Here is a 57,671-nt window from a genome sequence, read left to right as displayed (position 1 = left end):
GTGAAAACATCTGCAACAGCTATTATTTTGCTACCTTCTTTCAATGCTTCTCCTTGAATGCGAAAAGGATATCCTGTTCCATCTATACGTTCATGGTGAAGGGCAGCATATTGTTTTATATCATTATCAAAAGCCCGGATTTTGTCTAATAGATGGTAACTATAATAGGGATGTATTTTCATTATGCTGTACTCTTCCTTGGTTAATTTGTCTGGTTTTTCAAGAATTTCACTGGGTATACCTAGTTTACCAATATCATGTAGGTATCCTGCTATTTTTATCTTTAAGCAGTCTTCCCAACTCCAATGCTGTATTTTTGCTAATGCTTCAGCAACAGCAGCCACACCGCTACTATGTACAGAAGTGAATCTGCTTCTAAAGTCAATAATATAGGCAAAGATTTTTGTGGTTTCCATTAATTCTTCAAGACCTAGGAATTGATTCTTGCTTCCACTTAATTTTTTTATTTTATCATCAATAGAAGAAAAAATGAGATCAAACCAAAAACTTTCCTTTTTCATTACTATCTTAAAAGCCTTTAATATTTTAGGATGAAACATATGAATATATCTAGATTCAATGTGCTTCACTATTTCCTTCGCCTGGGATAGTATTTCAAAGTCTTTCTTTATTAACACTGCTATTCTATCTGCCAAATGGATAATGTGACTTTCTATTGGAATAGCTACACCATCAATTACTTCTCCCTTTCCATCTTGCCATGGTTGATGATGGTATCTAATGATTTCAGCAGCTTCATTAAACTTTTTATAGTTTTTTAGTAAGAGATATCCAATATAGGCATGATGATTAGAGTCTTCTATTTCAAATTGTAGTGATGCCACCCTATCTTTGAGGGTAAGCGCACCAATATCGTGTAACAGACTAGCTATAATAATCTGATTTTGTTTATCTGGTGATAGATTCATTTCTTTGCCTATATGATAGGCAATATAGGCTACTTGTTTATGGTGATTATTTAAAGTGGGGTTTATTAAATCAATGGCGTCAGATAGCATTAGGCTTAAGTCTAATAATGATACTTCAACTGTTTTTCCTGTCATTATTTCACCTCGAATAGTGTCACTTGTTGTAATAATTTCTCCTCATTATGTATTATTATATCATAAAATAAGTCTTACCCATAATATGGCTAAGACTTATAAATATAATTATTTTATTATTGTCCACTAAACTTTTTTATCTATTATTTTTACTTGATGGTATACTTTTTTACCTTTCTTAATGGTTAAGCTATCCTCATTAAACATATTATCAGTAATAGGAAGATTAATATCCTCTACTTTCTTATCATCTATAGAGATTCCCCCCTGCTGTAGAAGACGTCTTCCTTCTGATTTTGAAGCTGTCAATTTAGTCTCTACTAAAAGAGTCATAATGTCTAATCCTTCTTCAAGCCTTGACCTTAAAATATTTGTGGTTGGCATAGTATCAGCTGTTTTACCACCACTAAACAGAGCTTTAGCAGCCTCCTGTGCCTTTTGTGCTTCCTCTTCACCATGTACTATTTTAGTTACTTCAAAAGCCAATACATCTTTGGCTTTATTAATGGCTGCTCCTTCTAAAGATCCAAGCTCTTTCACTTCTTCCATAGGTAAGAAAGTCAATAATGCTAGGATTTTTTCTACATCTTTATCATCAACATTCCTCAAATATTGATAAAAATCATAAGGTGAAGTTTTCTCAGGATCTAACCAGATGGTACCTGATTCAGTCTTGCCCATTTTTTTTCCTTCACTGGTGGTCAGTAGTTTAAAGGTTAAAGCATATACAGATTCTCCTTCTATTCTTCTAACTAATTCATATCCTCCTAAGATATTGGACCATTGATCACTCCCACCCATTTGAATTTTACAGTTATATCTACGGAATAATTCTAAATAGTCATAGGATTGCATTAGCATATAATTAAATTCTAAGAAGGTTAACCCTTGCTCCAACCTTGACTTATAACATTCTGCCGCAAGCATTCTATTGACAGAAAAATGTCTACCAACTTCTCTTAGAAATTCGATATAATTCAGCTCTAACAACCAATCTGCGTTGTTCACAATAGTTGCTTTATCATTCTCAAAATCTAAAAATCTAGCAAACTGTTGTCTAAATCTTTCTGCATTTTCTGCTATGGTTTCCTTTGTCATCATTTTACGCATATCTGCTTTACCAGAAGGATCTCCTACCATTGTAGTACCCCCGCCTAATAAAACAATAGGCTTGTGTCCAGCTTTTTGCATATGCATCATTACCATGATTTGTAGAAAATGTCCAAGGGTTAAGCTATCTGCTGTTGCATCAAAGCCAATGTAGAAGGTTACTGGTTCTTTCGCCATTAGCTCTTTTAATTCCTCTTCATAGGTAACTTGTTCTATATACCCTCTTTCTTCTAAAACTTCAAATACATTTTTCATTTCGTGCCTCCTATCATTCTAATATAAAAAATAAAGAGCCCTATTCATCCTTGTTTAAGGACGAGCAAGACCCGTGGTACCACCTTAGTTTCCATCTATAAAAAGATGTCTCCATGTCAATCTATCGGTTGACTTCCGCAATGATTTCCCATTGTAACTCCAAAATGTAATTCACAGCTTTATGTACTATAGACTTCTCACCAACCAGTCTACTCTCTGAGGTGTAACCATAAAGTGCTACTTTTTTCTTCATCGTCAAAAAGTATTATTTTGAAATATAATATTACAATCTTTTTTTTCTGTCAAGGGATAAAACATTATTTATTCAATTCCACGGTAAAAATGACCTCTAGTATAGTGATTTATTCCTTCTTTTACTTTGCTATTATCAATACTTCCATTGTTAAAGTACATATCTATGTTTTTTTTATAATTTGTCACAATATTTATGATTTCCTGAGGTGTCTCGTTAGTAAAATCTAGTCTATAAGATGTAGTGTATATTTTTGCTAAATCTTCAACTTTATCTATCATATACAAAGGACAGCTGTTCAACACCACTGTTCTTCCCCACTCGTCTTTTGTGAAAGGAAAAATAGCATCCTTTTCATCTTTTAGACCCCATAGGTAATGAAAGGCTTCATCTTTACATTCTTTGCACTGATGGTTACATACATCACCAATAATCAAAGGACAGGCTTCAGTAACCATAATCGGTAATTTCCCATAAACAATTATCTCAACTTCTAAACTCCTATTAACCTTCAAATTTTTAATATTTTTCAAGTCCAACTCAGTGGATAGAGTTACACCAGAAACACCTTGCTTCTTCATAAACTCTACAGTGCTGCTATTCATTATGTTTAAGGTAAAATCAGCTATAACAGGCTTTTTCAAAGTCTTTCTTCCAAATACAATCATACCTAAATCTCCTGCTAAAAGCCCATCAAATGAATATCTTGTCAATATTTCTTTTAGTATCTCCTGTTCATTATCTTTTATTATAGCCGGACTTCTAAAATAAATTTCCACCTCTTTACTTTTACATAATTCTAAAGCAGCTTCAAGATTTTTTGTGTTTCCGTAATATACCCTCTCCACCTGTTGTTGAAGCACATACTTTAATTGTTGATAGGAATCAACTTTGACTGCTAATCTTGGCCTATACTTTTCAGTGGTTTTTTCCCTTAGCGATGTGTGTCTATGATTGATTACAATTTTTTCTAAAGGTTTTGGCTGTTTTGTGTTTCTATTGCTTCTAAGATTTGACAGTGCTTCTACAGCATCTCTTCTGACCTGATTAATTGAGGAGATTGGTATGGAGATATTTTTATCTATAGTGACTTGGATAGTTTCCATCTGAAATGGTGTATTTCCTAGTTTACTTATATTTTCTATTATTTTCTCCTCAGTTAAAGCTACTTTTCGAGCTCTCTCCACAATTTCTTTGCTTTCTTGATATACTATGTTTTCTTCATTATCCCAAAGCCATAGTTTTATAGGCATATTAGATAGTACTTTAATCTCTCCATAGATTTTCACTTTTTTATTTTCATAACCTGCCTCGTAGCTTTTTTCTATATGCTTCATTAACTGTAAATCTAAAGTTTTAAATACATCATCACCTTTTTGAATTGAACCTAAAAATTGAATATCCACAGTTTCTCCCTTAGCGGCTTCATGTATTAGCTCATTATGTAAAAATATTTTGTTGATAACACCTCCATTACTACCTGAAATATTGCTCCATATTTCAATGCCATCTCCCTGTCGAATATTTTCCATAAGCTTAATAGTAATTCTTTTGTTTTTGATGTTATATTCTTTTATTTTCCCTAAGAATAATCCTCTATTGTTTGGTTTTTCTGGATTAATGATATTTTGAGTGGTGCTACTTAGTAAATACCCTTTTGTAAATTTTCGATTGAAGACTTGTGTTATCTCCTTCGTTACTTTTTCATCCATAAACGGTTTTTTATATAGCAAATAATCGTCAATGGCTCTTCGATAAGCCCTTACTATACTGGCTACATAATGAGGCTTTTTCATTCTGCCTTCTATCTTAAAGGAGAAAACACCGCTTTCAATTACTTCTCCTATATTATTCAATACATTTAAATCTCTCATACTCATATAGTATCCCTGACTTTTTGCAACAATTTCTTTATTTAAGGATATGATTTCATATTTTTTTCTACAGGGTTGAGCACATCTACCTCTATTGCCACTGCGACCTCCTATAAAGCTGCTCATTAAACACTGTCCTGAATAACTATAGCATAGGGCTCCGTGTATAAATACTTCAAGCTCTGCTTGAGTATTATCATAAATTTTTTTAATATCCTTTAAAGATAGTTCTCTAGCTAAAACAACTCGTTTAACTCCTAGTTCTGTTAATAAATTTATACCTTCACTATTGTGTAAAGTCATCTGTGTGCTGCAATGAATTTCTAAATCTGGAAAAACCTCTCTAACAATTTGTATTACACCTAAATCTTGTACAATGATAGCATCTATCCCAATGCTATATAGTCTATTTATATACTGAAGCAATTCTTTCCTTTCCACATCTTTTATTAGGGTATTTATTGTTACATAAACCTTCACTCCTCTAAGATGTGCATACTTCATAGCTTTTTCTAATGTTTCCATTTCAAAGTTTGAGGCATATGCTCTGGCACTGAATGCTGTTCCGCCTAAATATACAGCATCTGCACCATTTTGTACAGCTGCATGAAATGCTTCATAGGACCCGGCTGGTGCTAGTAGTTCTACTTTTCCCATAATCATTAACACCTTTCTCTATTTCTATAATAAAAAAAGCAGTAATATTATTATATCACTACTTTAAATATTTTTTTCATTGATTTTGTTTGACGACTATATCTTTTTTACTTTGTTGATGGTATCTGTATTGTTTACATATTCCTCTAAATCTTTTCTCATTTGTACCAGTTTGATTTGATTTTCAAATAACTTATTCTGTAAATCATTAATAATAGCCTCAGCATTAACTAAATCTTCTTCATTATTATGTAATTTCTCTTTTAGTGCTTTGTTTTCTGTCTCAATTTTTTCTTTATAGCTCATTAATTCTTCTGCTTGCTTTTGTAGTAACTGAAGACTTTCTCTTTTTTCCTCCAATTCCTTTAAGGCAATATTATAGTGATTTTTTAATTGTTCTAATTCATTTAAGGGGTCAGCATGCTCTTTTTTTATTGTATCAAATTGATTTTGCATTTTTAAGAATTGATCGGCAATATTTATACTAGTCAATACAGCAATCATAGAAGTGCTTAACTTATTATTATGCTTTGCAATACAGTCCATCTGTTCATCGACAAAGTTACCTACTTTTAATAAATAATCCTTTGGCTCTGTTCCTATAATTTGATAGTCTTGTCCATTTATTTTTATTATAACTTTATTTTTCTTCTCCATAGTAGATCAACCCCTCACTGGACTTATACATTTTGATTAAGCTTTATATATCATTTCTTTACAAATAGATAATATCCTGCTTAAAAAGCATGAGAAATTTATTTTTTCTTTAAAAATCTTTTATAAGTTAAGTAAATATAATATAAACTATGCAACCTATAGGTTGCATAGTTTATATTCATTTATTAATCTCTTAGTGTTCCACCTAGTTTTTCTTTAATTTCTTTTAAAATATTATCATGTACTATATTTACTTCTTCATCCTTTAATGTCCTCTCCTTATGTCTATAGGTTAATGTATAAGCTATACTTTTGTGTCCTTCTTTAATCTGGTTACCTTGATAGATATCAAACAATTTATAGTTTTCTAGAATTCCTTCACCATTTGTAAAAATAATTTTCTCTATTTCTTTAACCAAAACGTATTCTTTCACTACTACTGCAAAATCTCTTGTTATAGCAGGGTATTTAGGCAGTGGTTTATACATAGTATCCAATCGAGTTAAACGAAGTAACAACTCAAAATCTAATTCTGCACAATAGCACTTTTTGCCTAAGCCATAGTTTTCTAATACTTCAGGATGGAGTTCTCCTAATACACCTATAGTATGATCTCCATAAACAATACTGCCGCATCTTCCTGGATGAAAGGTTGGGTGATGTTTTTCCACCTCATATTCATATCCTGTAATTCTTAATCTATTTAATAATCCTTCTACTATGCCTTTCAATGTAAAGAAGTCTTCATCTCCATAGATACCTATGACTAAATTGGATAGTTCATGTGGTAATTTACTGGATTCCTCCATCCTAGGAATAAAAATCCTTCCAAGTTCAAAAGCTTTAAACCCTTCTACTTTTCTATTATAGTTTCTTGCCATTACCTCTAATAGATTTGGTAGAAGACTAGTTCGCATAGCACTGGTTTCATCTCCTAGAGGGTTCAATAATGTGATGAAATTCCTTTTTATACTATTTTCCGGCAACCTTATTTTATCAGCGCTTTTTGGACTAACAAAGGAATAGGTGGCAATCTCATTAATCCCCATAGCGTTTAAAGCATCCTTTGTAACATCTTCAATTATTTGACCATTTGTTTTCCTGCCAACAACAATATTTCCTCTTGCCATCGTAGCCGGAATATTATCATAGCCATAAATTCTACCTATTTCTTCTACAAAGTCTGCCTCTTGATTTAAATCAATTCGATAAGTAGGTATCCTTGCCTTAATAACATCTCCTTCATCCTGGGTAGCTATTTCTAAACTTTCTAAAATTTGTACCATTTCTTCATTTGTAAGATTTGTACCAAGCAAATCATTTACTTTCTTTGGACGAAGACTCTTTTCTTCAACTTCTTTTGGTTTTGGATAAACATCTACAGCACCTTTTAAAATTCTTCCTACTCCTAATTCTTTGATTAGTTGACAAGCTCTTTCGGCTGCTATTAAAGCAATATTGGGATCAATCCCTTTTTCAAATCTTGAAGATGCTTCTGTTCTCAGTCCTAATTGTTTTGATGTAAGTCTAATCCCCTCAGGTTCAAAATATGCAGACTCTAAAAGAATAGTTTTGGTGGCTGATGTAACCTCTGATTCCTCACCACCCATTACACCAGCAATTGCCAATTCCTTCTTTGTATCACAAATCATGGTGATATATTCCTTTAGTTTTCTTTCTACACCGTCTAAAGTTTTAAAGGATTGACCTCGCTCTCCTCTTTTCACAATAATTGTATGCCCCTCAACATAGTCAATATCGAAAGCATGTAAGGGTTGACCGTATTCTAACATAACATAGTTGGTTATATCAACAATATTGTTGATGGGTCGTACCCCTGCTTTTGCTAATCTTTGTTGCATCCATTGGGGAGAAGGTTTAATGGTAACGTCTTCTATTACTCTAGCAACATATCTTTGGCATCCCTCAGTATCTTCTATGACTACACTGACCTTATCACTACTTTTATCTTCCGCTTCCTTCACTTGTATGCTAGGATATTTTAAAGTTGTTCCAATAGTTGCAGCTACTTCTCTAGCTATGCCAATCATACTTAAGCAATCTGGCCTATTGGAAGTAATCTCAAATTCAATTACCTCATCCTGTAGATCAATGACATCTGCTATTTTTTTTCCAAGAGGATATTCTTCCTTCAGTATCCAAATCCCATCCTTCATCTCTTCAGGAATAACTGATTTGGGTATTGCTAGTTCTTCCTGTGAGCAAAGCATTCCCTCGGATACCTCTCCTCTAAGCTCCCCTTTATTTATTTTTACTCCACCTGGTAAAAGTCCACCATCTAATGCTACTGGTACATAATCACCTTCGGTTATATTCGTTGCCCCCGTTACAATTTGTATTGTTTTTTCCCCAATGTCAACCAATACAACCACTAGCTTATCAGCATTTGGATGAGGTTTAATTTTTAGAATTTTACCAACAACAACGCCTTCTATATCCTCACCAGTTTTTTTAACTGTTTCTACCTTTGAGCCTGACATCGTCATCCTATCTGCTAATTCTTTTGTACTCATATTTATATCAACATATTTTTTTAACCATTTTACTGGTACCAGCATAAGTTAAAACCTCCTTATTTTATCTTCATCACATCAGTTAAAATTGATTTAAGAAACGCATATCATTTTCAAAGAATAAACGTATGTCATCTATTCCATATTTTAGCATTACTAGTCTGTCAATTCCCATTCCAAAAGCAAACCCACTATAGATTTCTGGATCAATTCCGCAGTTTCTAAGGACATTTGGATGTACCATTCCCGCTCCTAACAATTCGATCCATCCTTCGCCTTTGCAAAACCCACATCCCTCGCCACCACATTTAAAACAGGATGCGTCTATTTCTGCACTTGGTTCTGTGAAGGGAAAATAATGAGGTCTGAACTTAATTTCTGTATGGCTCCCTAAAAACTCTTTAGCAAATACTTCTAAAGTACCTTTTAAATCTCCTAGGGTAATCCCTTTATCGACTACCAATCCTTCCAATTGGTGAAACATAGGAGAATGAGTAGCATCTGGTGTATCATTTCTGAAACATCTCCCTGGAGCAATTATCCTAATGGGAGGCTTTACTCTTTCCATTACCCTTACTTGTACAGGTGATGTTTGTGGTCTTAGGATAACATCCTTATTGATGTAGAAAGTATCAGAGATATCTCTAGAAGGATGATTTGCTGGGGCATTTAATGCATCAAAATTATAATATACTGTCTCCACTTCAGGCCCCTCTGCAACTTTAAAGCCCATCCCTATAAAAATGTTTTTTAACTCATCTAAGCCTTGTGTTAAAGGGTGTTTTTTCCCTATTTCTATTTTCTTGCCTGGCATGGTAATATCGATTGCTTCAGAGGCTAATTGTTGCTCTAGTGCCTTATTTTTTAAGACTTTTTTTGCTTCTTCAAGCAAAGTCTCCATGGTTTCCCTCACTTCATTAGCCATTTTGCCTATAATAGGTCTCTCTTCAGCTGCCAAGCTACCCATGCCTCTTAAAACTTCAGTTAATTCTCCTTTTTTTCCTAAATATTTCACTCTAGTTTTCTCTAATGCCTCCATGGAATCCGATGCAGAGATTTCTACTTTAGCATTGTCCTGTAATGCTTTTAGCTTGTTTTCCATAACAATACTCCTTCCTATTCAACATAATTAATAAAAATACAAAAACCCCCATCCCTAAAAAGGGACGAAGGTTTATTCCGCGGTACCACCCTAATAGCATATAATATATGCCACTCAAGAGACAATAACGGTGTCCAACCGATAAAGCCTACTATAACCTTCAGCTTTATTGCTCCAGAGGGAACTTCTGCTATACTTATTTGAAGTGCTTCCAGCCTATGGCATCTTCTCTCTGAAAAATAGTCTATAGCATACTTTTCTCTTTCTTAGCTATTACCATTGTATATTTCTTGATTAATTTCTAATTTCTTGTACATAATATAGGCTGTTATGGAGCCAGTTAGTTCAAATATTCTCCAAAATGCTTCTGCAATCCTCAACGAACCACACTCCTTCCCCTAAGCCATTCTTGTAGATTCATTATAGCATAGGTTGGTGAGGGAAACAAGGGGATTAAATAAATATATGTAAATTTTTTGAAATTTCTAAAGACTCATAAATCTTTTCTTTTCTATTGCTTTATAGATTAGTATAGCCGATGCAACAGAGGCATTTAAGGATTCCACCTTACCCAATATAGGTATTTTTATAGACATGTCTACTTTGGACAATAGACTTTGATCTATACCATTAGCTTCATTTCCAATAATGATGGCAATTTTTCCCTGATAATCTATATCTAGATAGGTATTATCTGTGTTTAGATTACTGGCTATTAGTTTAACTCCCTTTTTCTTTAAATAGTATATCCATTCCTGACTACCTTCCAACTGGATAATAGGCATATGAAATAAAGCTCCCATTGTAGCTCTAACAGTTTTCGTGTTATATGGATCCACACATCCTTTGGTTAAAATAACGGCATCAACACCAGCAGCTTCAGCTGTCCTTATGATGGTTCCCATGTTGCCAGGATCCTGAATTTCATTTAAAATAATATAGAAATCTTCATCTTTTATTGAAAGCTCTTGTAAGCTGGTGTTTTTTATATCAACAATCGCCATTATACCTTGAGGGTTTTCTGTATCAGACAGCTTCCGATATAGATCCTTAGATATCTCATATAATTTGTTGTTTCGCTTTAATTTCTCTAATAAATCACTTCCACCTTGCACATTTCTTAATTCTTCAGTATAAAGGACAAAAGCTATAGGAATATGATGTTTAAGACATTCTTCAATAATTCGAATCCCTTCAACAATACATTGATTATACATCCTTCTATTTTTCTTTGTATGCAAGCCCTTTACATGTTTTACTAGCTTGTTTTGTTGACTCGTAATGATCTCTCTTTCCATGGTTTTCACCTAGCTTTATCATAAACTATTATTCTTTTTTATTTTTGTAGCCTCTTTAAGTCATTGTTATGTCCAATTACTACTAACACGTCACCTCTGTGGACTACATCATTAGCTGTAGGAGATACATTAATATGATTTCCATGTTTGATTGCCATAATATTAATCCCATATCTTGAACGTATATTAAGGTCTAATAGTGTTTTTTCATGCCATTCATCTATAGTCGTTATCTCCATGATGCTATATTCCGGTGCAAGCTCTATATAGTCTAATATATTGGTGGCTACTAAGTTATGTGCAACCCTCATACCCATATCTCGTTCTGGGAAAACAACCCTATCAGCACCAATCTTATATAATACTTTAGCATGCAGCTCGCTTTGTGCCTTTGCTACTACATATTTCACCCCTAACTCCTTTACAATAAGAGTAGCCATTATTGAAGATTGGATATGAGAGCCTATAGTAATAACCGCCACATCAAAATTTCTCAAACCCAATGACCTTAAAGCATGCTCATCTGTAGCATCCACTTGTACAGCATGGGTTACTTTATCAGAAATATTCTGCACCGTTTCCTCATGTCCATCTATTGCTAGCACATCATGTCCTAATTTGTATAGGTTCTCAGCAACACTACTCCCAAAACGACCACATCCAATAACTACAAATTGTTTCATTTTTTCACCATCCTAACCTACCAATATTTTACCTTCGGGATATTTTATTATACCTTTATTCTTTTTCTGCTGTCTAGCCAATGCATATGCTATGGTTAAAGGCCCTACTCTACCAGCAAACATCATAAAAATCATAATAAGCCTTCCTATGGTACTTAATTCATCAGTAATACCTAGAGATAGTCCTACAGTTCCAAAGGCAGAGGTAGTCTCAAATAAAACTTCTTCAAAGGAAAAACCCGTTTCTGTTATCATTAGCAGCATAGTAATGATCATGATCAAGGTAATACCTATTACAGCTACTGTAATACCTCGATTAACAATATCTCTTGATACTTTTCTTTTAAAAAGTTCTGTATCTTCCTTACCTTTTATTACAGAAACAACAGTAAATAGAATGACTCCCAAAGTAGCAGTTTTAATTCCTCCTGCTGTTGATGCAGGTGATCCACCTATATACATCAACATTATCGTCAGCATTTTTGAGGCATTTGTCATTCCATCTAAGGGTATCGTATTAAACCCAGCAGTTCTTGGGGTCATGGACTGAAAAAAAGCAGCAAGCATTTTCCCACTAAAGCTTAAGTCTCCTAATGTTTCAGGATTGTTCCATTCCAACACTAAAAATGCTAAAAATCCTAAGCTTAGTAATAAGGCAGTAATAAACAGTACCATTTTTGTATGTAATCCTAATCGCTTGAAGCTTTTTTGATTAATAATATCAACGATAACAGAAAAACCTATCCCTCCAATAATCACTAGTCCCCATATTGCAAGGTTTACAATGGGGTCCGCTACATAGGGGGTAAGTCCTCTACCTTCTCCAATCAAGTCAAAACCAGCATTGCAAAAGGCGGAAATAGCATGGAATATTGAATAAGCTATGCCCTTACCCCACCCATAATCTGGTATGAATCTAAAGGATAACAGGAATGCACCTATACCTTGAATGATAAAGGTACCCAAGATAATGTATTGTGTAAATTTCACTATTCCTGCTAAAGTGTATTGATTAAGAGCTTCTTGCATGATTAGCCTTTCTTTTAAAGATATCTTTTTCCCCAAAAGCACAAAGAACATTGTTGCCATCGTCATAAAGCCTAGACCGCCAATTTGGATTAGAATTAAAATAACAGTCTTTCCAAATGTACTCCAATAGGTGCCTGTATCTACAACTACTAATCCGGTAACACATACGGCAGAGGTAGCTGTAAATAAAGCATCAATAAATCCTATGCTTTGCCCAGACTGTGAGGCTATAGGCAAGTTTAGTAAGGTAGTCCCTATTAAAATAACTATTAGAAAACCCATTACCAAAATCTGTGTTGGTGCTAGGTCAATATGACCTATTCTGTCCTTCATTTTGTAACACCGCCTAAACTATAATCTTAAAGATTCCATTCTATTATTATATTACTATTATCTAAATAATTCCATCTTCCTTTAATTATTTTCTTTTAGTATTTTTATATTAACAGCAAACTATCCTATCCTTTAAATAGTTATTAAAGAGAGTCCTCAGTTTAAAATGAGGACTCTTTTATATTAAGCGTTTATTTTTTCTTTTGCAACATTCACTAATTGAGCAAAGCCTTCTTTATCATAAATAGCCATTTCAGCTAGTACTTTTCTATTCATTTGAATACCTGCTGTTTTTAAACCATTCATAAATCTTGAGTAAGATAATCCATTCGCTCTAGCTGCAGCATTAATTCTAGTAATCCATAATTTTCTAAAGTCTCTTTTTCTTAGTTTTCGACCAACATAAGCATGCTTTAAAGCTTTCATAACAAATTGATTTGCTGGTCTAAATAACTTACTTCTCGCTCCTCTAAAACCCTTCGCAAGTTTAAGTATTTTCTTATGTTTCTTTTTGGCATTCACTGCCTTTTTCACTCTAGCCATTTATTAAAACCTCCTTTTACGATATCTACTATGCTAAAATTTGCGCTAATTTTTTTGCTTCACCTTTGAATACCAATCCTGCTTTTCTAAGATTTCTTTTTCTTTTAGCAGATTTCTTAGTTAAAATATGACTTTTAAAAGCTTTCATTCTTTTTATTTTTCCAGATTTTGTTTTTTTGAATCTCTTTGAAGCACCTCTGTGACTTTTCATTTTTGGCATCGTTATTTCCTCCTTCTAATCTATGCATTCTTGGGAGTCAAAACCATAATCATTTGTTTCCCTTCTAGCTTGGCGTGTTTTTCAACTTGACTTACTTCCACTAATAAATCTCTAAATTCATCAATAACTTTTTTCCCTAAGTTTATATTACTTAACTCTCTACCTCTAAAACGCAAAGTAACTTTAACTTTATCACCGTTTTTTAGGAATTTAATAGCTTGATTTGCCTTTACCATCAGGTCATGCTTTTCAATATTAGGGCTAAGTCTAACTTCTTTAATATTGACTACTTTTTGATTCTTCTTAGCTTCTTTCTCTTTTTTGGCTAATTCATACTTATATTTTCCATAATCCATAATCTTGCAAACAGGTGGCTTTGCTTGGGGCGCAATTTTCACTAAATCTAGGTTTTTAGTATTTGCTAGTTTCTGCGCTTCTTTTACTGCTATAATCCCCAATTGATCCCCATTAGCATCAATTAACCTAACTTCCTTATCCCTTATTTCCTCATTAATCTGAAGCTCGTTGATATCTCTAATAATCTGACACCTCCATTATATAATTTACATAAAAAAAACGAATAGTATAAACTATCCGCTTCAATTTTAATAACATAACTTCATCAATACATCTCTCAAAATGTCTGTTATTAACCTATATAGCCTTTGCTATAAGGTGAGAAGCGGAACCTTCTACTTTGTTTTCTACAATAGAATATCAATTTACTGGTGATTTGTCAAGGGTTTTGTTATAACAAATATTATCCTATATTTTTCTTAAATTTATTATTTGTTGATAATAGAAAAAATACAATTATTTTCCTTGGGTTTTCTTCATTCTCTTTCTCATTTTTATCTTTGGTTTTGGGTATGCTATTTTTAAAGACAGTATAAGGTGGTGATGTAATGAAGAAAAAAATAATATTCATGCTTTTCTTGATTTTTTTAGCATTAACAATCGTCTCTAGTTTTTCATTTTTGTCAGGAGGCGATATTAATAACCATTTTGCAAGTAGGGATCGTTTACTTCTCATAGGAGTAACCGTCTTCCTGTTTATTTATTATATTAAATTGGATAAACCATTTCAATATGCACATGCAACTATCAATGAAAAGAAAGAAGCCGAACAAAAATCGAATGAGATTTTTACTAAACCTAAAGTAACCTTTGAAGATGTAGCTGGTCTAGAAGAAGTAAAGGAAGAATTGATAGAAGTTATTGATTTTATCAATCAAGTAGAAAAATATCAAAAAATGGGTGCCAAAATTCCTAAGGGAATTTTATTTTATGGACCTCCGGGAACAGGTAAAACATTATTAGCTTCTGCTGTAGCAGGTGAAACAAAATCTTCTTTTTTTTCGGCAAGTGGCTCAGAGTTTGTAGAAAAATATGTTGGTGTTGGTGCAAAACGTGTCCGTACATTATTTGAAAAAGCCAAAAAGGAGTCTCCAAGTGTTATATTTATTGATGAAATTGATGCAATCGGTGCAAAGAGGCATCTGGATAGTAATAATGAAAAGGATCAAACCCTTAATCAACTACTAGTAGAATTAGATGGGTTCAATACTGATCAAACAGTAGTAGTAATAGGAGCAACAAATCGTTTAGACTTATTAGATGAAGCTTTACTTAGACCTGGACGTTTTGATAGACATATGTTTATAGGCAATCCAAATGTGAAGGCTAGAGAAGAAATATTGAGAGTGCATACCAAAAACAAGCCCTTAGCCTTGGATGTAAAAATCGAGGATTTAGCAAAAAAAACCCATGGCATGAGCGGTGCTCACTTATCTAATGTTGCTAATGAGGCTGCTATTATTGCTGTGAGAGAAAACCAAACAACCATCGCTATCAAACATTTTGAACAGGCCATCGAAAGAATTATTGCAGGGCTACAAGTTAAGAACCCTAGTGTTTTATTAAAGGAAAAACAAATTGTCTCCTACCACGAGGCCGGTCATGCGTTAATTGCCAAAATATTAAATACTGATATTGTTCAAAAAGTATCTATTATCCCTAGAGGTCAAGCCCTAGGATATGTTCTTCATATGCCACAAGAGGATAGGTACATTATGACAAGAGAAGAGCTCTGTAGTAAAATTATGGTCATGTTGGGAGGCAGAGCTGCTGAAGAATTAATTTTTGGTCACCTTTCTACTGGTGCAAGAGATGATTTGAAAAAAGTAATTGATATAACCATGCAAATGGTTTGCGAATATGGGATGAGCGATTTAGGATATATGTCTAATAATCCTACAATGATGCAGGTTTTGGGACAAGATATTAATAAAGAAATGAATAAGATTATTGATGATTGCTATGAAATAACTCAGCAGCATTTAAAAACTTACAAAAATCAGTTAGAGAAAGTTGCTGCCGCTTTGATGGACCGTGAGACATTAAATAATGACGAGCTAAGTGAATTATTAGGAGACTTTCTGGATGAAGCAAAGGATTCTCCAAAACCGTTGGACTCAGATAAAGAAATGGAAGCTGTATAAATATGACCCTAGATTGTAGAAACAATCTAGGGTCATATTATAAAACTATATGGTTTTCTTCTCTATGTCATTAATAATATTTTCAATAAAGGTATCTACCTCTACAGCTCCTAGCTCTCCTTTATCTCTAGATCTTACAGCCACTGCTTCTGCCTCTACTTCTTTATCTCCAACCACAAGCATATAAGGCACTCGAGATAACTGAGCTTCTCTAATTTTATATCCAATTTTCTCGTTTCTCATATCCACCTCTACTCTTAATCCCTTCTCCAGCATCTTATCCCTGATCTTTACTACATAATCATGATGGACATCAGTAATCGGTAGTATTTTTATTTGTATTGGAGCCAGCCATGTTGGAAACTTGCCTGCATAGTGCTCTATCAGGATCCCTATGAACCTTTCAATACTACCAAAGATGACCCTGTGAATCATGATGGGGCGATGTTTCTCTCCATCAGCTCCTATATAATGGATATCAAATCTTTGTGGCATTTGAAAGTCTAATTGAATAGTACCACATTGCCATGTCCTTCCAATACAATCCTCTAAATGGAAATCAATTTTAGGACCATAAAAGGCACCATCCCCTTCATTTATTTTGTACTTCAATCCTTTTTCTTCTAATGCTACTTTTAATGCATTGATAGCTAAATTCCATTCTTCATCGGTGCCCATAGAATCTTTTGGTCTTGTGGATAATTCAATATGATATTTGAACCCAAATATATTATAGAAGTAATCTACAAACTCAATAACCCCAATAATTTCATCTTTAATTTGTTCTGGTAGCATAAAGATATGAGCATCATCCTGTGTAAAGCATCTTACCCTCATTAAACCATGTAGTGCTCCAGATAACTCATGACGATGTACTAACCCAAGCTCGCCCATTCTTATTGGAAGATCTCTATAGCTATGCATTTTTCTTTTATACATTAATATAGATCCCGGACAATTCATTGGTTTAACTGCATAATCCTGTTCGTCTATATTTGTAAAATACATATTTTCTTTGTAATGATCCCAATGTCCAGATTTATGCCATAGGTCTTCATTAAGAATGATGGGAGTTCTAATTTCTTCATAATTTCTCTTTACATGTTCTGTTCTCCAAAATTGTTCCAATTGGTTTCTTAGGACCATACCCTTTGGATGAAAGAAAGGAAAACCGGGACCCTCCTCTTGCAGGCTAAATAAATCTAATTCCTTACCAATTTTTCTATGATCTCTCTTTTTAGCTTCTTCTAGTCTATGAAGGTATTCTTCTAAATCCTTTTTCTTTTCGAAGGAGGTTCCATAGATTCTTTGAAGCATTTTATTTTTTTCATCGCCTCGCCAATAAGCTCCTGCTATACTTAGCAGCTTAAAAGCTTTCATCTTATCAGTAGACATAGCATGGGGTCCAGCACAAAGGTCAACAAATTCTCCTTGTTTATAAAAAGAGATGACCTCGCCTTCTGGCAGATCTTCAATAAGCTCTATTTTATAGCTTTCATTCTGTTCCCTCATCAATTTGATAGCTTCATCCTTAGGTAGTTCAAACCTTTCTAAAGCCAATTTTTCTTTTACAATTTTCTGCATCTCTGCTTCAATCTTCTCTAAATCCTCTGGAGTAAATTTATGCTCAGAATCAAAATCATAATAAAACCCATTATCTATGGCTGGACCTATTGCTAACTTTGTATCAGGATATAATCTTTTTACTGCCTGCGCCATAATATGTGCACTTGTATGTCTTAAAAAATCTTTTCCTTCTTCATCTTCAAACCGTAAAATGTTTAGACTACAGTTTTCTTCGACTGTATAGCTTAAATCTACCAATCTATCATTTACTTCTGCTCCTATAGCTACACGAGCTAATCCTTCACTAATCTCCTTTGCGATATCATATATAGACGTCCCTTTATTTACTTCCTTTACTGTACCATCCTTCAATTGCACTTTTATCTTCTCCATTTTTCATCCTCCTTAATTATAAAAATAAAAAAACTCCCTCCTAAGACAATAGGACGAGAGAGATACTTACCCGCGGTTCCACCTAAATTGATTAAATCCACTTTATTAGACTATAACGTTGTCATCGGTTTTCCTTTCACTCATAAGTCAGCCATGAGTTAATTAGAAACAGCTGAAGGGTAGTTTTCAATTGACCATATACAAAAACACTTGCAGCCTAGGTGTTTTCTCTCTGGGTACTGGAATCAATTTACTCTTCCTCTTTATAGCTTTTTTCTTTTTTAAAATAATTATATTTTTCAAAAAAGTTTTTGTCAAGAGATTATAAATATTTTTTTCCAATCTATAGATATTTATTCCTATAGTTGGTCTTAAAATAATGCTATAATTAAGATTCCTTGTAATAATCCTATGATAAATCCCAGCACCGCTCCTAGTATTTCTATATGCTTTAATTCTTTTTTTGCTATACTAAGCACAACTGCTTCTAGTTTATCTAATGGAAATTCATTTATCTTTTCTTCAATCATTTGAGATAATTCAATAGTAGAGGTACCTTTTGTAATAATTGCCTCTAGAATTTCAGCAATTATTTTTTCTCCTTCTTGGTCAATAATATCTTCAATATAACTTTTTATCATTCCTTTAAAATGAGAAGGAATAATTCCTGGTAGTCTCTCACTAATAATCTTATTAATCTTATTTTTAATAACTAAAAATATTTCTTCCTTACTATGACTATTGATTAGCTTTGATGCAATATCTTCAATGGATAATAAATCGTTCTCAATAGTTTTGCCAATACTTACTGCTACCTCACTTCTTCTTTTAGGTATCAGCCCTTGTATTTTAATATTTAGAATGGAAATATAAATAGGGTCAAAGGGCCTAAATAATAGTTTTACCGCTAATAAATTTGTTACCCACCCAATTATTGCTCCGATAGCAGCTAGTATTAATATTGTTAGAAAATTCATCCCTTCACCTCTTACATAGATCTTTTAAAGAGAATTACATAAATGATTATACCATTTTGTCCATATATTGCAAATGAAAAGCAAAAACAACTCCCTATTGAGAGGGAGCTGTGTTATTCTTTTTCTGCTTGAACTTTTACTTTACACCAATCACAAGTGTCACACACCTTTACCCTATCTGCAAATACCCTGGATATAGTTTTAATCACCTCTGCATTACTATTTTTTGATACTCTATGAATAAACACTTTGTTAGGTGCTATAGTAATTAGTGAACTAATAAGTAAATCCTCATAATTTATATCTTTATCTGTCATTTCTGCAGCAATCATTTTTAAATACTCATTATTTACTATATTGCTGTACTGATCATAAAGCTTATATTTATTATCTTCTTCTATTACAATATGGATAACATCTATTTTTGCCTCTTGTATATCTACAAAATACTTTAAGAGCTTTATAAACTCGTTATATTCCTTATCCATTAATAAATCTTCTACCGCCCGCTCTACAATATCCTGTAATTCCAAAATATAATCTTTTAAACGAAAGGTGATAAAACCTTTAAGGTTTAATTCAGTATTTTCTTTAAAATAATCTACAAAACGCTGTATGATTGTAAACTTTCTTTGGTAAGATTCATTATTTTTATTCTTTATATCATTTTTGTCTTTTATTAAAAGCCCTTTGATATTATCTTGAATTTCCAATCGTTCCTTTACAGTGAAATAGTAATAATCGTATTCTATTATGCGATTAAATAATTCACTTTCTTGATAAAGCTTAATGTATTCATATAATGCATTAGCAACACAATATTTAAAAATATTAATAAAATCGTTAATTGGATAATTTTTTATACTTTCAGTTTTAATACTGTATTCCAGTATATAAAAAGGTTCATCTATGATAATTTTTTCATCTATTTCAACACCTTCATTTTTGAAGGACTGGATTTGCTTTTTTAATAAAAACTGTAGTTTATCAGGATTATTTTCAATAGCAATAGCCAATAAATTCATTATCATCACTCCTTTCTGCTGTACTAGTAGTATATGTTTAATTGTCTTTCATATTCTATGTCCTATATTACATATAATTCAAATTAATCCATTTCTAATAAAACAATTAATGTTCCTTAGTGCAGTAACGGTTTCTGACTTATGAGCTTTTAATTTTTATTGTAATTTTTAGAAAAAATGAAATTATTTTATAATCTTTATACTATTAAGAATTCCCCAAAATCCTAAGGTATTCTTATCTAGATACCCGCAACTGACTCCAATAAACCCACAATCTAACCCTGGTCAAACTATTTTCCGGTATTCATTAACAATGAATCAAATCCATACTTTATAGCTCCTTTATGTATACCTATATCAGAGGTAATTATAACATTGTTCCGTATTATTGCTTTAGAGCATCTAGAATACCCTTGCTTAGCATGTATTTTTTTGATCCTTTATTTTTATTATAATTTAGTAAAACCTTTTCAGTATATTTGAAATTATGTATTGTAAAATTCTTTACTCTACAAACATTATATGCCATGATCTCAGGGTAGTTCCTTTTAAGCAATGATGCTATTCAATTACATAAGACTCATTTCTCTAATATAGGTTTATAGTATTGGAGTAGGTTAGGTGCAACAACAATCTCTTTTCCTCCATCTTCAATTAAATTTCCTATATATTTTCTTGGTATATGGCCCAAATACTTTTTCACGAATAATGAAAGATTTTATGCTTTAGAAAAAGAAATCATTGACTTCCTAATACCCAAATACTAAAATTTATTTAAAGAGGTGATATAGTTGTCTGGTATAATTCATGTATCTGAAATGGTTTCTATTGCTTTCCATAGTATGATTGTTATTGCTGCAAAAAAGGATGTGGGATTATTAAACGTGAAGGAAATTGCAAAAATTATAGGTGCATCGGAATCACACTTATCTAAGGTGATGCAACGTCTTGTTAAGGCAAAATTTCTCCGATCCGTTCGTGGACCTAAAGGTGGTTTTGCGCTGATTAACTCCCCTGATCAAATTTCTTTATTAGATATATTTGAAGTAATAGAGGGTCCTTTTATAAACAATCAATGTCCTACCAGCTGCGATATTTGCTCCTTTAAGGCTTGTATTTTAGGAGGTGTCCCTGAAAAAATGAATAAAGAGTTTAAAGAATATCTAATGCAGCATAAATTAAGCGACCTCATCCCCTTATTAAAGTAGAAGTCGCTTAATATCCTTCCTTGATAATGCTGTTATATTCTAGTTCTGTTATTACATATAGTCATTATGCTGAAGCTGTTCCCATAAACTTTTCAATATCCTTATCCACTTCTGTAATTCCGCTGATTCCAAAATTCTCAACTAAGACTTTGGCTACATTAGGTGATAAGAAAGCCGGCAGTGTTGGGCCTAAATGTATATTCTTAACTCCTAAATATAGTAATGCTAATAACACTAATGCAGCTTTTTGTTCATACCATGCAATATTATAGGAAATTGGTAATTCATTTATATCTTCTAATTCAAATACTTCTTTTAATTTAAGGGCAATTACAGCTAGTGAATAAGAGTCATTACATTGACCAGCATCTAGAACTCTTGGTATTCCTCCTATATCTCCTAAATCAAGCTTGTTGTATCTATACTTTGCACATCCAGCCGTTAGGATTACAGTATCCTGTGGTAAATCCTTTGCAAATTCTGTATAGTAATCTCTGGATTTCATCCTGCCATCACATCCAGCCATTACAAAGAATCTTTTAATGGCTCCACTTTTTACTGCTTCAATAACTTTGTCTGCAAGGCTAAGTACAGTATTGTGAGCAAATCCTCCAATAATTTCACCTTTTTCTATTTCAACAGGAGGCTGACATTTTTTTGCATGCTCAATAATTGCTGTAAAATCCTTTTTGCCATCCTTTGTTTCAATATGTTTTACTCCTTCAAATCCTACTGTATTTGCTGTATATACTCTATCTTTATAGCTATCCTTAGGTGGTACTAAACAATTGGTTGTCATTAAAACTGGTCCATTGAAGAATTCAAATTCCTTATCTTGCTTCCACCATGCATTTCCATAGTTTCCAACAAAATGCTGATATTGCTTAAAGGCTGGATAATAATTGGCTGGTAGCATCTCACTATGGGTATATACGTCTACTCCTGTGCCTTCCGTTTGCTTTAATAATTCTTCCATATCCTTTAAATCATGGCCACTGATTAATATAGCTGGATTATTTTTAACCCCTATATTTACCTTTGTTATTTCAGGATTTCCGTAGGTTGTTGTATTGGCTTTGTCTAATAATGCCATTACATCTACTCCATATTTCCCCGTCTCCATGGTCAGTGCTACTAAATCATCAGCGCTTAGGTTGTCATCAGTTGTTGCTGCTAGAGCCTTTTGCATAAAATCAAAGATATCCTCTACTTTATATCCTAAAACATAAGCATGCTTAGCATAGGCAGCCATACCTTTGATTCCATATATAATAAGCTCTCTTAAGGATCTTACATCTTCATTCTCTGTAGAAAGAATACCAACCTCTAATGCTTTTGCAGCAAACTCACTTTGACCTTCTCCCTTCCATATAGCAGCATCATGCAGGTCAGCTTTCAATTCTCCGCCTGCTTGGAGGAACTGTTGTTTCATTTCATCTCTTAATGTTAAACCTTCTTTAATTTTATCAAGGAAATATTTTGCATCAAAATTGCCATTTGTAATAGTAGCAAATAGACTTTCCATAACGAATTTATCTACTGCCTCATTTCTAATTCCTAGTTTTTTTGCATCCTGACTGTAGATAGAGATACCCTTTAGAACATAAATTAGTAAATCCTGTAGGTTGGCTACATTGTCTGTTTTCCCACAGACTCCTCTAATGGTACAACCTGTTCCTTTAGCTGTTTCCTGACATTGATAACAAAACATACTCATTCTTACCCCTCCATTTTCCTATTTTTTTCTTTTTTTTGAAAATTAAGCCTTTATAAGTATTTTAGTATTTAAATACTTAAATGTCAATGCTATGGTATCGTGATTTTTGTCACAATCCACCTACAATGTTAATAATACCCACTATCGCTACTGTTAATCAGATATCTAATATAATAACTACTTGCAAACTATTCAAACAATACAAAACAACTAGAAATCCATTCTCTCTAGTTGTTTTGTAAATTGACACACGCTTTTAAAACTAAATTATAATATATACAGCCTAAGATTGTGCCAAAACCCTAGTATGCAATTGTAGTCTATTAATTAATTTAAATTTAGGAGCGTATTCTTTGTCACTCCTTTTGCTATTGTAACTACTGATGTTACCAATTAGCAAAATACTCAGTGGTTCATGCTGATTTTTAACTGATTTACACAACTGTATTTTTTTCTTCTATAACAGAGCTTTTGGGTGTAATCATAGATGCAAGTACTACTGCTGTAATACCACCCACTAGCTTACCTACCACCATAGGAAAAATCATTTCTCTGTTAACGCCCGCCGTAAACCCTAAATGGTCACCAAATACAAAGGCAGCGCTTACTGCAAAGGCTACATTGATTACTTTTCCTCTTTCATCCATGTCCTTCATTAAACCAAACATAGGGATATTATTAGCAAGGGTTGCTACCATTCCTGCTGCTGCTACATCTCCCATTCCTAAAAGTTTACCCATCTTCATCAACGGATTTTTAAATACCTTAGTAATAAAGTATACCATTGGGAATGCACCAATCAACATAATAGCAATTGCTCCTACAATTTCTATGCCATCCCAAACTGGTGCCATTCCTGGTATGATAACGATCCCTGTTAAGGTCTCTATGACAATTGCAGCTGTTCCTGCTGTAATGACAATAACTACCCCTGCACCAAATTTGGTAAATCCTCTAATCATTCTATCAGGAATTTTCCATAAGCCTAAGGATATGAGAAGGGATACAATAATAATAGGTACTAAGTTTTTGAAAATCATACCAATATCAAAACCTGCAGTTATACCTCCTGCCAAGCATCCAATAGGTATTGTAATCATACCTGCTAAAATACCTTTAGCTAAATATTTATGATCCTCTTTCCTAATAATACCTAGAGCAACTGGAATTGAGAATACAATTGTTGGTCCCATCATTGCTCCTAATATTAGTCCAGCAAACAAGCCAGCTTCCTCTGTTTGAGCTAGTTCCATTGCCAACGGGTAACCACCCATGTCGTTTGCTAATAAGGTTGTAGCAAACATGGAAGGGTCTGCTCCTAGTGCCGAGTAAATGGGTACTATAACAGGACTTAGTATTCTAGCTAAAACAGGTGCTAATGAAACTACACCTACCATAGCAATCGCAAGGGAACCCATGGCCATAAATCCTTCATCAAACTTTTCTCCATATCCATATTTGTTCCCAATGATTTTATCTATTGCCCCAATAATCATAAATATGACCATCATATACACAATAATTTCATTAATACTCATTTTCCTTCCTCCTTTTATCAAATATTTTATGTTAATTAAGATCTAGTCCCCTTCTTTATTCCATGTTTCATGATTGAATTATATCTACTACACTACATGTTATTTTCTTTATAATATCCTCTTCTGTTATTTCATAGCTGTTTTCTAATATCTCTGTAATTCTTGCAATTAGGTCATCTGACTCCTCTATTTTTTCTTTGCCATAAATAACCTTTATTCCCTTTTCATGTGCATAATCTCTAGCACCAGGCGAAACAATAACCTTGTCATTAATATAAAGTTTTTCTATTCCGTCGTTAAACATTTGTTCTACCATATTAATGGTGATAAGCTTCTTTCCCATTATTCCCCCCCTTTATCCTTCGATGTATTGCTAATGTTCCCGCTTTTAGTGAATCAACTAAGTAAGAAGCTAAAACTAAAACTTGAGTTGCTTACTTTTGGTTAATCTACTTATTCAAACGGGATATCAAGCATTACATGAAGTATCATGGCCTACTTTTTATTGAGCGTTAAATACCACTGAATTCAGTTTCATTAAATTACAATAGGTTATGGATGAGTTCAATTCTAGGAGATGGTATCACTACCTTATGTACCAGCATTCCATTGTCATATGCTACCTTGCCCCCAGCTTCAACAGCTTCATTCACTGCACTAATATCTCCTGTAAAGGTAATATAAGATTTACCTCCTACCCCAACACCTAGGCGTATTTCAATCAATTGAATTAATGCCGTTTTAACAGCTATATCGGCAGCCGTAATAGCTGATGCTATACTGAAGAACTCTAATACCCCCAAAGCATTTACTTCTTCTATTTGAGAAAGACCGTTAATTCCTTGGATAATTTGTGGGTGGATATTGGGTATGATAAGATCATCTACTACGAAAGAACTTCCATTATTTCTTCCTGTATCTATTGAGCTGTTTACTGCTGCTACATCTCCTGTAATCAATAGTATAAATTTACCTGGACACACAGGTTTAGAGAACAACAACTCTACATCTGCTGCTTTCATCATAAAATCTGTAACTTCTATTCCCTTCGCAATGCTGTTTAATTCTATTAGTCCTATTGCTTTTAGCATTCTACCACCCCACTTCTTTCATCTTCAATCACTATCTTATCTGTTACTTCAATAATTTTTCCTCTGATGCTGGCGTGAATGTAGGCACCTAATTCTCCTTCTTTCATTTTTCCTATTATATCCCCTGCTGCAACCACGTCTCCCACTTCGACTATTGGAGTTGCTTGTAGACCTATGTGTTGTTTCAATGGGATGCTTACTCTTTTTGCACTAACTTTTTTCAGTTCCGCTAGTTTTTGCCCTTCATACAAGTTTAGATTTAATCGTGAGATCAATCGATTAACTGGAATTTTTCTAAAATCCCTCATCATTGCAGGCTCTAAGCTATCATTATTTGCATTAAACTTTATTTTCTTTTTCTTTAATTCTTCCTTAAGATGTAGATTCATAAGACGAGGGGATAATCCCATGGGGCAAGCATATAATTCACAAATGCCACACTCACAGCATGTTAAAGCCTCTCTGAGAATTTTTTCTTCATTATGATTCATTGCAACTGTCCTCATTATTTTATGAGGTCTTAATGGATGCCCAATCAAAAATCTTGGACATAGCTCAGTACAAATTTCGCATTGAATACAAGCAGATTTTGCTTGATTAACAATATGCTTGATGGGAACACGATTTTTATTGACTATATTATGATTTGGGGGTAGGACAATAACTGATCCATCTGTCTTAGTAATAACTCTTTCTTGTAATTCTTCTTGATTTATTATTGTCCCCATCATGGGTCCTCCCATTATGACACAATAATCTGCTATTTTTGCTCCTCCTGCCTCCTCAATACATCGTTTCACAGATGTTCCCAATGGCACTTCCACTAAAGTAGGTCTATTAACCTCTCCAAGCATAGACAATATTTTGGATATTACTGGCTTTCCATCTATTGCTCTTACTACATTAACAATTGTTGAGACATTAGATACAATTGTATCTACCTGTAGGGGAATACCTCCTGGTGGAACAATTTTTCCTGTTGCCTCATAGACCAATACATGTTCATCTCCAGTAGGAAAAAAGCTATCCAAATAAAACAACTCAACCCTAGCCCTTAGATTATCTATAGCTTTTTTTAAGTTTTCTATTTCTTTTCTGTATTTCTTTTTTATAGCCAATATCTTTTTTTCTGCCCCCAAATGGTCTCCTATGATTTCTATTCCTTTAATTATATCTTCACTATATTTCTGCATAATATATTGATCGGTTTTAAGGAGAGGTTCACATTCTGCACCATTAGCAATAAAGATTTTCGCTTTGCAATCGAGTTTTTTATGGGTGGGAAATCCCGCTCCCCCAGCTCCTACAATACCAGCATTCCTTATGATTTCTAGTAACTCCACTCCCAACCCCTCCTATTACACTATTCTTTGTCTATCTCTACAGAATCAATAATTCCAACAATTGTTGCATCAATAGGTGCATTATCTTTTCCTAGTATTTTTCTTGCAGAGCTTCCCTTTGTTACTAAAACAATTTCTCCTATTCCTGCTCCTATTGTATCTACAGCTACAAAGGTAGGAAGCTCTTTATCATAATAATGATCCATTGGTTTAATAACTAAAAATTTCAAACCATTTAATGTGTCTTCTTTTCTCGTAGCCCAGACGTTCCCTACAATCCTACCAATAATCATCCTCCTCTTCCTTCCACTGCTTTATTATTTTTCTCTGAATATTGCTATCCTGTTTTGTTTTATATAGTCTTCTGCTAATGGTGTTATAATCGTTTTCTCTCTCAAGAAAATTTCTTCATATCCTTTACTATAGAACTCCTCTATGTCAGTCTCTGTAATGATTCTTTTATCTATGATGGTACTGGAATTATCGTTATTCATATCTTTCTGATGGTTATTGAGACTTTCATAAAAGTTGTCTTGGTCTACTATGTGAATTCCCAGCTCTTTAAGTTTTTTTTCGTAGCTCTCCATCATCTGATAATAACCTATATTGCTAGTTTTCTGATACTTTCTATAGTCAATTCCTTCTTTTAATACATATACTTTTACTCCTAATAAGATAGCTTCAGAAGTAATCTCACTTATATCACCGTTCCTTACACCTATTCCTATATTCACCATTTCTTTTATAGGTAGATAAGGTATTATAATGGCATCATAGTAGTTTATTGATTGCCCTTGATGATAGCTTTCTATCCCCTCTACCTGATAACGCCCTTTTATTGACTGAAAGTATCTTTCTTCTTCCTTACTATCTGTTTCTTCCAGTACCAATAGTTTTTTTAAGGGGGGTGGTGTATCATGGTTTGTTATTTCCATATGTTTAAGGACTTCTAATGTAATAGCCTTCACTAGCCTTTCTAGATCCATCACAATCACATCCTTTATATTTTGCAGTTCATAGCTATCCCCAAAGGTGTCACTAAAAATGGATTACTAGGCTTCACAGTTTTGATGCCAGTTTCTTTTTCAATGACTTTCTCTATTCCTTCTAAACAACAGGTTCCTCCCACTAAATATATACAGTCAACTTCAAAGGAGTGAATGTGTTGTTTAATAATACAGGCTATTTTTTGAATCACAGGTATTACTATTGTAAAGATTTCTTTATTCCTTTCCTTTACTTTTTTTAAAACTTCTGCCTCTTCAAATTTAATTTTATAACTACCAGCAACCACAAGGGTTAAATGGGTTCCTCCAGTTGCTTCATCCGCTGTATAGATAACCTCACCTTCTTTAAATATAGCTAATCCAGTAGTGCCTCCTCCAACATCTACAATGACACCATTTCTTATGTTCAGTACAGAATTAGCTGCTGTAGGTTCGTCTAATATGTTTGTAACCTCTAACCCAGCACCCTCCACTACATAACGGTGGGTGTTACTATCTTTTTCACTGGTGCCAGGAGGTATTGCTATAGCTGCTTTAGTTAAGGTTGATCCTAACCGCGCTTCTAGCTTTTTCTTCAATCTTTTTACTATAGCCGTTGCTCCTATATAATCCACTACTAGGCCATCCTTTATTACTTGTGCGAATTCAAGTTCACAGGCTATAGGTTTTTTCTGTTTATCTAATACTATCAAAACGATGTAGGCAGTACCTAAATCTACCCCTACCAGTAATTCTTCTTTTAGATTCCGTTTATTAGTACATATTATTGAATCTTCCACCGCTGTTATCTGAGTATCTACCTTTATAAAATCTGTCATAGATTTCTTCCTTTCTACTATTAGAGGAGAATCCTACCTAATGTATCTGACGTAAAACCTATGGCATTAGCTTCATCATGGTCTATATGCATATTGAGACAATAGTTTTCCCCCACCCTTACCTTTACATCTTCAAAGATAACTGGTCTTTCACTAATGACTTTTATTTTCACTTTTTTGTTATCTTCAACTTTAAATCTCTCTGCATCTTCTGGATTCATATGAATATGTCTCTGAGCTATAATAACTCCTTCTTTTACCTTTACAGCTCCATTTGATGTAGCAATAAGCAGACTTTCACTTCCTATCAAATCTCCCGATTCTCTAACTGGCGGCCGGATGCCTAAAGTAATAGCATCTGTCTTAGAAATTTCAATTTGTGTATCATTTCTAGGTGGACCTAATATAGCAACATTGTTAATTACACCCTTGGGACCTATTAACATTATTCGTTCATTATATTGATACTGTCCAGGCTGAGACAAATTCTTTTTCTTTGTTAATTTGCCCTCTTCTCCAAATAGTAATTTGATATCTTCTTTGCTCAAATGAACATGTCTAGCAGAGATTTCAATGGGAATATATAAATCTTTTTTTATTTTTTCTAAAACTCTATGAAGGATAGTATTCACTTGTATTTCTTCCACTGTGAGTCCCTCCTATCGATAAAATCCACCCAAATATCTACACATCAAAAGATAAATCCCACTGCTTAATCTATTAAGAGCTATAAGTATATCTTGTCGTTCAATGCTTTCTTCTTTTTTAAAAGCTTGAATCCCACATATTTCTGTTTCCCTAGCGTTGCTCCTCAGAGTATTTAATCCTATTACTATATCACCCATTTCATAATGGGGAAGTACATGTTTGAATTTGAAGTGTTTTTCAGGATGATGAGATATCTCCCTAATTTCTTCTTCCCCTAATCCAAAGAGCTTTATCTCTGCCAGTTCTTCACCTAATACTTCTGCTCTCAAAATATTTCGAATGAATTGTAATAGCTCATCTAAATCCTTTTGAAGTTTTACTAATTTATTTTTATTAACTAATATTTGAATCTCTAAGATTTTAGATTGTAGGCTATCTAACTTACCCCTTAATATAATTCGAGGATGATCTTTATAAACCAGTTTATCTCCATATAAATGTGTCATGTACTCTGGTTTTTCTTCAAAGTAGCCACCAGTATAATTGCATTGATATTTATATTTTCTCTCCACCTTCTTATCTATTGCTTCTAAGTTTTCCTGAGGGTTCTTACCATTTTGGGACTTTTCATCTACAATAAGTTCTATTTCGTTGTCCTTCAGATATTGTTGGGCAGAGGGAGTAATTAAGATTTCTTTGCTTATTACATATTTCTTTGATTTAATTTTTTTATAATGATTTCGCAGAATTTCTTCAGTTAGTACCTTCATATTTTCCAACTCCCTTGGAAGGTTTATCCACCCGGGCTACCATTGAGCCCGGGACTATAACAACTAACCTTCAACTTTTGGCAAAATGACTTCTACTTCTCCATGAGGTCTTGGAATAACGTGTACAGAAATCAGTTCTCCTACTCTATCTGCCGCTGCTGCACCTGCATCAGTTGCAGCCTTCACTGCTCCAACGTCCCCTCTAACCATTACTGTAACTAAACCTCCCCCTACATGTTCCTTCCCTACTAAGCTTACATTTGCCGCTTTAACCATCGCATCAGCTGCTTCTATCGCTCCTACCAATCCCTTAGTTTCAATCATACCTAACGCATTTGCATTTGCCATTTTTTACTCCTCCTTAAAAATTTAGTTTTTTTAATTCCTCCAACACCAATTCTGTAATCCTGTTAACATCAATATTATTTTTCGGTTTTAATTCTTCTGCTTCTTTTAGCCCGTAAACTAACCTCTTCACGTTCATCAAATGAATGGGACTTACATTGTCTGAAGTTGCACTACCCCCAATACCTCCAGATCCTAATGTTAATGAGGGTGTTAAACTAGTAGTAGCACCTATTGCCCCTTGAGATGATGGTGTATTTACTAAAATTCTAAACACTGGCTTCTTAAAAGCAAATTCTTGAATGACTTTTTCATTCTCTGAGTGAATAACCAAAGAATGACCTAATCCGCCATAATTTAATAAATCAATGCAAAGTTCACATGCTTCCTGCCAATTATCTCTTGTATAAAATGCAAGGATTGGAGATAATTTCTCCATGGAAAATGGATAAGCTTTACCAACACCCTTCTCCTCACACAAAATAACTTTTATGCTTTCTGGTAGGTTTATCCCTGCCATTTCAGCTATTTTTTTGGCTGTTTGCCCGACAATTTTAGGATTTAAGCCTCCCCATGGATTTTGTATAATGACGGCGAGCTTTTCTATTTCTTCTCCTGTTGCAAAATATCCACCCTGCCGAATAAACTCCTCTTTAACCTTTTTTTGAATACAGTTTTCCGTAATTACCGCCTGCTCAGATGCACATATAGTACCGTTATCAAAGGTTTTACTATCTATGATCCGTTTTACTGCCATGTGAATATCTGCTGATTTTTCTATGAAGGCAGGAACATTTCCAGGCCCCACCCCTAAGGCTGGTGTTCCAGAGCTGTAAGCTGCCTTAATCATCTCTGACCCACCTGTTGCCAAGATCAAAGATATTTTTTTATGAGACATTAATTCTAAGCTGCCTTCCATGGTGGGCAAGGCCATACTACTTATTAATCCTTCAGGTGCTCCTACACTAACCGCTGCTTCATTCATTACTTCTACAGCCTTATTGATACATGTTACTACTGAGGGATGAGGACTAAATATTATAGCATTTCCAGCTTTTAAAGCGCATAGGCTTTTAAATATGGTTGTTGAAGTAGGGTTGGTTGAGGGGATGAGAGCTGCTATTATGCCTACTGGCGACGCTATTTCTATCATTTTTTCTTTTTTATCTTCCCTAATAATTCCCACAGTTTTCATATCCTTTATGTGTTGGTATACTGCTTTACTGGCAAATAAATTTTTGACTATTTTATCTTCATATTTTCCAAAGCCCGTTTCCTCTACCGCCATTTCAGCCAATTTTTCAGCGTGTTTCTCTCCTGACTCTGCCATAGCTTTTATAATAATGTCTACCTCTTCTTGACTAAATTCTTTAAACTGTTTTTGTGCTTTGTCAGCTTTATCTATAAGGTTTCTTACTTGTTGAATAGATCGTAAGTCCTTATCATCTAGAATCATCTGTCCTTCCCCCCCTTTCATAAAATTCTAATATAGCCATTATTAATTGATTTTTTCTCGCAAATTTTATTTCCCCTTTGTCTAACTTGATTCCCTCCATTTTGCGTGCTAAAGTTCTTAATTTCACTACCTTCATAGCTTTTAGCTCTTCTATTGTTTTCTCAGGATTACTTAAGTTTTCATTTAATTCTTTATCTATTCTTATTTCTTGTACTATCGTATCAACATCCGCATAATCCTTATTCATACTTTTTCTTAATTCTTTTTTCTGGGTTTTATGGATGCCACAGATGTCGGAGAAAATTATTTTATCTAATCCCTCCGCTGTTCTAGAAATAACATGGGTTGACAGCAAATTACCCATTTCCTTTACTGCTACTTCTGCAGCATCTATGGCCACCTTAACTGCTGCAACATCTCCTGAAATTTTTATTGTTACAAGCCCACCAGATACCTTCTCTAGCCCAATCAAGGTCACATTGGCTGTCTTTAAGCAGATATCTGCTGCCTCTACTGCTGATAAATATCCGAAAGTCTCTATTAATCCAAGAGCCTTACCTCTCATTTTCTCACCGCCTAACAATAAGGCTAAAATTTAGTTGGATTATCTGCTACATACTCAACTGCTGCTGCAAATGCATCACAGGCAGCTTTACATGCTGATTGACTTCCTGTAAGTAGTCCACCACCAAAGTTAGTTTCAGAAGGTGGACCATAGAAGATTGCCATCCTTACATCTGCAGCCTTCAAAGCAGCATCTAAAGCGTACATAGCTTCCATAGGTGGTGCGATAAGGTATGCAATAGCTTCGCCCTCCTGTATACCCGCTGTGTCAGATAGATAAGAGCCTGATCTAGAAATGCAATGGGCGTAATAGGCAATACTATCGTCCTCGTTAGCACTGTAAAAACAAGCGCCATTTTCAATAAATTCAATAGCAGCATTTAGACCGCTTCTAACTTCTGCTGGATTAGGTCCTGCTAAAATACCTATGAACTCTCCTGCCAGCTTTGTACTAGCATTAGCAGCTCCTCCATAAAAAGACTTGGCATAAGCTACTTGAACATCTGCTTTTTTTGTAGCTTCATCTAATGCTGTATAGGATACATCATCGATATCTGTTGTTATGATACCTATACTTCTGTGTTGCTTTTCTAACTTTAGTTCTGTTGCCATATCAGGATTAATGTTTGGAATTAGCTTTATACTTAATACCTGAGCACGAATTGGGTCATTTCTCATTTACTTTCCCTCCATTCTTGTAAATTGATATCATCATAATTTTAAATCTAAACCACTTGCTTTTTTGTCTAGCATTTGCTTTAAAATCTCAGCGATGTGAGCACCAGCTTCAACTGCTGGGGTACCTCCTTTATGAATATTGGATACTACCGTTCTTCTTGCTTCAGGCATATTGACTGTAGCTTTATATGCCATATAAGCACTCATGCTCTCACCAGTGGCAAGACCAGGTCTTTCACCAATCAAAACACATGTTACTTCTGCTCCTGTAGTTTCAGATATAACATCCATTGCAGGGACTCTTCCATACTTTACGAAAAATGGTGTCCCTATTTTAACGCTATATCCTTCTAAACCCTGCATAATAGCTGGAAGAATATCTCTAATATTTGTTTCAATCGCCGTGGAACTTAATCCATCAGACACATAAATTTGTACTTCAGGATTCATAATACAATTTTCTCTAATTGTATTTAGTGATTCTTCATGAAATTTTCTTCCTAAATCCGGTCTTGTAAGATACTGATCTTTACTATTGCACATCGTTTCTATAGTAAATAAATCCATCTCCTTCAAAAATTCCTCTGATACGTTTGTAAAAACAGCATCCATTGCTACTGCATGGTCAGCTCTAAATCGTAACATCGTTTCTGTTTTGTATCGTGGTCCCGCTCTCCAAACCCCTATTCGTGCAGGAGTTGTTTCCTTCATTTTTAGTAAGCCATCTAAATTTTCAGCCTCAGGAACTAAGACCTGTCTTTTTAAATCTATCTCAGTAATGTCCTGCAAATCCTCTTCACAGTTTTCTATGTCTTCAACTATCTCTTGTTTTACTCTGTCTTCACAATCCTTTGGTAGTATTTTTTCAGATGTCATACCTAGCTCTGATATGACTTGCTCAATAACGATTCTTAAGTCTTTTTCAGAAATCATATTCTCCCCTCCTTTTATTATTTGAAAAATATAGAAGCATCTCCAGCTCTACTTGTTAATTTCCCATTCTTTATCAAATTCATTTTTCCCAACCATTTCTCAAATTCATAACTTGGCCTCAAGTTTAATAATTCTCTTAGGGTAGGAATTTCATGATATCCAGTGCATTGATAGTTCAACATAACATCATCACCTGCTGGGATACCCATAAAATAATTACATCCTGCATTTGTCAATAGTACTGCTAAGTTTTCTATATCATTTTGATCCGCTTTCATATGATTGGTATAACAAGCATCTACACCCATAGATATGCCCGTTAACTTCCCCATAAAATGATCCTCAAGACCTGCTCGAATTACCTGTTTGCTATCATACAGGTATTCGGGACCAATGAAACCTACAACCGTATTAACTAGGAAAGGACTATATCTTTTTGCTAATCCATAGCATCTTGCTTCCATTGTAACCTGATCAGCATTATGGTGGGCATCAGAGGATAATTCAGAACCCTGCCCAGTTTCAAAATACATAAAATTCGGCCCTGTTGCTGTTCCTTCCTTCATCATCATATCATTTGCTTGATCTAATAATTCTACTGTTATGCCAAAGGCTTCATTCCCTCTTTGAGATCCTGCAATGCTTTGAAATATCAAATCACTAGGAGCTCCTTTTTTAATTGCTTCCATCTGAGTTGTTACATGAGCTAACACACAAATCTGTGTTGGAATCTCCCACTTTCTTTTAAAGTCATCAAAAGCTTTTAGTACCTTGGTAACACCCTCAACTGTGTCTTCAACAGGATTTAAGCCAATAACAGCATCTCCAACACCATAGCTTAACCCCTCCATAACGGATAGCATGATTCCTTCAATATTATCAGTAGGATGATTTGGTTGTAATCTAGCTGCTAATGTACCTGGCAATCCAATAGTTGTATTGCAGTGAGCACTAATCCGAATCTTGCTAGCTCCATAAATCAAGTCCAAATTTGACATAAGTTTTGTTACACCAGCCACTATTTCACTTGTAAGACCCCTGCTGATTCGTTTTACTTCTTCTGATGATGTACTAATGTCTAAAATCCATTCTCTCAATTCAGCTACTGACCAGTTTTTGATTTCTTGATAGATTTTTTCATTTACACTGTCCTGAATAACCCTAGTGACTTCATCTTTTTCATAAGGCACTACAGGGTTATTTCTTAAATCTTTTAGAGTTAAATTGCTCAATACCTCCTTAGCAGCTATGCGTTCTGTAACAGAATTAGCTGTAATCCCGGCTAGACTATCTCCTGATTTTTCTTCATTTGCTTTAGCCAATACTTCTTTGACAGAATTAAACTTGTAAACCTCCCCAAATAATTTTGTTTTTAACCTCATAATAACTCCCCCTATTCTAAGAATTGAACACTAATGTTTTTATGACAACCGGCACTACTCTGTTATTAGCTAAGGGTCTGCCAATGTCAATATAGTCTCCGTTGTCAACTTTGATACTATCAATACAAATAATATCCTTTTTATAGCCTACTTGCTTATACAAGGTCTGACCCAAGACCTTGGCAATGTCATTCTCTACTACTACTATTAGGACTGCATTTTGCTTAATCACTTCTTCCATTCCTTTAATAATATTTGCAGCTAAATTTTGTATTTCTTTGAAGCTTGGATTTTTTAGTCCCCTTATGCCTAAGGCCACCATTTGCATCTTCTCTTCTAGGTCAAACCACTTAAGCTTATTTTCTATTTTTTCTATGAAACTCTCTTTAGTTAACCTTTCTTCTTTAACTGACATTTTTAATATAGGTATATTCTTAAGAGGAAACACATCCTTTGTAAAGGTAATGGTGCTTCCGCTAATATCAACGGTATGAGATCCTGCTCCCACTACGGTTGCCCTTATGGTTTCTATGGGGTTTGCTAATTTATAGCTTTTTAACAGATTGGATTTTCTAATTGAATGGCCTAACAAAATACCAATATCACTGTATCTAAAGAGTGAATCTCCGTCTTCTTCATAAATATGATCTGCAACTCCCCCTGAAAAGGTTATATAATCTATAGAATAATTTCTTTTTAAATCCTTACCTATAAGCATTTTTTTACCAGCCTCCGTTGGAGACTTTAAGCCTACTACTTCTAGAAGTATTTCTGTCATTTTATCAGCTATCTTCTCTATTGATTCTAAGCCTATTTCCATACCTTCCTTTATTTCTAAGCCCATATTTTTTGTTAAGTCTTTTAATTTCGGAGCTATGTAGCAAATCTTTTTTGTATCCTTTTCAAACCTGATTAATCTCCCACCTATGTCTAAGCAGGCGGTATCAATAACTTCTCCATCCTTGAACACTGCTATGTTAGTGGTTCCACCTCCAATGTCTAAATTAATTACGGTACAGCTATCCTCCTTAGATAGTTTTTCTGCACCAGCACCTTTACCCGCAATGATGGCTTCTAAATCTGGTCCAGCTGTTGCAACAACAAACTCTCCTGCTAAATCACTAAGGGTTTTTAAAACAATACTTGCATTTTCCTTTCTAGCGGTTTCTCCTGTAATGATAACGGCTCCAGTTTTGACCTCTTTAGATGAAATACTTGCTTTGTTGTATTCACTCTCAATAATTTTTCTTACATTCAAGCCATCAATTTCGTAATGGGAAACTATAGGAGTAAAGTAAATATCACTTCTATATATAACCTCTTTTTCTACAATACTGATATTGGGTACAGACGCTGCCGAAGCAGTATTTTCGATAGTAATTTTACTGAAAATCAACTGGATAGTAGATGTACCAATGTCAATCCCCACGCTTAAAATTTTTTCCCTCAATTTTTTTGCCTCCTCTTTCCTCTAAAAACACATAAGAGGCCAAGGTAAACTACGAAAAATCATACTTTACCTTGGCCCCTTTGCCTTTTACACTAACACAACCTTGTGTTATCTATTCATTTTTAAAATCAAAAATAACTTTTGTACCACTGGGGGATGAATCTATGTGTATATCCCCAGCTAGCTTATCCTGCACAATGCTGTTCACTATTTTCAGTCCTAAGCTTCCTTGCCTTACCGTCAGCAGATCAAACCCTCTCCCATTATCTATGATAGATATACTTGAATACATACTCCCTTTTTGTATGCATATTTCTATATGACCAGCATCTTTATCTTCAAAGGCATATTCTAGAGAATTTTGTAATAATTCATTTACTACTAAAGCAATAGATGTTGCTTTATCAGAGTCTAAAGTGATGCTATCTCCCTTTAAATCTATTTTTATGTCTTTATGAGGTACAATCCCATAATCCAATGTATTATCTTTGATTCGAGATAAAATTGTTTTAATATCAACGTTATCTACTCCTTTTTGTGCTAGAATTTCATGAGTAACTGCAATGCTTAGAATTCTACTGATACTTTCATTAAAAGATTTTTTAACTAAGTCATTGTCAATACGCCTTGACTGTAACCTCAAAAGACTTGCTATCGTTTGAAGATTGTTTTTTACTCGGTGATGAATTTCTCTAATTGCTACTGATTTTAAAATAAGCTCCTTCTCTTTCTCTTTAACCTCCGTGATGTCTTTTATCAGCATTATTACAGATGCTAATATTTTTTTTTGTTTTACAACAGCATATTTGACTTGTAAAGATAATTTTCCTATATCAATTTCTGTAATATTAAAGGATTGTGCTTCCACAACCTTCTCAAATACACTACCATCAAAAGCTAAATTATCAAAATTCATTCCAATTATATGATCTCGATAACCTAATTTTTTATATAGTTCATCAGCAACTGGATTAGCATAGGTTGCCACACCTTGGGGATCAAACATAACGATGGCATCATTAATATGATAAGGAATGGTGTTTTCATTATCTATAAAAGACAATAATGTTTCTGTAAGCTGTTCTGTCGTTTCTGCTAAAATTTCCATGTGTTTATTTTGATTGACATGCTCCGTAATATCCTGTTCCATGATAAGACAAGCGATGGTTTTTCCTCTATCATTCTTGATAGGCACTACACTTTGCTTTACCGTTTTGTTTTCTTGGGTTATGGCCTTTAAATCTCTTGTAGCCATACCAATTTCTAAGGTTCTTAAGGCAGCAGGTTCATTCTTTCGAAGGGCTAATTCTCCCACAACTGTATGTTTATACATAGACGGATAGATTAATGGTTTCGCTTCCGCTACTACAATAGCAACATTAGGATCTCTAGTCAGACAGTCTATAAATACATCTGCTTTTACAAGATCAGATATAATAGGGAGATTGCTGGAAATACTTTCCAACTTCATTATCTCCATATCCGATAAATTCGTATGTATATAGCATAACTCCTTTAACATACCCTGCCACCCATCTTTGTTTATTGAAATACTTCTTGCTTTTTATTGATTAATCACAATGGTAGATGCAATTTGTTTCATAGCACAACGTTTATCCATACTAAGCTTTCTTATTCTTTTATATGCCTCTTCCTCTGATATTTGATATTTTTTCATTAAAATCCCTTTTGCTTTTTCTACTGTTTTCCTAGTTTCCAGTTGTTCTCTGATAAATTCTATATCTTTTTTCATTTGTTCAATCTCTTTGCCTTTGCAAAGGGCCACTTCTATAGCTGGCATAAGAGATTTCTCATCAATAGGTTTAATAATATAACCCATTACACCCGCTTCTTTAGCCTGTTCTATGAATTCTCTTCCACTATAGGCCGTCAATAATACTACTGACTTTGCTAAACCTTCTTGAGTAATAACCTTAGAAGCCTTTAATCCATCTAACAAAGGCATTTTCACATCCATTAACACTAAATCAGGTCTTAGTTTTCTACAAAGCTCTACTGCATCAAATCCATCAGAAGCTTCTCCTACTACACTGTAGCCAGCTTCCTTGAGCATCTCAGCAAGATCCATCCTAGTAATAGGCTCATCATCGGCTATTACTATATTTTTGTACATTTCTTCTCCCCCTTTTTATAAAGGTTTGATCATCTTGTTGTTAGCTATCTTATGTATTTTAATACATCTTTGTCTTAGATGTATGCTTGTAAAACAATATATGCTTAATAATTTAACATTAGCACCACTTTGTCCACTAAAGTAAAATCTACTATGATTTTGTTAGATGACTAGGGGTAAATCCTAATACACTTTGTAAGACATGAATGACCTCCCGAAGTCCAGACTCTACACTAGCTACATCTCCAGTTATAACCAACGACCCGCTAAATCTATCTAAAAAACCTATCTCTACACCAGCAGCCTTTGTAGCAACATCTGCTGCTATGATAGCTGCTTCGCTAGGAGTTATGGTTAGAATGCCAATGGCTTCTCTATAGTCCTCTGTTAGTCCTAATTTTTTATATATACCTCTTTCAGGGCTTGCTATTAAATGGGCAAGAGTTATTTGTTTTCCGGGGACATACTCCTGTATAACTCTTTGTTTTTCTTCCATTTATCTTTTCACCACCTAATAATAGCTTTAAAATGCATAAAAAGCTTCCTAAGAATGTATCTCTATCCTTTAGAAGCTTCATCGCTTTCTATTACACGCCTTTGTGTAATTGAATATTCAGATTATTTTTATGTTGATTAAATTATACTATACATTCTTTATCAATACAATTAAAAATATTTTTTCAATTTAACTTTATGAAAGAAATTCTACCTCAAAATCCAAAATATTTGGTAATATTACAGGAGATAAAAGACCATTACTTACTATTATAAAACATTAATTTGTAAGAAATAACGTTATCTCCTTTATCCCCTCTCCTGTAAGGCTGCTTACTTTAAAAACTCTTTGCGCTCCTGCATTTTTTAATAATTTTTCAGCAATTTTAGCCTTTTTGTTGAAGCAATCAACTTTAGTTATTATTCCTACAACAGGTTTTGTGAACATCGTAGCAAAATTAGGTGGGAATACAGTTTCTATTTTCGTAGCATCCTGTACAAGTCCTACAATATCAGAATCATTAGAGGATACAATCAACGCAGAATAATAATTTCTGTTTTCAATATATTCTCCAGGGGTATCTAAGACATGGCAAATATGCTCAACTGTTTGTGTTTTTTTATAGATTAGAGGCAATTGATTGATAGCTTGAGCAAGGGTGGTTTTGCCACATCCTGATGCACCTATTAATATTATCTTTTTCATGCATTTATTCACCTCACCCATAAATATTAAATGCTTTATCTTTCTAGAATCAAAGACATGCAGATCTAAAGCTACATTTAAGTATACATGGTCTCAGTTTTACGCAAAACTGTGGGGTGCAATGTAACTCTTGGCACATTAAAATTTAGAGCATATGTATGATGGTTTATATTTATTAATATTAAGAACAACTAGAAGTCTTTTTGATGTTGTTTTTATTGTTCAGAAGTATTAAACTCATTGATTATTCCTCTGTTATTACTTTCTCTATTGCAGCCCCTGGTGGTACGATTGGAAATACATTGTCTTCTTCATCTATAATGCAATTAATAACAACAGGTTCTTTAGCTTCTAATGCTTCTTTAAAGGCATTTTCAAACTCTACTTCATTTGTAATTTCATAACCTTTAGCTCCGTAGGCTTCTGCTAATTTAATGATATCAGTAGATCTTCCTAAGGTAGTTTGGGAATATCGTTTATCATAAAATAGTTTTTGCCATTGTCTTACCATGCCTAATACACCATTGTTTAAAATCACGATGATGATTGGTAAGTTATATTTTACCGCTGTAGCTAATTCATTACAGTTCATTTGAAAGCTACCATCTCCTGCAATATTAATCACTTGTTTCTCTGGTTGAGCCAGCTGTGCCCCTATACAAGCCCCTAACCCATACCCCATAGTACCTAAACCTCCAGAGGAGATAAAGGTTCTTGATTTGGTATATTTATAATACTGAGCAGCCCAAATTTGATTTTGTCCTACCTCTGTAGTAATAACAGCATCTCCCTTTGTGATATTATAAATTTTCTCCAGCACGGCTTGAGGCTTTAAAGCGCCATTGGTTTTATAGCTTAAAGGAAAACTATTTTTCCATTCATCAATTTGATTAATCCATTCAGTCCTATTCATAGGATTGAGTTTTTCATTAATTCTTTTAATTACTTCCTTTACATCTCCAATAATACAATAATGGGTTTTTATGTTTTTATTGATTTCAGCAGGATCAATATCTATATGAAGAATCTTTGCCCGCGGTGCGAAAGCCTCCATCTTGCTTATAACTCTATCACTAAACCTTGCTCCTATAGCTATTAATAAATCACATTGGGTAGCTGCCAGATTTGAGGGTTTCGTTCCATGCATGCCAATCATTCCTGTAAATAGCTTATGATCTCCAGGAAAACCTCCTAATCCCATCAAGCTGCTACAGACAGGTGCCTTAATAGTCTCTGCAAAGGCTACTAAATCTCCATTGGCATCGGCATGATTTACACCCCCTCCAACATAAATGAGAGGCTTATTGGCTTCTTTTAGTAACTTAAGAGCATTGTTTATATCTTCCTTTGTTATATTTTCTACTGCTTTATTAACAACCCTCGGTTTTTCTTTTATATATTCTGTTATTTGTGCAGTGATATCCTTTGGAATATCCACTAGAACAGGCCCTGGTCTTCCTTCTTGAGCAATATAAAACGCCCTTCTAATCGTTGCTGCTAAATCGTTAACATCTTTAACAATAAAATTATGTTTAGTAATCGGCATTGTAATTCCAGTTATATCTACCTCTTGAAAGCTATCCTTTCCTAATAGGGCTAAAGGAACATTTCCTGTGATTGCTACCATCGGTACGGAGTCCATATATGCAGTTGCAATACCTGTAACTAGATTAGTAGCTCCTGGTCCTGAGGTAGCTAAGCATACGCCTACCTTTCCAGTAGCTCGTGCATAACCATCAGCAGCATGAGACGCTCCCTGTTCATGGGAAGTCAATATATGTCTTATATCATTCTGGTATTTGTAGAGAGCATCATAAATATTTATGACAGCACCTCCAGGATAACCAAAAATAGTATCTACACCTTGTTCCTTTAAACATTCCATCAATATTTCTGCACCATTTAATTGCATCATCTTTCCCTCCCTCTATCAGACATCTATCTTCATACTAGGCTTTTACTATTTGGCTAATTCTTGTAGTATCAATCTACCCATTTCCTTTGTTCCAACCAGTGTCATCCCTTTGCTAATAATATCTCCTGTTCGATAATTGTTTTCTAGTACTTTCATTACTGCATTTTCTATAGCTTTAGCTTCTTCTTCTAAAGCAAAGGAAAAACGTAACATCATAGCAGAAGATAAAATGGTTGCAATAGGGTTAGCTTTATCTTCTCCTGCAATGTCTGGTGCTGACCCATGAATCGGTTCATACATTCCTAAACTACCTTCTCCCAAACTGGCTGAAGGTAACATTCCTATAGATCCTGTAATCATACTAGCTTCATCTGATAGAATATCTCCAAACATATTGGTGGTAACTATAACATCAAACTGTTGGGGATCTCTTATTAATTGCATTGCTGCATTATCAATATACATATGATCTAATGCAACATCAGGATAATCCTTAGATAGTTCTACAATTACAGAACGCCATAATCTTGAACTCTCCAACACATTGGCTTTATCTACACTTGTTACTTTTCTATTTCTTTTTCTAGCTATTTCAAAAGCAGATCTTGCAATTCGTTCTACCTCTCCAACACTATAGGATTCTGTGTCATAGGCTGATTCTCCCATTTTTCCTTCCTTGTTTCGACCTCTGTCTCCAAAATATATTCCCCCTGTTAGCTCTCTTACAACACAGATATCAATACCTTTTTCAACGATATCACTTCTCAAGGGAGATGCTTCCTTTAATGCTTGATATAAGACTGCCGGTCGAATATTTGCATATAGACCTAAGGCTTCTCTTAACCCCAGCAACGCTCTTTCTGGCCTTTTATCTCCCGATAAGTTATCCCATTTAGGTCCTCCAACTGCCCCTAATAACACTGCATCACTATTTCTACAGATCTCTATGGTTTCCTTTGGAAGAGGCATTCCTGTTTTATCGATAGCGATACCTCCAGCCAAGACTTCTTGAAAATCCATTTGGTGACCAAATATTTCTCCAACCTTATTTAACACTAAAATAGTTTCTTGTATTACTTCTGGTCCGATTCCGTCTCCTGGAATTGTGGCTATACTATACCTCATACTTATTCCTCCATATCCATTGCTTTCTACAAATTACCTCTAATATATCCAATTAAGCCGTCAGCAGCCATAAGTTTCTGCATGAACTCTGGAAATCCTTGTGCCTGGTAAGATTGTTCTTTAGTGACATTGTAAATAGTACCCGCCTTAAAGTCCACTTCAATTTCATCACCAGCATCAATACTTTTTACTGCTTCTTCACACTCTAAAATAGGCAGCCCAATATTTATGGCGTTCCTATAAAAAATTCTTGCAAAAGAACTGGCTATAACACAGGATATACCTGCCGCTTTTATGGCTATAGGCGCATGCTCTCTTGATGATCCACAGCCAAAATTTTTATCTGCTACAATGATATCTCCCGATTTTACTTTTTGCTGAAAACCTTCGTCAATGTCTTCCATACAATGCTTCGCTAGTTCCTCTGGATCTGAAGTATTTAGGTACCTAGCAGGGATAATGACATCAGTATCTACATTGTTACCATATTTAAAAACTGTTCCTTGTGCCCTCATTTATTCTTGCCTCCTTATGCTATATCTTCTGGATTTGAAATTTTTCCTGTTAATGCTGAAGCTGCTGCTACAGCTGGACTTGCTAAATATACTTCAGATTCCGGATGTCCCATTCTACCGACAAAATTTCTATTGGTTGTGGCAATTGCTCTTTCTCCCTTTGCCAGAATTCCCATATGCCCACCTAAACAAGGTCCACAGGTTGGTGTGCTTACTACTACATTAGCTTTTATAAAGGTTTCAATTAGTCCTTCCTGTAAAGCTTGAAGATATACTTTTTGTGTTACAGGGAAAACAATTACTCTAAGACCTTTAGCTACTTTCTTATCTTTAAGAATCTCAGCCGCTACCCGTAAATCTTCTATTCTACCATTGGTACAGGATCCAATCACTACTTGGTCAATTTTAACATCTCCTACTTCATCAATGGTTCTTGTGTTATCTGGTAAATGTGGAAATGCAATTGTTGGTCGAACAGCACTTAAATCAATTTCGTAAACATTATCATATTCTGCATCTTCATCTGCTGTATAAATAGTATAGTCTTTCGATGAATGCTCTTTCACATAAGCTAAGGTTTTGTCATCCACCATAAAAATGCCATTCTTTCCTCCAGCTTCAATTGCCATATTCGCCATTGCAAATCGATCATCCATTGATAGATTACTTACACCTTCACCAACAAATTCCATTGATTTATAAAGGGCTCCATCCACGCCTATCATTCCAATGATATGCAAAATAATATCTTTGCCACTTACCCATTTTGAGGGCTTACCCTTCAACACAAATTTGATAGCTGATGGCACTTTAAACCAACATTTTCCCGTCGCCATTCCAGCTGCCATATCTGTGCTTCCAATTCCCGTTGAAAAGGCTCCTAGTGCTCCATAGGTACAGGTATGCGAATCCGCACCAATGACTACATCACCTGGTACTACTAAACCTTTTTCTGGGATAAGGCCATGCTCTATTCCCATCTCACCCACTTCGAAATAATTTTCTACTTCTTTTTCATGAGCAAATTCACGAATCATTTTACATTGTTCAGCAGTTTTTATATCTTTATTAGGGGTAAAGTGATCAGGTACAATCGCTACCTTTTTCTTGTCAAATACTTCTTTAACTCCTATTTTTTCAAACTCCTTAACTGCCACTGGAGTTGTAATATCATTTCCTAAAACTAGATCTAAATCTGCTTGTATAAGCTCTCCTGCTTTTACAACTTCTAAGCCCGCATGTGCTGCCAATATTTTTTGCGTCATTGTCATTCCCATTTTTTCATCCTCCTGTAAAATCAAATATACGCCCTAACTTTTTCTTCTATATCCTTAATCAATTTATATTCAATGGAGTCTACTAAAGCAATCCAACTTGCTTCAATAATATCTGTAGAAACTCCAACTGTTGTCCAAAGATTATAACCATCTGTTGATTCGATCAAAACCCTAACCTTTGCTTCTGTAGCTGTATCCGTATCTAACACTCTCACTTTATAATCCTTCAAATATACTTCCTTTAGCTGTGGATAAAAGGTTTCTAACGCTTTTCTAAGGGCTTTATCTAAAGCATTTACTGGGCCTACTCCCTCAGCTACGGTCATTTCATCTTTTCCATCTACAGTAATCTTTACCAAAGCTGAAGATGTGTTATCTCCCCTAGCATGATTTTCTTCAATAATTTTATAATATTTTAGTTCAAAGAAGGGTTTATACTTTCCTAAATGTTTTCTAATAACTAACTCAAAAGTACTCTCAGCGCCTTCAAACTGATAACCTTCATGTTCTAATTTTTTCAATGTATCTATAAGATTCTGTGTCTCTGGAGAATTCTTTTTTATGTTTGGATTAACTTTTTGCATTTTCGATAATAGCGTGCTTTTTCCAGAAACTTCTGACATTAATACGCGTCTTTTGTTACCAACTTTTCGTGGATCTATATGCTCAAATGATTTTGGGGATTTACTAACTCCATCAATATGCATTCCACCTTTGTGGGCAAAGGCAGAGTTACCGATATAGGGTTCTCTTTCATTCATGGCTATATTAGCTACTTCTGCTAATAATCTTGCAGTTGAAGTTAAATTAACCATCTGGTCTTCTAAGATACATTTTTTTTCTCGTTTTAACTGTAGATTAGCAATCACAGTACTTAGATTCACATTTCCACATCGTTCTCCAAAGCCTATATAGGTTCCTTGTACCTGTGTTGCTCCTGCTTCTACAGCCATAATCGTATTTGCAACAGCCATTCCCCCATCATTATGACAATGAATTCCTACCTTTATGGGAAATTTATTAACAACTTCCTTCGTAATCCGGTATATTTCATCTGGGAAAGCACCGCCATTGGTTTCGCAAAGTACTAGCCAATCCGCTCCACCTTCCTTTGCCGCCTCCAAGGAAGCTAAAGCGTATTCAGGATTAGATTTATATCCATCATAAAAGTGTTCAGCATCAAAAACTACTTCCTTACCCTTGCTTTTCAAAAAGGCAATGGTATCCTTAATCATAGCTAAATTTTCTTCTAAGGTGGTTTTTATAATCTCTGTCACATGATAATCCCATGATTTTCCAAAAATTGCTACTGCAGGAGTATTAGCATCTAGTAGTGATTGAAGATTATCGTCTTCTTCTGTAGCTATATTGGCCCTTCTAGTGCTTCCAAAAGCCGTAAGCTTTGTATATTTAAATTTTTCGTTTTTGATGCGTTTAAAAAACTCTAAATCTTTGGGATTTGAACCTGGGTTACCAGCTTCAACGTAGCTGATACCCAGTTTATCCAATGCCCTAACGATTTTAATTTTATCTTCAACAGAAAAAGAAATGCCTTCTGCTTGAGCTCCGTCTCTCAGTGTAGAATCAAATATTTCAATTTTATTATTCATGAACCTCACTCCTCGTGCCACTCTAATTCATTTAGCATTTTATTAATGGCGTTAATATAAGCTTTAATACTAGCTTCTACTACATCTGTGCTTACTCCCCTGCCATTATAGATATCCTGGTCTAGTTTTATCTTAACACTTGCTTCTCCCTGAGCGTCTTCACCTTCGGTTACGGATTGAAGAGAATAATCCTCTAAAGTAAATCCATTACCCACTATTTTGTCAATGGCTTTAAATGCGGCATCCACAGGACCATGACCAGTTGCTACCTCTTCTACTTCTACTTTTTCCTTCAAAAGTTTTACTGTTGCAGTAGGGGTAATGGTATTGCCGCTATTAATTACAAACTGATTTAATATATATAATTCTTTTATAGCTAGTGTCTTATCCTGTACTAGCGCCTCCAAATCTCTATCATAAATAACCTTTTTCTTGTCGGCCAATACCTTAAACTCTTTGAATAGATTAGATATTTCTACCTTGGTAAAATGATATCCTAAAGTTTTTAACCTTTCCTCAAAAGCATGGTGCCCAGAGTGCTTTCCTAAAACAAGTTTATTTTTAGTAAGTCCAACGGATTCAGGTGTCATTATTTCATAAGTACTCTTATGTGCTAGCATCCCATGTTGATGAATTCCTGACTCATGCGCAAAAGCATTATCTCCTACGATAGCTTTATTATGTTGTATTTTCATGCCCGTTAGCTTGCTCACCAAACGACTTGAAGGATAAAGCTCGGTTGTATCAATATTTGTAAACATATCATATATATCTTTTCGAGTGTTTATAGTCATAACAATTTCTTCTAAGGCTGCATTTCCTGCTCTTTCTCCCAAACCATTAATGGTACATTCTAGCTGGGTGGCTCCAGCTTTAGCAGCTGCCAATGTGTTGGCCACAGCTAACCCTAAATCATTATGGCAATGTACTGATATTTCCGCTTTATCTATGTTGGGTACATTATTTTTAATATTGTAAATAAGATTATAAAATTCATCCGGGGTTGTATATCCAACTGTATCAGGAATATTAATCACGGTAGCCCCTGCATTAATCACAGATTCAAATATTTTATATAGATATTCCCAATCACTTCTTGAGGCATCTTCAGCAGAGAATTCCACATCACTGCAGTACTGTTTTGCATACTTCACCATTTCTACTGCCCTTTCTAAAATCTCTTCTTTGGATGCCTTTAGTTTGTATTTTAAGTGGATATCAGATGTTGCAATAAAGGTGTGAATTCTAGGTGATTCTGCATGTTTTACAGCTTCATATGCTCTATCTATATCTCCTGGCAAAGCTCTAGCTAAGCTTGCCACAGTAGAGTTTTTTATGCTTTGTGCTATTGTTTTAACTGCTGCAAAATCTCCAGGGGATGCAATAGCAAAACCCGCTTCAATTACATCTACTTTAAGCCTTTCCAGCTGTTTTGCAAGCTCCAGCTTTTCTTGAAGGTTCATACTGCAACCTGGTGATTGTTCTCCATCTCTTAAAGTTGTATCAAATATTTTCACTTGCTTTGCCATTTACATCCCTCCGCCTAACCTTCTAAATTATTTTTTTAACCAACTCATCATTTTTCTTAGTTCTTCTCCAACCACTTCGATCTTATGGTTTTGTTCCATCTTTCTTCTTGCATTAAAGGATGGTCGATTTGCTTGATTTTCTAATATCCAGTTCTTAGCAAAGCTTCCATCTTGAACTTCACCTAAAATCTTTTTCATTTCTTCTCTAGTATCTTCAGTGATAACACGTCTAGATGCAGTGTAGTCTCCATACTCTGCTGTATCACTTATAGAGTACCTCATATAGCTTAAGCCCCCTTGATTTATCATGTCAACAATTAATTTCATTTCGTGAAGACACTCAAAATATGCTACTTCTGGTTGATATCCAGCCTCTACTAATGTATCAAAGCCTGCCTTGATTAATTCTGTAACACCACCACATAGCACCGCTTGCTCTCCAAATAAATCTGTTTCTGTCTCCTCTTCAAAGGTTGTTTCAATAATCCCTGCTTTAGCTCCTCCTAATCCCGCTGCATAAGCCAAGGCCATATCCTTTGTATCTCCTGTTACATCTTGATATACTGCTATTAGACATGGTACACCTTTACCATCTTGGTATTGACTTCTTACTGTGTGTCCTGGCCCTTTAGGTGCTACCATAAATACGTTAACATCCGCCGGTGGAACGATTTGCCCAAAATGAATATTAAAACCATGGGCAAAGACTAAGTATTTTCCTGCTGTTAAGTTTGGCTCTACACTTTCTTTATATAGGGCTGCTTGTTTTTCATCGTTTATCAATATAATAATGACATCAGCCTGTGCTGCTGCTTCTGCTGCCACCGCTACCTTTAGCCCAGCCTCTTCTGCCAGTTTCCATGACTTACTTCCTGTATATAGTCCTACTACTACATCAACTCCTGATTCATGTAGGTTCAATGCATGGGCATGACCTTGACTGCCATATCCCAATACCGCTACTGTTTTTCCTGCTAATAATCCTAAGTTACAATCCTTTTCATAATACATTTTTGCCATTGGTAATTCCTCCTCATATTATTAATTACTCCATCGCCCTAAGGCTGTAAGCCCTGTACGAACAATTTCTTTAATACCATAACTTCTCATCATATCTATGAAGGCTAATACTTTGTTATGGTCTCCTGTCATTTCTACAGTTAAGTGCTCATTTGCAACATCAATAACCTTTCCTCTAAAGATATCAACCACTTCCAATATAGAGGCTCTATTGGACTCATCTGCCTTTACCTTTATTAATGCTAGTTCTCTATATACTGCTTCTTGGGGTTTTAACTCAGTAATATCTACTACATCAATTAATTTGTTTAGTTGTTTTTTGATTTGCTCTAGCACTTGGCTATCTCCCTGTAATACAATGGTCATTCTTGTCAGTCCTTCATCTTCAGTTTCTCCAGCAGTGAAGCTATCAATATTATAACCTCTTCTGCTAAACAACCCCGCTACCCGACTCAGTACACCTGGTTGATTTTCCACTAAGACAGATAGTACATATTTATTATCCATAATAGAACCTCCTTTTTATTAAAAATTTAAATATTCCTATATTTTAGAATAATAATTACATTAAATCAATAGTTTTTTAATAAATAATTAAATTAGATGTGTTTTTTTTAACTATAGTGAATTTTTTTTAATTCTAAACAACATTTAATTCTAAACAACAAAAAACCTCGTTCCTATATAATTATTTAGTAATTATACAGGGACGAGGATATATTCCACGCGTTACCACCCTATTTTGAATCCACTTCACAGTAGACACCACTCTCCAGGTTCAATCAAACCCTTGCCTATAACGGGGCTTACCGTTAACCTCTTACTTTATCTCTAAGATTTCAGAGGTACTGCTTAGGAGGGATTTGTATTTTCTCTACAGTATCGGCTTTCAGCAACCACCGACTCTCTGGAACTGTCATGTGGAAAATACCGTTCTCCTTCATCGCATTTACTTAAGTTAAAATTTAATTTTATTTATTGTAGTTTAACAACATAATTCTATATTGTCAACCTATTTTTTAGAAAAATTTAAAAAATAAAAATATTTAAACAAGCTTTCATTGCTTATCATTGAAAATATGTATTGAAAATCTAATATATACACTCTTTCTTATTTAAGAAATGAATACTGCTAAAATACTTTCAAAAAATTATATTTGGAAATAGAAAAATATTTAGGCTATGTTCCTTAGGCATTTTAAAACTATGTAAAGTATGACAAATTTATAAATACTCATATAATAAAAAAAGATGCACTTGATTAAGTCCATCGTCCATCAGTTATCTATATATTAAACTACGATTTTCATGTGGAGGCGGCACCCAGATTTGAACTGGGGAATAAAGGTTTTGCAGACCTCTGCCTTACCACTTGGCTATGCCGCCAGAATCTTAAATATGGAGCGGAAGACGGGATTTGAACCCGCGACCCTCGCCTTGGCAAGGCGATGCTCTACCACTGAGCCACTTCCGCGTCATGGTGCCCAGAGGCGGAATCGAACCACCGACACGGGGATTTTCAGTCCCCTGCTCTACCGACTGAGCTATCTGGGCTGGTGGGCGCAACAGGACTTGAACCTGTGACCCCCTGCTTGTAAGGCAGGTGCTCTCCCAGCTGAGCTATGCGCCCTCAGCAATGACAAAATCTAGTATACGTCATTTATGCTAATATTACAAGGGCTTATTTCTTCTATATTTCTTGATTATAGCCGATTTAATTCTGTTAAATCATTATTACTTTATTTTTTAATCTTTTTTGTCATTCTTTTAAATTTCTAATAACAGCTTCTCTAGTTCTTCTTTATTAAAAATATGTTTTTTATTGCAAAAATGACAAACTAGTTCCGCTCCTTCGTCTTCTTCTATGATTTCTTGCAAATCGCTTCTCCCAATACTAATCAAGGCTTGCTCAAATCTCCTTTTGCTACAATCACAATTAAAATCTATTTCGTATCTCTCCACTATCTGTGGAGATAAATCTCCCAATACATAATTTAAGATATCTTCTTCCTTCATCCCATTATTCATTAAGGAGGTTATAGGTTCCATTGAGGTAAGCTTGGTTTCTAATTGATTTAAGATATCTTCTTCAATATGGGGTAATATTTGAATAATAAATCCACCGGCAGCCTTTATACTATAATCTCTTTCCACCAATACACCTAAAGCCACTGCAGAAGGTTGCTGCTCTGATTTAAGAAAGTAGCTGGCAAAATCTTCTGCTATTTCTCCTGAAACAATGGCTGATGTACCGATATATGGATCCTTTAATCCTAGATCTTTTATAACAGTGATATCACCCTTTGTTCCCACTGCCTCTCCAACATTTAGTTTTCCAGGAGCTATGTAGGTGCTTTCTACTTGTGGATTAGCTACATAGCCCTTTACATTGCCATGACTATTGCCTACCACTACAATAGAACCCAGTTGTCCTCCACCATTTACTTTAACAGTAATTTTATGATTTTCTGCCTTTAGCATTAACCCCATTATAGAGGTAGCTGTCATGGTGCGTCCTAAAGCTGCTATAGCAACTGGAGATGCTTGATGAATTTCCCTTGCCTTTTCCACCATGTTTGTAGTATCTGCAACAAAGGCTCGAATGCTGCCGTTACCTGCAATTGCCCGAATAACTGTACTTTGCATGATTACACCTCTCTTTTAAATTGCACTATATTTATTATAGCCATATACTTTTCGTTATAGTTACAACTTTATAATATTTTTTAATTGTTCTCTCTCATTATATAAGTGAACATGAAAAAAACAAGTTGGCGTACCAACCTGTTTTAAATCCTTGGTAAATTCTTATATATTTAATCCCAATGGGATTTGACTACAAGATCAACCTTCGTTTTGTAAAATTATGCTCTAGATACGTTTGTAGCTTGAGGTCCTTTGTCACCTTGAACAATTTCAAATTGAACAGCTTGACCTTCTTCTAATGTTTTGAATCCATCCATAGTAATTGCTGAAAAGTGTACGAATACATCGTCCCCATTTTCTCTTGAGATAAATCCATAACCTTTCTCAGCGTTAAACCATTTAACTGTACCTTTTTCCATTTAAAAATTCCTCCTAAAACTTAATTTAATTTAACAAAGACACTATGTATCCTCATTCTTTATCAGTTTAACATAGGAAAATATTGCTGTCAACTGTTTTTTAAATATATACTTTGATACTTATGGCTTTCTACTGATGTTGAGTTGCCTTTTTATGTTGTTTCTTTCTGACTGTCATCAATCCACCAATCCTACCAGTTTCTTTAGCAGTCAGTCCTCCCCAACCCAGCTTTTTTACTTTGTCTATTAACCCTAGTTCTTCAGCTATTTCATACTTCATCATTAAGTCTTGTGTAAATTGATTATTGGACTTATTTTTTTCCATTTTTATCCCTCCTATCTCTATTGTTGGATAAAAATAGGAAAAATATTCAATGCAGTTTAACCAAGACTAATAATTTCTTTTAGTTGCATAAAAGCTACGAAAAGATAAAGGGGTATCATTAGTACCAAAGGAATATACTCTGTAAAGGATATAGAATCTTTTATTTCTTCTTCATATTTTGACCCTTCTTCATGAAAGTTATTCAGCTTCAAAATATTTTTTTCCTTTTTCATGTCTTTTTTTATAATATTTATTAATTTAGAAGCAATAAAAGCAGCACCTATAGCTAATAACCCAAAGATCACAACATTAATAAACAATGCAGTTGTAGTAGAAATCTCTACTGCTGTTTCATAATTTTCTTCTGGTAACTCACTAAATCGATTAAGTAAGAATCCTAGCGTAACTGCAAAACCGTTATTAACAATATGTCCTATAATCCCTGCATATAAAGAATTAGTCAGAATTACTAAATAAGAAAAGACCAATCCTAAAACTATTGGACCTACTAAATTATATAGATTAAAATGAAATACTCCAAAAAGAATAGATGATATAATGATGGCTTTTCTGGTTCCAAGTTTTTCATATCCTGGCAATATAAATCCTCTAAAAAAAACCTCCTCACAGATTCCAGCAGAAATAGAAATGATCATAAGTAATACAACATATTCTCTTGTATCTGTAGCTGTAGGTAATTCAGGAATGTTGAGATTTCCAAGTAAACTTAAAATTGTCATAAATAATGCATTGCCAAAAACAGCTGTTGGATACATTAATAGCGTTATAAATACGATCAAGATACCATGTTTTATCTTTAATTTATTTAGGCGCATTGTTGATTGAATTGGTATCTTTCTTACTAACATATATATTATTGGAGGCATAAGAATTAAAATATATTGTGTAATTATTAATCCCGATTTAAGGCTTAAGTGTTGGAAGTATGATCCAATTGTAAATAAGAGTACTGCTCCTATCAGATACAGAATGTTTGCATCTATTATTTGTAATTTTTTTTGATATTGCATTCTTACACTTCCTTTATTCTATATTTCTAGTGCGTCACGGTGTTCTAGTAGGTTTAGGTATACTTGCAATCCATAAGTTAATATTTTTTCATCAAAATTAAATCTTTCATTGTGTAGAGGATAAATAAATCCTTTGTCTTCATTTTTGCAGCCTAAAAAGAAGAAAACCCCTGGAATTTCTTTCTGATAAAAAGCGAAGTCCTCTGCCAACATAATAGGATCTACTGTGTCAATTGTATCCTTTTCTTGAGCTGCGATAAAAATTTCTGTCAACTTTTCATCATTGTATACTGCTGGATACATATCTCGAAATAGTATTTCGATTTTACATTGGTAGTTCACTTCTAATCCTTTTTTGAAATCTGTCATTCTTTTTTTGATAATGTCGTAGGTTTCTTGGCTGAAGGTCCTTATAGTTCCTTCTAAAATTCCTTTTCTTGCTATTATATTCCTCTTTTCTCCTACCTCTAATCTTCCAATGGTTAAAACTCCAGGTTTAATGGGATTTATACTTCGACTTATGATTGACTGCATCCCCAATATCAGTTCGCTTGCAATTAAAACACTATCTACTCCAATATGAGGCATCGCACCATGAGCACTTTTCCCTTCTATATGAATATCAAATTCTCCATTTTGCGACATCATTGCCCCTGGACGTACACCAATCTTTCCCTCCTCTATCCCTGGAAAGAGATGGAGACCATATATCTCTTCTACATTATATTTTTTAAGAATACCTTCCTGCATAATAAAAGAAGCGCCTCCAGGTCCTTCTTCAGCTGGCTGAAATAATAAGACAATATTTTCTTTTAGTTTGTTTCTATTTTTAGCTAAATAATTAGCTAGGCCTAATAAAATAGCCATATGACCGTCATGGCCACAACCATGCATTTTACAGCTATGGGTAGATTTATAATCCAATTGATTGTCTTCTTGCATGCCTAATGCATCCATATCAGCACGAAAACAATATGTCTTTTTTGCATTATGTCCTTTAAAATATGCTATAACACCTGTCCCTAGAACCCCAGATTCATATTGAATATCTAGTTTATCTAAATAAGATTGAATGTATTTAGATGTCTTATACTCTTCAAGGGCTAATTCTGGGATTTGATGTAGATCTCTACGTATGGCTTTTAGTTCTTCTAATAACTCCATGGTTTCTATGGATATCTTCAAGTACATTTCACTCCTTTATTATTTCATTCATTTTATTTTATAGTTTTTGCACGTGGAAAACAACTTTTATTCAGCATTTCCATCCTATGTTCTTCTTGGTACTGATATTGTTATTGCTGGTTTCTTAATCCTCCAAGTAAGAAATCAGTTATTATTAGAGATGAATTTTTCATTGGAGCTAATACTTTTATTATAGAATTTTTCTATTTAAATAAAAAAAGTCTCAGAGAATAGAGACATTTTTTAGCGATTTTCATCTGTTACGATAAAAACATATGGGATATTTCTATAATAGTCTCCATAGTTTAAGCCATAACCTACTACAAATTTATCTGGAATAGTAAAACCTATATAATCAGGCTCTAATTGGACTTTTCTTCTTTCTGGTTTATCTAATAATACACAACTCTTAACACTGGTTGCATTTTTCTTTCTTAAATGATCTAAAACATATTTCATAGTAAGACCTGAATCAGTAATATCATCGACAACTAAAATATCATATTCTGTCAAATCTTCATTAATATCTGAGACAATCTCTACAGATCCACTAGACTCTACTCCATGACCATAGCTAGAGGTAGTCATAAAATTTATTTTAACTGGTATACTTAATTCTCTTACCAAATCAGCAGTAAAAATAAAGCTGCCCTTCAGCAATGAAACAATATATAGATTTTTATTACCATAATCTCGAGATATCTGTTTTCCTAATTCCTTAAGTCTATTCTTTATATCTTCTTCTGAACACAGTATCTCCCATACTTTTTTATCTATGCCCATAAGTCACCTCCATCATTTGACTGTTATCAATATTATTAATTATTTTAATGTAAATAGTACTACATGTCAATTAAATTGTCGATTAAGCGCAGCCTATAATCCTATTTGTATTTTGCTTTAAAGGCGATAAATATATTTATATTTTGACTATTTATAATCATTTCTTTGGATTTTTGATAATATTTCTTTAATATCCTTGAGTAATACAATGATTTTGTTAATAGAATATTGTATAGAGATTAATATAATTAAGAGAATTGCTCCACCTACAATAAGGTTTCCATAATTCATCCTTTTCCCTCCTAGCCATTTTCCAGTTTTGCTTTTTATGAAATCTTAAAGAAAACACGCTTAAATCTTTTTTTCTTGCTTCTGGTTAAATCTGTCTCATTATTTCATTAACACTGCTACTAACGGTTGATTGCTAATAATTCGTCTTTTATTAAGCTTTCCTTCACGTAAATTCCTTTACATACTGTTATTATTATATCATAAACTTTTTAAAAAATTATCTTATTATGCCAATAACAAATAGGTAGCTTCTTTAGGATAAGTGCCTATAATCTTCAATAAGGAGTACCAATTCCTTTGCATTAATCATCACAATATGGTAATGTATTCTGTTATCCTTTATAATAGTATCATATATATTAACCATAGGGGGAAAAACTATGAATCGACAAAGAATTTTGGATACAATGCTGGAGCTCTGCGCTATCCCTAGCATCTCAGAAACAAAGGGGGAAATAGAAGCTCCATTAAAAATGGTGAAAATTCTTGAGCGATTGAGTTATTTCAAGACAAATCCACATCACCTTCAGCTACATACTATGCCAAACGATCCTTTGAATCGAACCTATATCACTGCTTTTATGGAGGGTGCGGTACCATCAAATAAAACTGTTATTCTTCTAAGTCATTATGATGTAGTAGGGATAGATGAATTTGGCATGTTAAAGAAATATGCTTTTCATCCAATACTATATACAGAACACCTTAAGACAACAAAATCCATAGAATTGCCCCAAGAAGCTTTAAAAGATCTAAATAGTGGAGATTATTTATTCGGTAGAGGTATTATGGATATGAAGTACGGCATTGCTGCCCATATAGAAGTCTTATATGAAATAGAGAAAAACCTTGATACTTTTCAAGGAAATATTCTTTTATTATCAGTTCCTGATGAAGAAACAAATTCAGCTGGAATGCTGTCAGCGGTGGAGTTCTTACTTTCTTTAAAGCAGGAAAAAAATTTAGAATATCTATGCGCCATTATAAGTGAGCCTCATTTCCCAAAGTATCCTGGAGACGATAATATTTATATCTATAATGGCACAGTTGGTAAGCTTTTACCGGTTTTTTATTGTGTAGGAAAAGAAACTCATGTAGGTGAGCCCTTCGCTGGTATTAACCCTAATATGCTTACTGGAAAACTCCTTGAAAGAATTCATCAAAACCCTCATCTTAGCGACACTTTAGGAGAAATTTACACACCTGCTCCTACCTGTTTAAAGCAATCAGATACAAAAAAGGATTACTCTGTCCAAACACCTGTTGCTGCCTATACTTATTTTAATTTTGTAACCCTTACTTCTACTCCCGTAGTGTCAAGTTTGACACTCTTTTTTTACTAACTAATCATTATATTTTAAAGGTTTCAAAGTTTTTTTGTATAAAAAAACAATGCCCCCCCATTTCTTGATATAATTGAAGTTCCCAGCTCACAATTAATAAAGAAAGGGTGGTCATTGTGAACTCCATTATATCTTATTTAGTACTATATATTCAATATCTACAAAAAGAACTTTATACACTTTTAATCTTTGTCTCTAGAAACATCCCTTTACGCCAATTGAATTTTGAAGACTCTAATAGTCCTAAGTACCAGAAGTTAAAGATTGATAAGCTCCCTAGAATTCTAAAGTTTCAAATGC

55 protein-coding genes, 4 tRNA genes, 1 pseudogene and 4 other annotated features (1 of these 64 running past the window's edge) are annotated in these 57,671 nt (G+C 34.3%); of the genes and pseudogenes, 3 read left to right on the top strand and 57 right to left on the bottom strand.

The window, feature by feature from the left end; translation table 11 throughout:
- The 13 genes from BMX10_RS12625 to infC all read right to left on the bottom strand — a co-directional run.
- Positions 1 to 1,064, bottom strand: the 5' portion of a protein-coding gene (locus BMX10_RS12625; RefSeq protein WP_090444784.1) for an HD-GYP domain-containing protein. 229 nt of this gene lie to the left of the window's left edge; only the first 1,064 of its 1,293 coding nucleotides appear in the window; it begins with the start codon at positions 1,062 to 1,064; its stop codon lies beyond the left edge, outside the window.
- A 126-nt stretch (positions 1,065 to 1,190) separates the two neighbouring features.
- Positions 1,191 to 2,429, bottom strand: a complete 1,239-nt coding sequence (tyrS, locus tag BMX10_RS12620) for a tyrosine--tRNA ligase (protein WP_090444782.1) — start codon at positions 2,427 to 2,429, stop codon at positions 1,191 to 1,193.
- A 53-nt stretch (positions 2,430 to 2,482) separates the two neighbouring features.
- Positions 2,483 to 2,691 (bottom strand) — a binding site (T-box leader).
- Positions 2,692 to 2,750: 59 nt separating this feature from the next.
- Positions 2,751 to 5,213 (bottom strand): U32 family peptidase, encoded by a 2,463-nt coding sequence (locus tag BMX10_RS12615; RefSeq protein WP_090444779.1) that lies wholly within the window; start codon positions 5,211 to 5,213, stop codon positions 2,751 to 2,753.
- Between the two features lie 96 nt (positions 5,214 to 5,309).
- Positions 5,310 to 5,870: a cell division protein ZapA gene (zapA, locus tag BMX10_RS12610; protein ID WP_090444776.1), complete on the bottom strand. Its 561-nt coding sequence runs from the start codon at positions 5,868 to 5,870 to the stop codon at positions 5,310 to 5,312.
- Positions 5,871 to 6,055: 185 nt separating this feature from the next.
- On the bottom strand, positions 6,056 to 8,449 hold the full coding sequence (gene pheT, locus BMX10_RS12605; protein WP_090444773.1) for a phenylalanine--tRNA ligase subunit beta: 2,394 nt from the start codon (positions 8,447 to 8,449) through the stop codon (positions 6,056 to 6,058).
- Positions 8,450 to 8,486: 37 nt separating this feature from the next.
- Positions 8,487 to 9,506: a phenylalanine--tRNA ligase subunit alpha gene (gene pheS / locus BMX10_RS12600; RefSeq protein ID WP_090444770.1), complete on the bottom strand. Its 1,020-nt coding sequence runs from the start codon at positions 9,504 to 9,506 to the stop codon at positions 8,487 to 8,489.
- Between the two features lie 57 nt (positions 9,507 to 9,563).
- Positions 9,564 to 9,783 (bottom strand) — a binding site (T-box leader).
- Complete coding sequence (locus BMX10_RS12595; RefSeq protein ID WP_090444767.1) at positions 9,773 to 9,886, bottom strand: YqzL family protein; 114 nt, start codon at positions 9,884 to 9,886, stop codon at positions 9,773 to 9,775. Its footprint overlaps the feature before it by 11 nt.
- 105 nt (positions 9,887 to 9,991) lie before the next feature.
- On the bottom strand, positions 9,992 to 10,804 hold the full coding sequence (locus BMX10_RS12590) for a TrmH family RNA methyltransferase (RefSeq protein WP_090444764.1): 813 nt from the start codon (positions 10,802 to 10,804) through the stop codon (positions 9,992 to 9,994).
- Between the two features lie 38 nt (positions 10,805 to 10,842).
- Complete coding sequence (locus BMX10_RS12585) at positions 10,843 to 11,487, bottom strand: potassium channel family protein (RefSeq protein ID WP_090444761.1); 645 nt, start codon at positions 11,485 to 11,487, stop codon at positions 10,843 to 10,845.
- Positions 11,488 to 11,499: 12 nt separating this feature from the next.
- Positions 11,500 to 12,849: a TrkH family potassium uptake protein gene (locus BMX10_RS12580; protein WP_090444758.1), complete on the bottom strand. Its 1,350-nt coding sequence runs from the start codon at positions 12,847 to 12,849 to the stop codon at positions 11,500 to 11,502.
- Between the two features lie 183 nt (positions 12,850 to 13,032).
- Positions 13,033 to 13,392, bottom strand: coding sequence for a 50S ribosomal protein L20 (gene rplT, locus BMX10_RS12575; protein WP_090444755.1), 360 nt, complete (start codon positions 13,390 to 13,392; stop codon positions 13,033 to 13,035).
- Between the two features lie 28 nt (positions 13,393 to 13,420).
- Positions 13,421 to 13,612, bottom strand: a complete 192-nt coding sequence (rpmI, locus tag BMX10_RS12570; protein ID WP_090444752.1) for a 50S ribosomal protein L35 — start codon at positions 13,610 to 13,612, stop codon at positions 13,421 to 13,423.
- Positions 13,613 to 13,632: 20 nt separating this feature from the next.
- On the bottom strand, positions 13,633 to 14,127 hold the full coding sequence (gene infC / locus BMX10_RS12565) for a translation initiation factor IF-3 (RefSeq protein WP_456298993.1): 495 nt from the start codon (positions 14,125 to 14,127) through the stop codon (positions 13,633 to 13,635).
- 390 nt (positions 14,128 to 14,517) lie between these two features.
- Between infC and BMX10_RS12560 the strand changes: the two genes are divergently transcribed.
- Positions 14,518 to 16,113: an ATP-dependent metallopeptidase FtsH/Yme1/Tma family protein gene (locus tag BMX10_RS12560; RefSeq protein ID WP_090444746.1), complete on the top strand. Its 1,596-nt coding sequence runs from the start codon at positions 14,518 to 14,520 to the stop codon at positions 16,111 to 16,113.
- Between the two features lie 45 nt (positions 16,114 to 16,158).
- Here BMX10_RS12560 and thrS read toward each other — a convergent pair whose 3' ends face one another.
- From thrS to BMX10_RS18600, 4 genes and pseudogenes are all read right to left on the bottom strand, one after another.
- The gene (gene thrS, locus BMX10_RS12555) at positions 16,159 to 18,072 is read right to left on the bottom strand and encodes a threonine--tRNA ligase (RefSeq protein WP_090444743.1); all 1,914 of its coding nucleotides are present in this window, start codon (positions 18,070 to 18,072) and stop codon (positions 16,159 to 16,161) included.
- A gap of 46 nt (positions 18,073 to 18,118) precedes the next feature.
- Positions 18,119 to 18,348 (bottom strand) — a binding site (T-box leader).
- A gap of 95 nt (positions 18,349 to 18,443) precedes the next feature.
- The gene (locus BMX10_RS12550) at positions 18,444 to 19,049 is read right to left on the bottom strand and encodes a DUF445 domain-containing protein (protein ID WP_090444740.1); all 606 of its coding nucleotides are present in this window, start codon (positions 19,047 to 19,049) and stop codon (positions 18,444 to 18,446) included.
- 113 nt (positions 19,050 to 19,162) lie between these two features.
- Complete coding sequence (gene ytxC, locus BMX10_RS12545) at positions 19,163 to 20,074, bottom strand: putative sporulation protein YtxC (protein WP_170834814.1); 912 nt, start codon at positions 20,072 to 20,074, stop codon at positions 19,163 to 19,165.
- Positions 20,075 to 20,364: 290 nt separating this feature from the next.
- A pseudogene (locus BMX10_RS18600) lies at positions 20,365 to 20,630 on the bottom strand (DUF6873 family GME fold protein).
- Positions 20,631 to 20,865: 235 nt separating this feature from the next.
- On the opposite strand from BMX10_RS18600, the gene BMX10_RS12540 reads away from it, so the two are divergent.
- Complete coding sequence (locus BMX10_RS12540) at positions 20,866 to 21,282, top strand: RrF2 family transcriptional regulator (protein WP_090444734.1); 417 nt, start codon at positions 20,866 to 20,868, stop codon at positions 21,280 to 21,282.
- A 64-nt stretch (positions 21,283 to 21,346) separates the two neighbouring features.
- Here the strand turns inward: BMX10_RS12540 and hcp are convergent, their stop codons facing one another.
- The 40 genes from hcp to BMX10_RS18050 all read right to left on the bottom strand — a co-directional run bounded on the left by hcp (position 21,347) and on the right by BMX10_RS18050 (position 56,028).
- Positions 21,347 to 22,999, bottom strand: coding sequence for a hydroxylamine reductase (hcp, locus tag BMX10_RS12535; protein WP_090444731.1), 1,653 nt, complete (start codon positions 22,997 to 22,999; stop codon positions 21,347 to 21,349).
- Positions 23,000 to 23,433: 434 nt separating this feature from the next.
- Positions 23,434 to 24,537, bottom strand: a complete 1,104-nt coding sequence (eutH, locus tag BMX10_RS12530) for an ethanolamine utilization protein EutH (protein WP_090444728.1) — start codon at positions 24,535 to 24,537, stop codon at positions 23,434 to 23,436.
- Between the two features lie 67 nt (positions 24,538 to 24,604).
- Positions 24,605 to 24,880, bottom strand: a complete 276-nt coding sequence (locus BMX10_RS12525; RefSeq protein WP_090444725.1) for a hypothetical protein — start codon at positions 24,878 to 24,880, stop codon at positions 24,605 to 24,607.
- Positions 24,881 to 25,079: 199 nt separating this feature from the next.
- Positions 25,080 to 25,628, bottom strand: coding sequence for a BMC domain-containing protein (locus BMX10_RS12520; RefSeq protein ID WP_090444722.1), 549 nt, complete (start codon positions 25,626 to 25,628; stop codon positions 25,080 to 25,082).
- On the bottom strand, positions 25,622 to 26,971 hold the full coding sequence (locus BMX10_RS12515; RefSeq protein ID WP_090444719.1) for a 4Fe-4S dicluster domain-containing protein: 1,350 nt from the start codon (positions 26,969 to 26,971) through the stop codon (positions 25,622 to 25,624). Before BMX10_RS12515 ends, BMX10_RS12520 begins: the two co-directional genes overlap by 7 nt.
- A gap of 20 nt (positions 26,972 to 26,991) precedes the next feature.
- Positions 26,992 to 27,264, bottom strand: a complete 273-nt coding sequence (locus BMX10_RS12510) for a EutN/CcmL family microcompartment protein (protein ID WP_090444716.1) — start codon at positions 27,262 to 27,264, stop codon at positions 26,992 to 26,994.
- A gap of 24 nt (positions 27,265 to 27,288) precedes the next feature.
- Positions 27,289 to 27,957: a hypothetical protein gene (locus BMX10_RS12505; protein ID WP_090444713.1), complete on the bottom strand. Its 669-nt coding sequence runs from the start codon at positions 27,955 to 27,957 to the stop codon at positions 27,289 to 27,291.
- 14 nt (positions 27,958 to 27,971) lie between these two features.
- Entirely contained in the window at positions 27,972 to 28,796 is an 825-nt protein-coding gene (gene eutJ, locus BMX10_RS12500; RefSeq protein WP_090444710.1) for an ethanolamine utilization protein EutJ, read from the bottom strand.
- A 20-nt stretch (positions 28,797 to 28,816) separates the two neighbouring features.
- On the bottom strand, positions 28,817 to 29,443 hold the full coding sequence (pduL, locus tag BMX10_RS12495; protein ID WP_090444707.1) for a phosphate propanoyltransferase: 627 nt from the start codon (positions 29,441 to 29,443) through the stop codon (positions 28,817 to 28,819).
- 12 nt (positions 29,444 to 29,455) lie between these two features.
- Complete coding sequence (locus BMX10_RS12490; RefSeq protein ID WP_090444704.1) at positions 29,456 to 30,214, bottom strand: hypothetical protein; 759 nt, start codon at positions 30,212 to 30,214, stop codon at positions 29,456 to 29,458.
- Positions 30,215 to 30,277: 63 nt separating this feature from the next.
- On the bottom strand, positions 30,278 to 30,562 hold the full coding sequence (gene eutM, locus BMX10_RS12485) for an ethanolamine utilization microcompartment protein EutM (protein WP_090444701.1): 285 nt from the start codon (positions 30,560 to 30,562) through the stop codon (positions 30,278 to 30,280).
- Between the two features lie 13 nt (positions 30,563 to 30,575).
- The gene (locus BMX10_RS12480; protein WP_090444698.1) at positions 30,576 to 32,015 is read right to left on the bottom strand and encodes an acetaldehyde dehydrogenase (acetylating); all 1,440 of its coding nucleotides are present in this window, start codon (positions 32,013 to 32,015) and stop codon (positions 30,576 to 30,578) included.
- Positions 32,002 to 32,580, bottom strand: coding sequence for a BMC domain-containing protein (locus tag BMX10_RS12475; RefSeq protein WP_090444695.1), 579 nt, complete (start codon positions 32,578 to 32,580; stop codon positions 32,002 to 32,004). The genes BMX10_RS12480 and BMX10_RS12475 overlap by 14 nt, the downstream gene beginning before the upstream one ends.
- Positions 32,581 to 32,603: 23 nt before the next feature.
- The gene (eutL, locus tag BMX10_RS12470) at positions 32,604 to 33,257 is read right to left on the bottom strand and encodes an ethanolamine utilization microcompartment protein EutL (protein WP_090444692.1); all 654 of its coding nucleotides are present in this window, start codon (positions 33,255 to 33,257) and stop codon (positions 32,604 to 32,606) included.
- A gap of 33 nt (positions 33,258 to 33,290) precedes the next feature.
- Positions 33,291 to 34,190, bottom strand: coding sequence for an ethanolamine ammonia-lyase subunit EutC (eutC, locus tag BMX10_RS12465; protein WP_090444690.1), 900 nt, complete (start codon positions 34,188 to 34,190; stop codon positions 33,291 to 33,293).
- Between the two features lie 17 nt (positions 34,191 to 34,207).
- On the bottom strand, positions 34,208 to 35,572 hold the full coding sequence (locus BMX10_RS12460) for an ethanolamine ammonia-lyase subunit EutB (protein WP_090444687.1): 1,365 nt from the start codon (positions 35,570 to 35,572) through the stop codon (positions 34,208 to 34,210).
- A gap of 16 nt (positions 35,573 to 35,588) precedes the next feature.
- Positions 35,589 to 37,022, bottom strand: coding sequence for an ethanolamine ammonia-lyase reactivating factor EutA (gene eutA, locus BMX10_RS12455; protein ID WP_090444684.1), 1,434 nt, complete (start codon positions 37,020 to 37,022; stop codon positions 35,589 to 35,591).
- 112 nt (positions 37,023 to 37,134) lie between these two features.
- On the bottom strand, positions 37,135 to 38,544 hold the full coding sequence (locus tag BMX10_RS12450) for a sensor histidine kinase (RefSeq protein ID WP_090444681.1): 1,410 nt from the start codon (positions 38,542 to 38,544) through the stop codon (positions 37,135 to 37,137).
- Positions 38,545 to 38,586: 42 nt separating this feature from the next.
- The gene (locus tag BMX10_RS12445) at positions 38,587 to 39,156 is read right to left on the bottom strand and encodes an ANTAR domain-containing response regulator (RefSeq protein WP_090444678.1); all 570 of its coding nucleotides are present in this window, start codon (positions 39,154 to 39,156) and stop codon (positions 38,587 to 38,589) included.
- A 151-nt stretch (positions 39,157 to 39,307) separates the two neighbouring features.
- Positions 39,308 to 39,652, bottom strand: coding sequence for an ethanolamine utilization microcompartment protein EutS (eutS, locus tag BMX10_RS12440; RefSeq protein ID WP_090444673.1), 345 nt, complete (start codon positions 39,650 to 39,652; stop codon positions 39,308 to 39,310).
- A gap of 279 nt (positions 39,653 to 39,931) precedes the next feature.
- Entirely contained in the window at positions 39,932 to 40,357 is a 426-nt protein-coding gene (locus BMX10_RS12435; protein WP_090444670.1) for a EutP/PduV family microcompartment system protein, read from the bottom strand.
- A 244-nt stretch (positions 40,358 to 40,601) separates the two neighbouring features.
- Positions 40,602 to 42,272: a biosynthetic-type acetolactate synthase large subunit gene (gene ilvB, locus BMX10_RS12430; protein WP_330387908.1), complete on the bottom strand. Its 1,671-nt coding sequence runs from the start codon at positions 42,270 to 42,272 to the stop codon at positions 40,602 to 40,604.
- Positions 42,273 to 42,317: 45 nt separating this feature from the next.
- The gene (leuB, locus tag BMX10_RS12425) at positions 42,318 to 43,397 is read right to left on the bottom strand and encodes a 3-isopropylmalate dehydrogenase (protein WP_090444665.1); all 1,080 of its coding nucleotides are present in this window, start codon (positions 43,395 to 43,397) and stop codon (positions 42,318 to 42,320) included.
- Positions 43,398 to 43,423: 26 nt separating this feature from the next.
- The gene (gene leuD, locus BMX10_RS12420; RefSeq protein WP_090444662.1) at positions 43,424 to 43,912 is read right to left on the bottom strand and encodes a 3-isopropylmalate dehydratase small subunit; all 489 of its coding nucleotides are present in this window, start codon (positions 43,910 to 43,912) and stop codon (positions 43,424 to 43,426) included.
- A gap of 14 nt (positions 43,913 to 43,926) precedes the next feature.
- A complete protein-coding gene (gene leuC, locus BMX10_RS12415; RefSeq protein ID WP_090444659.1) occupies positions 43,927 to 45,189 on the bottom strand; it encodes a 3-isopropylmalate dehydratase large subunit in 1,263 nt (420 codons plus the stop codon).
- A gap of 20 nt (positions 45,190 to 45,209) precedes the next feature.
- A complete protein-coding gene (cimA, locus tag BMX10_RS12410; protein WP_090444656.1) occupies positions 45,210 to 46,799 on the bottom strand; it encodes a citramalate synthase in 1,590 nt (529 codons plus the stop codon).
- 5 nt (positions 46,800 to 46,804) lie between these two features.
- Positions 46,805 to 48,328, bottom strand: coding sequence for a 2-isopropylmalate synthase (locus BMX10_RS12405; protein ID WP_090444653.1), 1,524 nt, complete (start codon positions 48,326 to 48,328; stop codon positions 46,805 to 46,807).
- Between the two features lie 27 nt (positions 48,329 to 48,355).
- Positions 48,356 to 49,348: a ketol-acid reductoisomerase gene (ilvC, locus tag BMX10_RS12400; RefSeq protein ID WP_090444651.1), complete on the bottom strand. Its 993-nt coding sequence runs from the start codon at positions 49,346 to 49,348 to the stop codon at positions 48,356 to 48,358.
- Positions 49,349 to 49,369: 21 nt separating this feature from the next.
- Complete coding sequence (gene ilvN / locus BMX10_RS12395) at positions 49,370 to 49,855, bottom strand: acetolactate synthase small subunit (protein WP_090444649.1); 486 nt, start codon at positions 49,853 to 49,855, stop codon at positions 49,370 to 49,372.
- Positions 49,856 to 50,050: 195 nt separating this feature from the next.
- Positions 50,051 to 50,301 (bottom strand) — a binding site (T-box leader).
- A 358-nt stretch (positions 50,302 to 50,659) separates the two neighbouring features.
- Positions 50,660 to 50,734, bottom strand: a tRNA-Cys gene (locus BMX10_RS12390).
- Positions 50,735 to 50,747: 13 nt separating this feature from the next.
- Positions 50,748 to 50,822, bottom strand: a tRNA-Gly gene (locus tag BMX10_RS12385).
- Between the two features lie 4 nt (positions 50,823 to 50,826).
- Positions 50,827 to 50,902, bottom strand: a tRNA-Phe gene (locus tag BMX10_RS12380).
- Positions 50,903 to 50,978, bottom strand: a tRNA-Val gene (locus BMX10_RS12375).
- Positions 50,979 to 51,115: 137 nt separating this feature from the next.
- Entirely contained in the window at positions 51,116 to 51,994 is an 879-nt protein-coding gene (hslO, locus tag BMX10_RS12370) for an Hsp33 family molecular chaperone HslO (protein WP_090444646.1), read from the bottom strand.
- A 218-nt stretch (positions 51,995 to 52,212) separates the two neighbouring features.
- The gene (locus tag BMX10_RS12365) at positions 52,213 to 52,413 is read right to left on the bottom strand and encodes a cold-shock protein (RefSeq protein ID WP_090444642.1); all 201 of its coding nucleotides are present in this window, start codon (positions 52,411 to 52,413) and stop codon (positions 52,213 to 52,215) included.
- A gap of 130 nt (positions 52,414 to 52,543) precedes the next feature.
- Positions 52,544 to 52,738, bottom strand: coding sequence for an alpha/beta-type small acid-soluble spore protein (locus BMX10_RS12360; protein WP_090444639.1), 195 nt, complete (start codon positions 52,736 to 52,738; stop codon positions 52,544 to 52,546).
- Positions 52,739 to 52,794: 56 nt separating this feature from the next.
- A complete protein-coding gene (locus BMX10_RS12355) occupies positions 52,795 to 53,769 on the bottom strand; it encodes a type II CAAX endopeptidase family protein (protein ID WP_090444636.1) in 975 nt (324 codons plus the stop codon).
- Between the two features lie 18 nt (positions 53,770 to 53,787).
- Complete coding sequence (locus BMX10_RS12350) at positions 53,788 to 54,954, bottom strand: M20 metallopeptidase family protein (protein WP_330387907.1); 1,167 nt, start codon at positions 54,952 to 54,954, stop codon at positions 53,788 to 53,790.
- A gap of 243 nt (positions 54,955 to 55,197) precedes the next feature.
- Positions 55,198 to 55,737, bottom strand: coding sequence for a hypoxanthine phosphoribosyltransferase (gene hpt / locus BMX10_RS12345; RefSeq protein ID WP_090444630.1), 540 nt, complete (start codon positions 55,735 to 55,737; stop codon positions 55,198 to 55,200).
- A gap of 147 nt (positions 55,738 to 55,884) precedes the next feature.
- On the bottom strand, positions 55,885 to 56,028 hold the full coding sequence (locus tag BMX10_RS18050; RefSeq protein WP_170834813.1) for a hypothetical protein: 144 nt from the start codon (positions 56,026 to 56,028) through the stop codon (positions 55,885 to 55,887).
- 380 nt (positions 56,029 to 56,408) lie between these two features.
- Between BMX10_RS18050 and BMX10_RS12340 the strand changes: the two genes are divergently transcribed.
- On the top strand, positions 56,409 to 57,371 hold the full coding sequence (locus tag BMX10_RS12340) for a M20/M25/M40 family metallo-hydrolase (protein ID WP_090444627.1): 963 nt from the start codon (positions 56,409 to 56,411) through the stop codon (positions 57,369 to 57,371).
- Positions 57,372 to 57,671 lie beyond the last annotated feature (300 nt).

The organism is Natronincola peptidivorans (assembly GCF_900111615.1).
Classification (GTDB): domain Bacteria; phylum Bacillota; class Clostridia; order Peptostreptococcales; family Natronincolaceae; genus Natronincola_A; species Natronincola_A peptidivorans.
The sequence above is the reverse complement of the archived record's forward strand: the minus strand, read 5'-3'. Positions and strand labels throughout refer to the sequence as shown.

Coding starts and splice junctions, on each gene's coding strand:
- tyrS (WP_090444782.1), bottom strand. CDS start 2,429: ATGAAAAATGTATTTGAAGTTTTAGAAGAAAGAGGGTATATAGAACAA.
- BMX10_RS12615 (WP_090444779.1), bottom strand. CDS start 5,213: ATGGGAAAAGTAGAACTACTAGCACCAGCCGGGTCCTATGAAGCATTT.
- zapA (WP_090444776.1), bottom strand. CDS start 5,870: ATGGAGAAGAAAAATAAAGTTATAATAAAAATAAATGGACAAGACTAT.
- pheT (WP_090444773.1), bottom strand. CDS start 8,449: ATGCTGGTACCAGTAAAATGGTTAAAAAAATATGTTGATATAAATATG.
- pheS (WP_090444770.1), bottom strand. CDS start 9,506: ATGGAAAACAAGCTAAAAGCATTACAGGACAATGCTAAAGTAGAAATC.
- BMX10_RS12590 (WP_090444764.1), bottom strand. CDS start 10,804: ATGGAAAGAGAGATCATTACGAGTCAACAAAACAAGCTAGTAAAACAT.
- BMX10_RS12585 (WP_090444761.1), bottom strand. CDS start 11,487: ATGAAACAATTTGTAGTTATTGGATGTGGTCGTTTTGGGAGTAGTGTT.
- BMX10_RS12580 (WP_090444758.1), bottom strand. CDS start 12,849: ATGAAGGACAGAATAGGTCATATTGACCTAGCACCAACACAGATTTTG.
- rplT (WP_090444755.1), bottom strand. CDS start 13,392: ATGGCTAGAGTGAAAAAGGCAGTGAATGCCAAAAAGAAACATAAGAAA.
- rpmI (WP_090444752.1), bottom strand. CDS start 13,612: ATGCCAAAAATGAAAAGTCACAGAGGTGCTTCAAAGAGATTCAAAAAA.
- BMX10_RS12560 (WP_090444746.1), top strand. CDS start 14,518: ATGAAGAAAAAAATAATATTCATGCTTTTCTTGATTTTTTTAGCATTA.
- thrS (WP_090444743.1), bottom strand. CDS start 18,072: ATGGAGAAGATAAAAGTGCAATTGAAGGATGGTACAGTAAAGGAAGTA.
- BMX10_RS12550 (WP_090444740.1), bottom strand. CDS start 19,049: ATGAATTTTCTAACAATATTAATACTAGCTGCTATCGGAGCAATAATT.
- ytxC (WP_170834814.1), bottom strand. CDS start 20,074: ATGAATTTATTGGCTATTGCTATTGAAAATAATCCTGATAAACTACAG.
- hcp (WP_090444731.1), bottom strand. CDS start 22,999: ATGAGTATGTTTTGTTATCAATGTCAGGAAACAGCTAAAGGAACAGGT.
- eutH (WP_090444728.1), bottom strand. CDS start 24,537: ATGAGTATTAATGAAATTATTGTGTATATGATGGTCATATTTATGATT.
- BMX10_RS12525 (WP_090444725.1), bottom strand. CDS start 24,880: ATGGGAAAGAAGCTTATCACCATTAATATGGTAGAACAAATGTTTAAC.
- BMX10_RS12520 (WP_090444722.1), bottom strand. CDS start 25,628: ATGCTAAAAGCAATAGGACTAATAGAATTAAACAGCATTGCGAAGGGA.
- BMX10_RS12510 (WP_090444716.1), bottom strand. CDS start 27,264: ATGATTATTGGTAGGATTGTAGGGAACGTCTGGGCTACGAGAAAAGAA.
- BMX10_RS12505 (WP_090444713.1), bottom strand. CDS start 27,957: ATGGATCTAGAAAGGCTAGTGAAGGCTATTACATTAGAAGTCCTTAAA.
- eutJ (WP_090444710.1), bottom strand. CDS start 28,796: ATGACAGATTTTATAAAGGTAGATACTCAGATAACAGCGGTGGAAGAT.
- BMX10_RS12490 (WP_090444704.1), bottom strand. CDS start 30,214: ATGAAGGTACTAACTGAAGAAATTCTGCGAAATCATTATAAAAAAATT.
- eutM (WP_090444701.1), bottom strand. CDS start 30,562: ATGGCAAATGCAAATGCGTTAGGTATGATTGAAACTAAGGGATTGGTA.
- BMX10_RS12480 (WP_090444698.1), bottom strand. CDS start 32,015: ATGATTCTAGATGATAAGGACTTACGATCTATTCAACAAGTAAGAAAC.
- BMX10_RS12475 (WP_090444695.1), bottom strand. CDS start 32,580: ATGAGAGGTAAGGCTCTTGGATTAATAGAGACTTTCGGATATTTATCA.
- eutL (WP_090444692.1), bottom strand. CDS start 33,257: ATGAGAAATGACCCAATTCGTGCTCAGGTATTAAGTATAAAGCTAATT.
- eutC (WP_090444690.1), bottom strand. CDS start 34,190: ATGATTTCTGAAAAAGACTTAAGAATCGTTATTGAGCAAGTCATATCA.
- BMX10_RS12460 (WP_090444687.1), bottom strand. CDS start 35,572: ATGAGGTTAAAAACAAAATTATTTGGGGAGGTTTACAAGTTTAATTCT.
- BMX10_RS12450 (WP_090444681.1), bottom strand. CDS start 38,544: ATGTTAAAGGAGTTATGCTATATACATACGAATTTATCGGATATGGAG.
- BMX10_RS12445 (WP_090444678.1), bottom strand. CDS start 39,156: ATGTACAAAAATATAGTAATAGCCGATGATGAGCCTATTACTAGGATG.
- eutS (WP_090444673.1), bottom strand. CDS start 39,652: ATGGAAGAAAAACAAAGAGTTATACAGGAGTATGTCCCCGGAAAACAA.
- BMX10_RS12435 (WP_090444670.1), bottom strand. CDS start 40,357: ATGAAAAAGATAATATTAATAGGTGCATCAGGATGTGGCAAAACCACC.
- ilvB (WP_330387908.1), bottom strand. CDS start 42,272: ATGATGCAATTAAATGGTGCAGAAATATTGATGGAATGTTTAAAGGAA.
- leuB (WP_090444665.1), bottom strand. CDS start 43,397: ATGAGGTATAGTATAGCCACAATTCCAGGAGACGGAATCGGACCAGAA.
- leuD (WP_090444662.1), bottom strand. CDS start 43,912: ATGAGGGCACAAGGAACAGTTTTTAAATATGGTAACAATGTAGATACT.
- leuC (WP_090444659.1), bottom strand. CDS start 45,189: ATGGGAATGACAATGACGCAAAAAATATTGGCAGCACATGCGGGCTTA.
- cimA (WP_090444656.1), bottom strand. CDS start 46,799: ATGAATAATAAAATTGAAATATTTGATTCTACACTGAGAGACGGAGCT.
- BMX10_RS12405 (WP_090444653.1), bottom strand. CDS start 48,328: ATGGCAAAGCAAGTGAAAATATTTGATACAACTTTAAGAGATGGAGAA.
- ilvC (WP_090444651.1), bottom strand. CDS start 49,348: ATGGCAAAAATGTATTATGAAAAGGATTGTAACTTAGGATTATTAGCA.
- ilvN (WP_090444649.1), bottom strand. CDS start 49,855: ATGGATAATAAATATGTACTATCTGTCTTAGTGGAAAATCAACCAGGT.
- hslO (WP_090444646.1), bottom strand. CDS start 51,994: ATGCAAAGTACAGTTATTCGGGCAATTGCAGGTAACGGCAGCATTCGA.
- BMX10_RS12365 (WP_090444642.1), bottom strand. CDS start 52,413: ATGGAAAAAGGTACAGTTAAATGGTTTAACGCTGAGAAAGGTTATGGA.
- BMX10_RS12360 (WP_090444639.1), bottom strand. CDS start 52,738: ATGGAAAAAAATAAGTCCAATAATCAATTTACACAAGACTTAATGATG.
- BMX10_RS12355 (WP_090444636.1), bottom strand. CDS start 53,769: ATGCAATATCAAAAAAAATTACAAATAATAGATGCAAACATTCTGTAT.
- hpt (WP_090444630.1), bottom strand. CDS start 55,737: ATGGGCATAGATAAAAAAGTATGGGAGATACTGTGTTCAGAAGAAGAT.
- BMX10_RS18050 (WP_170834813.1), bottom strand. CDS start 56,028: ATGAATTATGGAAACCTTATTGTAGGTGGAGCAATTCTCTTAATTATA.
- BMX10_RS12340 (WP_090444627.1), top strand. CDS start 56,409: ATGAATCGACAAAGAATTTTGGATACAATGCTGGAGCTCTGCGCTATC.